This is a genomic window from Arenibacter nanhaiticus (assembly GCF_900141935.1).
Classification (GTDB): domain Bacteria; phylum Bacteroidota; class Bacteroidia; order Flavobacteriales; family Flavobacteriaceae; genus Arenibacter; species Arenibacter nanhaiticus.
Map to the genome: position 1 here is coordinate 1 of NZ_FQYX01000026.1, position 57,671 is coordinate 57,671.

The following is a 57,671-nucleotide window of genomic DNA, read 5'->3' on the forward strand; positions in this document are numbered from 1 at the left end:
TGGACTACCTAATAAATTTGGTACTATTTTTTATGCTACATTATGCATGTTTTTGATTTTTAGTTCGAATTCTTTTTCAGTCGGTGTTTTATAGTCCAAGGCAGAATGTATTCTAACATTATTATACCAATTAATGTAGTTTTCAATAATTTGGTAAGCTTGAAAATAGGTTTTAAAGTTGTGCCTATGGATACATTCATATTTTATGGTCTTAAAGAAACTTTCAGCTACGGCATTATCCCAACAGTTCCCTTTCCGGCTCATACTTTGAGTTGTTTTGCAACTTAAGCTTAACAGGCTTGTTATTTTATTTGAAGCATACTGGCTCCCTCGGTCGGAATGGAAAATATGATTATCCGATATTTCTCTTCTTTTTCTGGCTAAGATCCAAGCCTTGTATACTGTGTTTTCAGTGCTCATATCTTCACTTAAAACCCAAGATAACACCTTCCTATCTGCTAAATCCAAAATTGTTGTTAGGTAATTCCAATGGCTTCCAATTTTGATATAAGTGATATCAGATACCCATTTTTCACCTAGATAATCACTGGTAAAGTCTCTTGCCAATAGATTTGCTGCAACTGGGAACGAATGTTGTGAGTCAGTTGTAGTTCCCCTGAATTTTCTGCTTAAAATACTTTTTAATCCCATTTGTTTCATCAAATAAGCTATATAGGACCTACTATAAAACATTCCTTGTCTTTCCAATACTTTTTGGATTCTTAAACTGCCATATATCTGGTTACTGTCGTGATATATTTCTTGTATGCTTTGTTTTAAAATTTCTAGGCTGGAATTAGTGGTATTGGTGTTCCTCGTTCTTAGCCATGTATAGTAAGCATTTTTACTGACTCGCATGATTTTACACATCTTTTCAACAGGAAATTTGTCCTTATGATCCTTTATGAATCTATATCTCATCTGTCGCTCTTGGAAAAGATGCTCACCGCCTTTTTTAAAATATCACGCTCTAATTTTGTTTCCTTTAACTCTTTTTCTAGAGCCTTGATTCTTAGTGCCTCTTTGGTCTCCTCAATAGCTTGTGGGTTACCATTTGTGATTGCCATCCTTTTCCACCTGTTAATTGAGGCCTGGCTAACTCCATATTCTTCTGACAAGGACTTAACAGGCCGCCCTGCATTTACTAACTCTACAATAGTGGTTTTGAATTCCCGGTCGTAACTTCTTTTATCCATATTACAAATTTAAGTTTATCACATAAATCCGTACCAACTAAATTAGACATTCCAGTTAGGTATTATCAGAGAGTCAAATACGTCAAGAGCAATTGAGTTAAGAGGGTTGTTGCATGAGAGGTATAAGAAAGAATGTACCACAATATTGATTGGCTCTGATGCGGCTTGTGATTTTAGTATAAATGAGGGAATAAAAGAGCTTTCAGATTTAATTCTAAAAAGAGGTCAAAGAGTAGTACTAATAATTGTACAGGCACTAACAGCTGGCAAGGATTTAGGTATTCTTAAAGAAAAGGTGCGTTTCGGTATTGAACCTAGAGATAAACAGTTAGCCAATGGTGCTCAAGGTATTACTGGTCGTTTCTGTGGATATCATAATAACCGGAATTTCAAATTAATGGCAAGCATTGGTCTATTACAGCATTATGCACAATTTGAACAAGATTGGGAGATATTTGCAGATGAAGATTGGCGTAACAACTTGTTTAATCACAATGTGAAAGGATTAAGCACGCATACCAAGTTTGTAAAAACGCAAACAGAGGGATCATTTATACCAGTAAAGCATATAGATACCCTGTCATATGAACAACTGTTAACAGAGGAGGGACGCGATACGTTGTCATTTATAGATAATGATGCGTATCATCGATTGTTGGACTATTTTGAATCACACTTTTATGATGTTTCTACAAAGGGAACACGCTTTAAGCAGAAAGGTGTTACTGTACGTATTGCATCTGCTTATAATGCGACCAGTAATCGAGTGTATCGTAACTGGAATTGTACTTTAGAGAGTGATTTTGGAAACATCTTCTTTAAAAAGAACCCCTATCAGTATGGTATTTTAATAAGCAACTATCCAGTTGGTGATGAGCGTAACACTTTAGGTTTCACGGGAATTAAAATCATCCAGTCCGGTAAGAAGGAATGGCGCAACCAGGAAACCAGTGTGCAGAATAATTCTATGTATTGGAATAATGATGTTGCATAGTGTCCTTTGTCAGCAGGTTGATCTTTACCGAACAGTGGACTAATATCATCCAACTAAATACTAGCCCTATGCTCTCTTATTGGCAAGATAGAATTTTCGTTTAGTTTCTCCTTAGCCGCAAAAACATCCATAAGATTCTGCATGTCCTCCCCAATTTTCTTTTCCAATACCCTTGCGTAAATTTGGGTTGTGGTCAGTTTGGTATGCCCCAATAATTTTGAAACAGTTTCTATTGGCACTCCATTAGAAAGCGTTACGGTAGTGGCAAATGTATGGCGGGCATCATGGAAGGTTATATTCTTATGAATATTACATGCTTTGGTAATAACCTTTAAATAGCTATTCGTTTTTTGGTTACTAAGCACCGGGAGTAATTTACCGCCTGGATGATGCGCCATTTCATCCGAATATTTTTCAATGATAGCCCTCGCTTTGGGTAGTAGTGGAATCTTTACTATTTCGTTGGTCTTTGCCCTTTTAGTGAATAACCAATAATTTTCGTCATTGCCTAAAACCATTTGATTGGTCATTAGTTCTTTGATATCTATATAAGATAGGCCGGTATAACATGAAAATAGAAATATGTTACGCACCTTTTCATATCCTGCGCCTTTGAAGGTTGTATTTTCAATAAGCTCGAGTTCCCTTTCGGCTAGGTTGGCGTTGATATATGCCATCCCCACCTTTTCCTTGCTCCTGTCGGGCAATTACGGGCATCAAATCCTGCAATTCGATGACCAAAGAAAGATTGCTCACATTGAAGGAAGAAAGGCTATTATACAGGATTTAAACGGGGGTTTTGACGAACACCCAAACGTCTAAAAAGGATTTCAGAAATGGTCTAAAAAAGAAAGAAACACAAAGTAAATTGCGCCCTCTCCGATTTTTGTTTTACCCTAATCTGCCTGAACACTACAAAAACAGCACAGGATCCACGCGCAAAGTTCTTGGGTAAGATTTGGGGCTAATTTTTTATCAAAGTCATATTATAAACCATTTTAAAACACGCTTAAATTTATCTCATAATGCACTCCGCGTCCAGCCCCCATTGGGATTAAACATTGTTTTTCAACCAGTTCCTGTAAATCTCGGGTAGCAGTTGCCTTGGAAGTTTTGGCGATGGACATATATTTCTTAGCCGTCATTCCCCCTTTAAATCCTTCGATGCCATTGGCGAGCATTTTCATAATTACCTTTAATTGACGTTCATTTAATTTCAATTTAAATTTATCAAGAAATCTGGCCTTTTCCAGAGTAAACCTTATAAGGGTCTTGGCCTGTTTTTGGGCATTCAAAATAGCTTGAGAAAAATAACAGATCCACTCAGTAATATCCAATGTTCTTTGGGCTTGTTTAAGCGCATCGTAATAGGCCATTTTATCTTTCTCTATTGAGGTGGAGATACTCAAAATCAGCGGTCTCCCTAATGATTCCGAAAGACATTTTTCTGCTATGGCACGACCTATGCGACCATTTCCGTCTTCAAAAGGGTGTATAGATTCAAAGTACAAATGGGCAATAGCTGTTTTGATCAAGCTCTCTTTGATGTTCTTGGAGTCTACACTATATGCGTTGTACCAATTGACAAACTCAGCCATTTCTTTTTTAAGTATATCTGATGGGGGAGCTTCGTAATGAACAACCTCCCTACCAATACTACCCGAAATAATAACCATAGGATCCGTTCCAATTCTATACGTTCCTACTTTTATAGTACGAGCGTTTGAAAATAAAATCTGATGCCAGTTTATAATTAGGCTTTCTGATAACTTCGTTGCATAATTTTCACGAACTTCAACCATCAGTTCAGCAATACCTTTCGCCTTAATATCTCTGACGTTGGATGATATAGCATGAAACCCCAAACGGTTTTGGATGGAGGACATCACATCTTGCCGACTATGATACTCCCCCTCTATCTCCGAAGTTTTTATGGCTTCATTGATCATAAATTGAAGAATGGCTTCTTGTTGTTCTTCTTTGGTTAAACCATCAATCAAACCTTTAACTTCACCAGTTTCCATAGCAAATTCTAAAACGAGTTCATCAATTATTGATGCATCATATGTGAAATTAGGCCAGTTTTTATGTTGCCAATTGTATTGCATGAGCCAATTTAAAGTTGTTATCGGCTCAAATATAGCAAAAATATGAGCCGATTAATGTTATTAATCGGCTCATAAGGTATAATTCCATATTTTATCAGTAAATCTTTTGTTTCCCATTATCCCTTTTAAATGAGACGTATATGGTTTTTAGTTGATATCATTAAAAGTATTTTTGTACCCCATGTGTACCTCAAAGCGTGGGAACCCTAGTAAAATAAGGGCTCGTTACTTTCTGTATCGGCAAATAAAAAAGTTTAGGAATATTGGATTTAGAAGTGATTATTTAGGGATACGTCCCTATTGCTATCGGGGTTTTAGAAATGATTGTTTCTGTTTATCTGACTTTAAAGTTTAGAAAAACTTTAAATTTTATTTTTTCTTTCCTTATATCAGTAACAATTGTTGTAGCAATTTATATTATAATTCAAATATTAATTAAAGAAAAAATCGTTTGCTAATCGAGTGGTTGACAGAGTCCACCCCTCAAATGCCTACACATTCACGAATACCTTATTCTAAGAATAAAAATGCATGGCTACACCGCTGTACCCTTCGCCTTCTCTTAGGGCAGGCCAAGCGGGTCTCGCCCCCCTGAATAGATCGAGGTAAATATACAGCGGTTCAATAATGAAGCTTAACGTTTGTTGTATTCGATTAAACTAACATAACCTTTCCTCTTTAACCGTTTTACGGTGATTGTAGTACGCAGTATTGGGCTACTGCCCATCCCCCATTACTCATTGCTTTATTATTGTTATTCATAGGTATTCGTGAATGCTATGCATTTCTAGCACGACTACAGGCGAAGGCATTGGTCTTTAAATATTGATAAAATATCCTACAATTTGCTACCTTAAAATCCAAACCTCTCCAATACCAAGTCATCAGATTCTAAAGTTACGGCACGAAAAACTTTCCTTAATCAATTTAAACTAAGTTAGAAGTTGTTATTTTTAAGCGAAATGGAGTTGCTGCGCAAACTACCGTTGTATCCAATACCTAAACATAAGATGTAAATAGATGAATAAATTTTATATACAGATTGCTATTTTTACTCTTTTCAATACTGTTCTATTTGGACAAAATAATTTGAATAAAGTGGAAATTGGAAATAGATATCAATTCACATCTGAAATTTTGAGTGAGGAAAGAGAATTTCAAGTTTATTTACCTCCTACATATTACTTTAATGATAAAAATAATTATCCAGTTATTTATTTATTAGATGGGGATTATAATTTCCATTATGTTACAGGTTTGGTTGAACTAATGTCCAGTGTAAGTGGAAAGATTCCTGAATTTATTGTTGTTGGGATTGCTGATAAAGGAGCTTCAAAATACAGAAAGAATTGTACTCCTAATGACATAGAAGGAAGGAATGGAAATGCTGAAAATTATATAAGATTCATTGATAGTGAGTTAAAACCTCTAATAGAGGAGAAATTTAGAACAGCTGATTATAACATACTTATCGGGCAATCTATCGGTGGGTTATTTGTGACAAATTTTCATCTACAAAAGCCCGATTCTTTTAAAGCCTTTATTGCAATAGATCCAGCATTGTGGCTTGGTGAATACGAAATTGTCCATCGTGCAGATTCAATTTACAAGGAAAAAAAATCATTGTCGACGTCCTACTATATTTCCTCTTCCAACGCCCAAGGAATGGGGATAGATAAATATGAGGAAGTTCTGGAAACACATTTCACAGGTAGCAGAAATTGGAAGTATTTTAATCTTGAAGAAGAAAACCACAACTCTGTAGGTTTACCAACTATAAAAAAATCATTTGAGGATCTATTTAAAAATTGGAGTATTTCAGAAAGCCAATTCAAATCATTTAACAGTGCAAATGATGTGATTAACCATTACAAAGAATTGTCTAAAACGTATTCTTCCATCGTTTCAATTCATCCCTATTTTTTAGGTAATATTATCTATTATTATTTCAATCGCAATAAAAAAGAAGATTTACTAATTCTTGAAAATGGTATTAAAGAACATTTCCCAAGTTCACTAGAGGAATATTATCATCAACTTGCGTTTAATTATTTCGAAAATAAAGAGTATCAAAAAGCAATTGAAAATTATAAGAAAAGTATCACCTATAATTCTTCTTCCTTCAATGCATATGATGGTCTCTCTAAAGTTTATTTGGCATTAGGCGATTATGATAATGCACTTTTATCTAGTGAAAAATCCATTGAATTGGCTAAATCTAGTAACGCACGCCAATGGATGCTAAATCAATTAAACGCAAGTTTAGAGAATATACAAAAGGAAGCAAAAATGTAAAGCATTCAACAACGGTTATCGGAAATAGGCGGCACCGTTAGAATGTTAATAATTAACTTGATCAACAATTTAAACCTAAGCACACAAATCCGCGTCCCCTACTCGCCGACTTGCGTTAACCGGGACCGTTATCGGAAATATAAAAGGTAATCCTAGATACACAATAATTCACAAAAAAAAACGATTTACTTACTAGGCCTGAGACTAAATCTATAAAAATCTGGAATATAAAAAATTAAATTTCAGTTTTGTGAAATACCTTTTAACGAATAGTTCCAAAAATTACACTATGGCTTTAAATACAAAATTATTAGGAGTTTTCATTTTGTTGTCCATCTCTACTTTTGCTATATACTTTAGCCCCATGGAAAAATGGAACACTGAAAAACATAAAATTATAACTGAAAAATTAACCGCTTAAATTAATCGACGAAATTTAAAAGAATACTCTTGTTTTATAGGGGTCAAACCAACATTGGTAGATTATGGCAAAAATCTTGAAAATATAAACCGAATAGAAAACATAATAAAAAACATTTCCTAGTAACTAAGATGTGTATAAAATTTGCTTCTTTTAGCCTAATCCAAGTTTGTTGAAATTTTGCCAACTTCTGAAGTTCCATTGAAAATTTTTCCTTGACAAAATCGCAACATTTAATACACAAAAACGTTACGAATTCAAAAACATGACGCCTTGGGGTATACCTATAGAATAATTGTTTTTAATATACCTTAGTGGCTTTAACATTGTAGATATTCAATATAATGATTAACTTTGTAACACATTAATTTTAATGCAAATGGCAGCAGTTTACTTTCAAAATACTAAAAAAAATCCTTTAGGGTTAGCGCTGTCATTATCTTACTTACATGACGATATTTTTTTAAAAAATTCAAAAGAGTTTATTAATTAATCCCTGTTACGACTCAAAACAGGGCTACTCTTTATTATTCTCAAATTTTAATCTTATTTTCTTTTTACCACTGCTATTAGCACTCAAAAACAGGAGCATAATATACCGTGCCCTATTTTGAATGATTGAGTCACAACTACGTGTATTAAGAAGGACATTCAAAAAAAAATATTATGACAAAAAATGTAATTGTAACAACCGGAATATACGATATGATCAAAGAACATGTTCGAAGAAATAAAGTAACCAAACAAGAACAAGAGCTATTACTTTTAGAATTAAAAAACGCCAAACAAGTATTTAGGCGAGACTTACCAGATGATATTGTTACGGTAAACCGACGTGTAAAAATTAAAGATCATACTGAAAACAAAGAAAAAGAATATATGTTTGTGGCATCCACTAAAACAAACAATAAAAAAGGAAAATCATCTATTTTATGCGATGTTGCCGTTGCTACAGTTGGTAGACAGGTAGGCGATATAATAAATTGGCCTTTTAAGGATGGGGAAAGAAAACTAGAGATTTTAATGGTTGAAAATATTTAACCATCAAAAACGAGAAAAAGAGTCTTTGTTTTAATAACGCAAAAGCTCTTTTTTTTAGTTTGGATTGGGTCTGTAAAGAGGGTGTAATCTGAACTCTGTCTAAATGATTGTATATATTAACATTCAAACAGAGTTCAGATTACACCCTTTAGTACTGCAAATTAAACGCTGTCTGTTCTTTCAATTCTTTTAGACTCGGAAAAAATTGGCTTTTATTTTTTTATTTCCACTCAAAATCTCCATTTTCTATCGTCCAATCATTACCAAAAAATCCAGCATGTTTTACAGCATCGGTACCATGGCTTAACAAATCGCTATTAAATAGAACAACATCAGGGAAAGTAGTCCCATTTACTAAATAATGATTAGCATAAGCTGCTTTCATACCTTTATCTCCTGTTGCGGTAACTACACCGATAGTCGCCACATCACTATCCTTTCTAGGTACTGTAAAATACATTCCCCATTGGTTTCCCGATAGTGTTTTATCGCCAATACTCACTTCATTGTTTTTAACCTGAACTGGACTATCCTTCAACAGCATTTTCCAAGCGGAATTATTGTCTTTATTTCCATAAACGATAACATTTCTATCAGCGTATTTTTCCAAGGAAAAGTCTGTGTCTTTAATCATTTCAACATTTCCATTCGCACGATAATAAAATGTCTCAGCATCAAAAAGTGCTTTATGGTAATACCAATCGTTCTCTATAGTAGAACCTTTGGTCGCATAAACAAAAACCACATTGTTTCTAAAGGCATCTTTGAATCCACCATTTCTGTGGGGACCTTTTTCACTTAAGGATGGCATAGAGGTCGATACCCATTTTTCATTCTCCTTTTTAAAGAAATTTGTAAGGTTGGAAGACACTTTCAATGTATCTCCGTCTATAGTAATTTCATTTATGGTTTCGGTTAATTTTGAGAAATCGACTTCTAGTAGTGCAACGTTATTGGTGGTAATATTGAAACCATCTTCTTTAGAGAAATCAAAAGAACTGACCTCAAAAGGCTTTTCTTGTTGATGGATGGTCAAAAAATGAGATTTTGCAGATACACCTGGAGATCCTGTAAAAAATTCTAATTTCTTAACTGCTGAATCTTTTTGAATAGTACGCTGTTTAAAAAAGTCGAAAATTGGTTGCCAATCTACACTGTGGTTCCCATACCAGTGTGTACCATCAGGATACTCATAATAAGTAAAGTCATTATGGAATTTACCCAGACGTTGCCTCATTTCTCTTGCAATGGCAGTAGGAACCACATTATCTTTTTCCCCATGCAAAACATAGACACCACTTTGTAAATAATTACGTTCTAATTTTAAGGTTCTACTAGGTGTACCTGCTCTTTCAATAATATTTTGCAGAGGCGTATTAAGGGGTTCCAACTTCATACGCTCCACACTTTTTGTTGAAATTCCTCTTTCTTCTAATTGTTCCGATGTCATTTTTAATAATCTTCTCGAAAATCCATCTCTATAAGCCAATAAATCTGGGTACCCTGCACAAGGAGCAATTGCGGCAAATTTATCAGGATATGTAGCTCCTAAATACCAAGAACCGTGACCTCCCATAGAGTGCCCAGTCAAATAAATTTTGCTTTCATCGGGCTTGTAAATATTTTTTGCATCAGCCAATACTTCTAAAGCATCTAACCTGCCCCAATCTTCCCAAGCAAATCCGAACGGACGGCGGTTGGTAGGTGCAACCAAAGTACCCCAATCTTTCTGAGCATAAGCATTGGCTTGGTTTACAGCTTCAACTGAAGCGCCATGTACCGATAAAAACAACGCTTGTGACTCTTCTTTAGTTGTTGATGGTGCCACACTATAATATTGCACACTTCCATCTATATCGCTTATAAATGTTTTTTTATGATGTTTGTATTTTGATTTTACCTCTAAGGTTACTGTTTGATTATTAAAAGTGATTCCTTTGCTGTTTTTTAAATTTAACTGTAAATCAATACTCTCTTTTGAAGCATCCACTGAATTCGAAGTAAAAGAAAAAGGAACTTTTTGTACTGATAAAGGTGGAATATTGGCAATAATCGTATTTGTCTTATTGTCTGTTATTTTTGCTTCAATAATTGCTTTTTTTATCCAGTTTTCAGTTGCATTTACCACTCTAACGGCTCCTTTGTATTCTTTGCTTTCTTCTTGTTGAATATTGGGCATGGTCATATCCCTTGTTGTAAATTGGACTCCAGTAGAAGGCGTAATCAATCTTGCTCTGATTCGCGGAAAACGCCCCACCTTTAACACAAAAATGTTCTCTCCTTTTTTCAATTTTATAGGAATAAGGCTGTAGCCAAAGTCGTAGTGATCTCCTTCGTGAGGGAAACCGTTGATCAAAGCAATAGAATGTCCTGACGCTTCAAAAAGCACAACCTGTTCTGAATTGGACTTATAAGATAGATATACATAGGCTGACCTTAAATTACTGCCAGAAAAACTGCTCGTACTATCAATTTTTATGAATTTCCATTGCATAGGATTTCCTAAATAATCAATATCAAAAGTTAATTCTTTGGCTGCTCTATATTGATTATCAGTCAGGAATCGATTAAATACTGGGTCGTTAGGAAAGGAAGAGGATTCAAAGCCAATATTCTGCATTTTTAATGCCAATGCAGTTTTAAAAACGTGCAACACATCACCTTCGCTAACTTCATTAATTTTTTCTTTACCGAAGTATTCAACGATGTTTCCCGTTTTTTGAGCATTCATGGTATTGGTTGAAACACCTAAGAGGAATACAATTACAAAGAATAATTTAAAATTGTTACACATCGTTTATAGAATTTTATAGTAATTTATCTCCAATGATAACCATTACAGTCCTGATTTTATAATATTTTTAGACCAAGGGCAATTCTGCATCGCTAAAGGTAAGGAAGGATGATAAAGACTTATTTGGTTTGATTGTACAAGCATAAAAGAGAAAAAATAAATCAAAAGAAATGCGCCGATTTTAAAAAAAATCCCGGGGTCCGTAAATTAAACGCTGTCCGATCTTTCAATTCTTATGGGCTCGGAAAAATTAGCTTTTTTTCTCTAGGTAGTATTCCATTTGGACAATGACCAAACACTCATAGGAAGGAAGTACTTTATACCAAATTTTAATTCAGCTGTTAAACATATACTTTTTCGGTGTAATACATTATATTATCAGCGATATCTTTGTTGATGGCTTTTAAATCCATTTCTTTATAGTATTTGTCAGAAACATGGATTTTATGCCATAATTCATAAACAGAAGCTACGTCCTCGGAAACCAATAAATGTTCTAATTGGGCCTTTTTGAAATCTTGTAATTGGCGGTAATCAAAAACCCTTTTTTGAATCAATCTCCCTTTAAATATTTCTAGAAATTCAAAAATGGCTTCCTCTGTCTCTATTCCAAAATCTCCCTTAAAATCATCTATCCTAATTAGTCCCGAAAACCAATCCATTTTTTTATTCTTTGGAAAGACATCTTGGAGCACGGACCTCATTTTTAATTCGCCACTAGCCATTACCTTTAGTTTTTTTATTAGGAGCTGATCTTCTATAATTTCGTATTCTGCGAGATATCCTTTCCAAAGAGCAGAACTGATTACTTCAAATTCCGGTATTTTCTCAGGAAACTCTATAAAGTACTTTTCCAACAAATCTTCATTTATGGAATATACTGAACCATTATATTTTAATTTATCTGCAACTTGGTGGGTCATTTTTTATTTTATTTAAAAAAGGGATTGTTAAAACTGGTCGAATTCCCACTATAAATATTTTCGTGTTCACCAATAAGTTTTTTAGAAACGGGCGAAATGACAAATTAAGAACTAATTATTACCCGCTTTTCCCAGCCTTCCTAAACCACCCCTTTGGGGAAATTAAAACATTCTTTTTATTCATATCCCCAATTCTTAGCATCAGTACTTGGCTAGTATCACCATTCAAATGGAAGGTTAAAAATAAATGAGGATTTAAATTTAATTTTGGTTGTTCGCCTGTAAAATCCGATTTAACCATTGTAGGTTTTACACCGCGCCTCCAATTTCCTGATACATTAATATTATTTTGAGAAGAATCAAGTAGTACAATTTCTGCCGTGAAGTTTTCGTTTAATCTTATTTTTTTAATGAGTTCCCGGTTCGGATTTATTACACCTTCTTGATTAGTCGTTTGAATCCATTCTCCAACCAATTCAGAATTATGAAAAGTAAATCGTTCCCCATCATATGTAACAAAATCTTCCGTTTCAAAACAAAATCCAAAGATCCCTAAAATAAACATTGCTACCAATATGACTAAATAGTATGTTTTTTTCATATTTATTTATTTGTAAAAAGGTATGTTTAAATCCTAATAAAGAGGGGTTGCCTTCTCCCGATTTTGTCTCCTTTCCTATTTTTTTGATCCACTAATATCGTAAATTTTATACACCTATGTAAGTTTTTAGCTATAATTATTGAAATAATAACTTTACCATTTACTTACTAAACAGCTGTTTAGTCCCCTTTAATGGAAGAACTTAAGGTTTCAGAGGCTTAGGAGTATAATATTTTACTTACACAACTTTAATGTTTTCCTCCATTGCGGCACTTCCCTACAACTTTGCTAAACTTTATAAGGATTGTAATGAAGAGGTAGGAAAAATAGCTTTGTAACATTAACACAATCGTTCCTAAAGTATACTGTAAAAAACTAGTATTGTAATTTACTTGTCGCCCATTTTCATAGGGACTGATCTCCAATATTCTGACTAACGTCAAATTCACTATAATTTTCCTACACCTTAAATTTAAGTCGTTAGCTCAAGAAATTAACGGGTTTTTCTTGTGAGGGGAATGTTTCCTAACGGCACAAAAGTATTTCATCCCAATTCCGGATATGGGGTTTACTTTGTAAGGACGCTATATTGGCCCCATAATCCATTTATTTGAGAAAAAAGGAAAACTTTCGTATTAACTATTCTCAGTTTTTCCCTGTTAGGACATGATAATACTTGTCAAGAAACATTATCCAAATTCTGAGTGTTCACAACCTGCCATTTTAGTAGAAATAAGCCAAAGATCTAAAAATGAAAGGTCTTCAATAAAACTTGGTATAACAAAAAACTATCAAATCAATCTTACGTTTTTGGTTAATACCCTACTCTTCCTTATGATCAGTTATAAAATCGGAAAACTAGCGTAGAAAAAAACTACTTTTTATGAATCTCAGAGCACAAAAATGAAAGTATTATTTCAGCTATAACTTTTACATTTTCCTTTGTTACAATACCTCCCTATTTTATGGTTATTTCATTCATTATCATAATTTTGGAATTGTTAAAAAAAACAAAATAGCGTCTCCTATTTAGTGCTATTTCTATATAGTAATTTCTAATTAGAAACTTGCTCTAACATACGAGAGCCAACCAACAACCTTTAATAAAAAATACAAATTTTAAATGATCGAAATATTTATAGGATGGATTTTATGCAGCTTTGCCATAGGGTATTTGGGGACTACCAAAAAAATAGGTTTCGTTTTGGCCTTGATTTTATCCTTACTATTAAGTCCGATAGTGGGATTAATAATCGTGCTTTTATCCAAGAAAAAAAGCAGGTATCCATTTGAAAAGAATAGCAGAATTAAATCTTAAAACTGCCCATTATCTTTTTTTAAAGTTAATGGTAATAAGATGAGAAAAGTGTCCGCTTTATTCCGGAACGACTGCCCGGTTTCGATGGAGTATACAAAATATAAATTATCAAGGATGGTTTAATTTTTAGAACCTAATTGAAAGCGAGTTGCAGTTTTAGAAGCATCCCTAAACAGGAATATTAATCCTTCTATTTATTTTAGGTATCCCTTTAAAAATTATGACACTCTAGCAATGGCTATTGAGTTTTTTTGCGTTAGGGATGGCGGCGGCATCCCCGCAGCAAAGCAAGGGATATAGCCAAGAGCCCGACCGACGAAGGAGGGAACGCCCAAATTAAAACCCTGCAAACGATGCTCATCCAGGAAAGTCAACTATAGCTAGTTGCAAATAATCGGCTAGGTTTTTTTAGGCTTATGATTCCTTTTCTCCTCTACATCTGACAATCGCAACCCCTTATCCCTTATAAAAAAAGGGTGTTTTGGACTTCCGATGACCTGAGATGCATACACCCCGGAATGCCCCGAAAACAAATATGCGGCACTACAGGCCAAGGCAATAAAAACTCCGGCTTCGATTCCAAATAATTCAATGCCCATAATGGTACAGGCAATAGGAGTATTGGTGGCCCCGGCAAAAACAGCCACAAAACCCATGCCTGCTAATAGACTCATGGGCAAGGGGATAAACCATATAAGCACGTTTCCTAAGGTTGCCCCGATAAAAAACAATGGGGTAACCTCTCCCCCTTTAAAACCAGCCCCCAAGGTAAAGGAGGTGAAAAGGACCTTTAGCAAAAAATCGTAGGAGTTGAGATTAATAGAAAAGGCATCGACAATGGTAGGAATACCAAGTCCAATATATTTTGTGGTGCCCATAAAATAAATGGCAAATGCCAAGATGCCCCCTCCTATAACAGGGCGTAAAGGGGGGTATTTTATCTGTTTCTGAAAAAGGTTGCTCCAAAAATGGGTCGATTTTGAGAATACCATGGCTACCAGACCAAAAATTATACCTGCTAACAATGCCCAAAGAAGATTCACAGGAGTCATTTGGGCTACCTCGGTAATATAATAATGGGTGTGGGAAACATTCCAGATATGACAGAAATAATCAGCAAAAACGGCGGCTAAAAAACTCGGGAGAATGGCATCTAATCTAATCCGCCCCAAAACCAATACTTCTAAGGCAAAAATACCACCGGCCAAAGGAGTTCCAAACACCGAAGCGAAACCAGCACTGATACCGGCAATTAAAACAATTTTCCGGTCTCTCCTCGATAGCTTAAATATCTTTGTGAATTGATCGGCAATGGCCCCTCCTATCTGTACGGCCGTCCCCTCCCGTCCTGCAGAACCTCCGAACAAATGCGTGGCAATGGTTCCAAATAAAACCAAAGGTGCCATTCTAAAAGGGATGATCTTTTTGGGATGATGAAATTCTTCCAATAATAAATTATTGCCTTTGACGATGCTATTGCCGTATAAATGATACGATAACCCTATTATGAATCCCCCTAGCGGCAACAAGGCTATTACCCATAGATGGGATTCTCGCCAATTGGTTGCCCACTCGAGACTTAAAAGAAAAAATGCAGAAATACTACCGGCACAAAACCCGATAAGACCACAGATTAAGAGCCATTTTAAAAGATATAGAAAAGCTGGAATTTGCTCAACTGACGTAAGAAGGTGTCTATATTTATTAATTTTCATTTTTCCTTATATGAATGAATCTATCATGGCATAGGCCATTAAAAGTAGAAGTCATTAGCTCCATTAGGAACGGTTTAAGGCAGACATCATTGCCAATTGTAGCCCAAATATAAGGAAAAATTAAAATTAGCGCTCTCTTTTGGCAGCGAAGGTTTTATAACATACACTAGAAATAGCGCCAGAATCCTAATTTTTTTTTAAATAATATAGCCTTCCTTGACAAAAACACCAGGAAGGCTATATCTTTTCTATACACCGTTTCTTACCCGGTACTCGCTCGGCCATTAGTCTACTAAAAGGGCTTTCTGTTCCCTAAATTGTTCTATAGGCATATTATAGAGCCAAGAGTATTTATCTTCCTTTCTTTCGACATAATGCACAAATGAAATATCGTTTTCTACAATATGAATATTATCACTTGGGGTCACTACCAACAATTGTAAATGTAATTGTTTGCAAAGATTTATTAAATAGCGTGATTTATCCTCGTCCTGGGCCTTAAAGGCCTCGTCTATAGCGATAAACCTAAATGAATTAGGCTGTAATCCTTCTTTGGTAAGCCCAAACTGGTAGGCAATAGCCGACCCTAATATAGTATAGGTAAGTTGGGCTTTTTCACCACCACTTAGTTGTCCCATACTTTCATAAGTCTTGGCTTTTTCGCCCGTTTCCTTATAAAACTCCTCGGCCTTATAGCTAAACCAGGAACGGACATCGGTTACTTTTTTTCGCCATTCTTCAACGCTTAACTTCTCTATCAGAGGCTCTATATGGTTAAAGAAGTGGTTTTTTCGTCCGTCTACGGAAGCTTCTATCTCACGGGTATTTGGAATAGCAGCATTTAATAATGACCTAAACACCTTAACATCCTCACTGATCTTGTGAGGTACGACCATCTGAATATAGGTAGCAGGATTGCTTTTAAAATTGATTCCCCTTAAGGAATCGTTCAGGTGCTGTATACTGCTCTTTATCTCATCGGACCAGCCTTCAAAAAACATTCGGAAATCGCCAATCTTATTGGTAATGGTCTCTTGGAGATATTGGTCGAACTTGCGCTCGAACTTTGGCAAATTATCATCTACCAATTGTTTTAAATATATCTGATACTCCCTTACAAACTCAAGGTTGCTAGCATCTGGCAATTCACTGACATCGGAACGCCAGTCTTTGAATTTTTCGGTAATTTCCTCCGACGGCCTTTTAAAGGCATTGATTTTTAACCTTAAATTATACTCTTTGCTAGTTTTCTCTTGTTCTAGTTTATTAATGGCTTCGGAAGTGTTCTTTTGAAAACGGACCTCGACCTTTTTAATATCGTCCAAAGTCACTTCACAAAGTTCAGGATATTGATTTTCAAAATCGTGGGTGTTTACCTCCCCAAGGTGATTGATAATCTGAAAACTTCCTTTTCTTTCCTTGTCAATTTCCTCAATTTTCGCCTCTTGCTTAAATCGGGCTCTATTATTGGTTTCTATTTCTGATTCGGAAATCACTTTTAATTTTTGTTGCACCTCATCTAACTGCCTTTGCAGCTCCTTTACCTTATCATTCGCCTTTTCCAAAGCCAATTTCTGATCTTCTTTTTCCTGAATGCTAACAGCCAAGGCTTGCCAATGGATATCCTCATAATCGGTAAATACATCCAAAAGTTTTATATACGAATCCCGACGCTGCTTCAACCCGTTTAATTCCAGAGAAAGCCTTTCAATTTCCTTGTTGATGGTTATTTCCTTTTCTTGTAAGATCTTGATATCGGCCAGCAGGTGTTTTATTTTTTCCTTATTGTCCCAGCCCAACACAAAATTTGCTCTTCTCGAAATATGAATCCTATCGTCCTTTTCGTGTTTTCCCTTGGCAAACTTAATTAGTCCCTCAGGGGTAATAGCCTTTTCTTCAAAGGTTTCAAATACCTCTAAATTTTCTACACAGGCATAATTGTACTGCTTGGAAATAATATCGGCAAGCCATTCCGAATACTGGCTATCGGCTTTAAATTCTAGTTTATGAATAAGTTCATTAGACGCTTCTTTCCCCTGATCCAAAGATGCTAGAGAAGTAAAGCCCCTATAGCGCTGGTAGGTTATTCTTCCTTTTAGATCGGTTTTGTTAACATAGGCATTTACACGGGAATAATATTTTTCGGGTACTATGAGCCGTAGCGCAAAATTGTGCAATAACTTCTCCGTAGCATGTTCCCATATACTTTCTTCTTCCTTTACTTTAATCAGCTCTCCAATAAAGGGAAGTTCATCTTTGGAAGCACCGATATGAGCTAGAATTTCGTCTCTAATTTCTGCTACCCTACCCGATATGTTATTATTGTTTTTCCGAAGTTCCTCAATGGTAGTATTAGCTGCAGTAATTTTTTCTTTTACCAAGTCTACCCCATTCTTGGCCAGTCTTAGTTTTTCACTACTCTCAAGCTCTTCTTTTTCTAAAGTTTCCTTCCCTACATTAGCCTTGTCTCGGTTGTCCTTATAACTTTCCGGTCCTGGGTCTAGGTTGAGCCCTAAAGATGCTACCAATTCGTTATAGAGGGAAAGCTTGCGCTTTTTCTGATCCCTCGTAAAGATTAATTTTTCTATTTCTGTTTTTAGCTGTTCTATTTGATTCCCAACCTGGTCCGACTTTATTTGAACCATTAGATTGGTTTCCCGAATTTTAAGCTCGGCTTCCTGTCTTTTCAACCCCTGTAAAGCCTCTTCAAGCGCCTTTAAATTTTCCTGGCACTTTTCTAGGGCTATTTCGGATAGGTCTACATTTTTTTTCGCAAACCAATACACCCCCACTTCCTTCTCGTGCTGCAATTTCTTTAAGGAAGTTTGGATGCTTTGCAAGTCTGTGGCAAACTGATCTATCGGCTGTAGTTGGGCTATTTGTTCCCTTGCCTTTTCTATATTGACTTTAGCATCCATAAGGGTTAAAAAACTCTCCTTTAGATGCATAAACCGCGATTCGGCATCGAGCTCTTCCAACATATTCGTTCTGATAAATTCATCAAGATCTTCTAGAACTTTCACGCCAACTACCTGGTTAAAAAGACTTAAAGCCTTTACGGAGCGCATCCCAAAAAGATCGGCTATCCTTTGGGCATAAGTAGTAGGACCTTCAAAAAATTCTACTATTTTTCGTGGCTTATTGGTATTATAAATTTTTTCTAATCGTCTTTTCCATGCAAATTTATCATCAAATTCGGCAAAATCTACCGCGATTTCCAAAGGCGCATGCGCCATTCCATAAGCTCTTTTTAAGTTACCGTTAGAAAACCAACGAAGCTGAAATATGGTAATATGTTTGTCCTCTGTATTAGAAAAAGAAGCTAGAATAATAGAATAGGCAGAATTTTTATCCCGTAGCATTTGTAGCGTACTACTTAATTCCCCTTCCTTTTGTATACTCCCGTAATTACCACATACATAGGTTTCTTCGGTACGGTCTCCTTTTTTATCTACCCCAGAAGACTGGTTGTAGAACCTATCTTTCTTGGCAGGTACCATGAGGGTAAGCAAGGCATCTATAAAAGTACTTTTCCCCGAAGCGTTGGCTCCGGTTAAGAGCGAATTGTTTCCTTTAGGGTGAATTCTGAAAATTCTATCGTGAAAAGTTCCCCAGTTTAAAACTTCCATATATTGAAGCCTAAAACCAGCTGTATTGGAATTGGTACTAAACAGACTCAACATAATGCTGTAATTTATTTTTAAATTCTTTTAAAACGTCTAGCGTTACTTTCTCTTTTATGATTCTATGGATCTTATAAATGACTTCGCTATCGGTTTTGCTCACTTCCTTCAAGTATCCCAATTCCACTATTTTATTGATATAGCCATCGAGTTCCTTTTGGAATTTTAATTCGTTATAGCCCGCTTCTAGGAACAATTCCAATTCTTCCTTGATGTTAGACCTGCTTATATACTTTTCGTTTACATCAAATTGTGCTGGGTTGCTATCAAATTCTTCCAGACTTTGCCGCAACACTACCAGTATAATGGTGATTTCATACCCTACTTGGCGCCTAGATATCAATCCAAGGGTATTTCCATCACTATCTTCAAACTGCCTTAAATAAGCAAAACCATCATCTTTTTTCACCATTAATTCCAACCCCATTAGGCTTACATATTCCTGAATTTCCGTTTGGTAATTAATGACCGTTTCCCACAAACTAGCACTACTCTCTATTGGGGCCTTAAGCAATTTTACAATTGCCTTGGAATACGGTTTTATATTTTTTTCTAAACTGCTCATTTAGTGAGTATTATTTCGGGTATTTGTATTGATTTCTCCTCTGCGTTATTAAAATTGATACGTTGCATTTTTTCCGAACTTATGACGTGCTTGTGCTCTTTGGCTATCCCCAAATATCCAAACAGCTCTGGCAGCCCCTTTTCTAATCCGCCATAATCTTCAATGACATCTTTCAGGGTTACTTGCGATTTTTGAGCTAATGCCATAGTAATCCGTTCGCGAAGTAATTTCTTATCTACACTCACTTGGGAAAACAATTTATCGAGGCTATTAGAGTTAAGGAAATGTTCATCGGCCAATTTAGGTGCCGCCTTATAAGTGCCCGCTTCTTCTTTGTCAAAGGTTAGTTTTCTTTCGAAAGGCATGGCTATTTCCATAGCTGTTTCTAATTCAAAAGAAAGGTCGGGTCTTACTCCGGTATTTCTGATCTCGAGCAAAGACTTTTTTATGTCCTGTATAATATGTTTGGTAGAGGCGGTTTTGGAAGATTGGTTTTCCCTGATGATGCGACTCAGTTTTTCGGCCATTTTATCGTTGGCCTCATATACCTTTTGCCCAGATCTGTGTAAATGTTTTTTCATTCCCCTTAGAAAGAAATCGCCAATTGCGATATTCTTCTCTTCTAAACGGGTGTATAATTCATCGATGAGTTCATCCCATTCCAGTTGCAGTTCCGGATGGAGTAGAAAAGACCAAAAGGCATAAAAGCTCTTGCCCTGCGAACTTTCCTTTAGTTCATCCAAAGCTCCAAAGGCGTACTCCAGAATATCGCCTTTTGGGAGATTGTTTTCGGCATGTTTTCGGTAGATGGCTTTTGTTATTTCCTTAAAATTATCTTCTACTTCCTTAAAATCGGAAAGCAATTCCTTGGCCAAATAATTAATATGGTTGAACCGCGGAATAATCTCATACTCTTCATATGTCTTTATATCCTCTCCCGATTTGATGCGTTCTATCTGTTCCTCAATGTCGCGCTTTTTAGCTTCCAATAACCGAATGCGGCTATCGGCATCATCATTGGTAAATTCAACCAACTCCTTGATCTGGTTAAAGATGATTTTGAATTTAGATTCCGTCCCAACATAAGCTTCCTTTTGAAGGGCAGACAACCAATCTATAGTCTTTCTAGAATGCGACGAAAGTTCGTAATATATATCGCCCTTTTCGTTTTGATAGTTGGTTAAAAAACCCCTATTGGTCCATTGTTGAACATATCGTTTAGCCTTATCATCATAGGATTGTACCTCTTCTTGTTCATCTTCTTCATCGCTTTCAATCTGGTGAAATTCCAAATAGTCAGCCAATTTAGAGTGTATGCGGTCGGCCGTAATGGCTTCCGGATGGTCTGTGAACATACTCAACAGAAATACGATGACCACCTCCCTGTTTTTGAGTTTGAGCAACTCGGTACTAGGTGAGTTCTGTAAAATATCAGATATAACGGCACTATCAATCATGCATAGGTGTATTATTCGCGGCAAAAATGCGAGGTTCAAATCACAAATCAAATCATCTGCACCAAAAATTATACCCCTTGTTTTTCCTTAATCTGGGACTTATTCACGGACCACTTGAAATTCAATTCATTACGTCATAAAGCTCTCAGGAAATTGTTTACTCACTTAGTTTCGCTTATTTATCCAATTCTTGAAAGACAACTTTAGCGGCTGCAATCTTTTCATTTTCCTCTTTGGCTTTTTGCAAGGTTTCCTCCGTGACAATGTGCCAATACACCCATTTATCCCCAAATACGGAATAACAGATTTCTGCCCTGATCCATGAAGTTCTGGGTTGGTTTACCAATCGAACACCATTTTCTAAGACCGCCAAGGTTTTAGTAAGGCGTACCACTTCCGAAAAAGAAAATCTTAGAAAATCGGCAAATCCATCTTGCCTAACATTGTAAACCTTGTCTCCAATTTTTAACGCTTCCATTGTAAAAAAGGACTAAAAGTAATGCTAGATGGAGTTTAAATCTTCCATAAAACCTAGAACTTATAAACATTGTTCAGATTCCATTAATACTGAAGAAATTATAAGTATCCGTTTAAAAATTCTAATGCTTACATTTTACTTTCAATATGGCCACCATTCATACAATTCGTGTATTTTTGCCACTTAAAACAGAAATACTATGAGCTTAGAAAGAGAATTAGGAAAACGTAGCAATCATCAATGTGAACTATGTACCAGTTCCGAAAAATTAAGTGTTTTAGAAGTACTCCCTACTAAAACTGGCGGCGTAGATGAAAGCTTGCTAGTTTGTGAAACTTGCAAAGACCAATATGAAAACCCAGAGCATACAGACCCCAATCATTGGCGTTGCTTAAACGATAGTATGTGGAGCGAGCATACTCCCGTGAAGGTCATTGCATGGAGAATGTTGAGCAGACTTAGAAATGAAGGATGGCCTCAAGATTTGTTGGATATGTTTTATTTGGAAGAAGAAGATTTGGAATGGGCTAAAGCCACAGGTGAAGGAGCTCCTGCCGAAGATCAAATAATTCATAGAGATAGTAACGGAGTTGTTCTCGCTGCTGGTGACAACGTCGTTCTGATAAAAGACTTACCAGTGAAAGGATCTAGTATGGTTGCCAAAAGAGGAACTGCCGTTAGAAGAATTTCTTTGGACCATGAAAATGCAGAATATATCGAAGGAAAAGTCGATGGTCAGCAAATCGTGATCATTACTAAATACGTTAAGAAAATATAAATAGGTCGGTTCATCGCCAATTTTATTTCTTACAACCTCAAAGGTCCCATTTTTTTTAAGTTTATGGAATTAAAAGTTAGGCAACGGTTTGCTTTAAGCACCTATTTCTTTTTATCTGGATTTTGTTTTTCTACTTGGGCAGCACGTATCCCAACGATAAAAACTTTTTTTGATTTAAATGAAGCTCAATTGGGCAATATTTTACTGACCCTGCCTATTTGTTCCATGATCGGGCTGCCATTCTCCGGATGGCTGGTAGCCCGATACAACAGTAGGATGCCACTTTTAATTTCATTTTTGCTGTTCGCAATTTCCCTGATTTTTATAGGGTATGCCAAGAGCACGGTTGCCTTAATAGCCGCTATTGGATCTTTTGCCTTCTGTATGCGTATCCTAAACATATCGATGAATACCCAAGCCATTACCCTGCAGAAGCAATATGATAAAAAGATAAATGGGGCCTTTCATGGCATCTGGAGCACCGGTGGGATCGCAGGTGTCAGTTTCTCTACCCTCACCTTAAAAATGGATATTCCCATGGCACAGCATTTATTAATGGTAGCCATAATAACCATCGTGGTTTCCTTGCTGGCCTTTAAATTTCTATTGACCAATGACAAAGCGCCATCCGGAAATAAGCTAATTCTTGGTAAACCAGATCCTTTTGTGTTTTACTTGGGGCTATTGGTCTTCTTTGCTGCCATATGCGAGGGCGGAATGTACGATTGGAGCGGCGTATACTTTAAGGAAATAATCAAGGAAGATGTGTTTACCCTGGGATATCTTATTTTCATGTTCTTTATGGCCTTATCCCGATTTTTATCGGATTATCTTATCGACGCTATCGGTATGGCCAAGACCTATATGGCCAGTGGTATTTTAATTTCAATAGGCATAGCTATCGCCATTGGTTTCCCCTATTTTTGGCCGGCCATGTTTGGCTTTTGTCTCATCGGGTTTGGTGCCGCCTCCGTATTCCCTATGACCTTTACGTTGGCGGGTACCTCAAAAAAATATTCTCCAGGAATGGCTATATCTATTATCGCCACCTACGGAATTCTTGGCATGTTTATCGGTCCCCCCCTAATTGGTTATCTGGCCCATGCCTTTAACCTACAAACTTCCTTTATTATTTTTATATTTTCGGGACTGATGTTAATACCGGTGTCTAAACTCTTTTTTATTCATCAAAAATCCCTCGAAAATTAATTTCCCTGAGTACTATATTTGGAAGTAAATGCGATGTAGCAATTAAATAAAGTGCTTCTATATCCCTATAGGTTTTAGGGCAATGACTTGGGCGTTCCCTCCTTCGTCGGGCGGGCTCTCCGCTATATCCCTTGCCTTGCTGCGGGGATGCCGCTGCGATCCCTAACGCAAAAAAATAGGAGAATAAATAAGGCATAAGTTTAGGGGCGTCGTCTCGTGATATGGATTTTAATATTACTTCGGGTTTAATTAAAAAGCAGCTTGTGTAAAGAAGCCCTTATTGTTTCAGGATTGTTACTTCTTATAGGAATCAATTAAACATCAGGCAAACCATTCTGCAGCTAAGAACCCCAGACCATATGCGCGGGCGGGTCGCCTCGGTAAACACCATGTTCGTTGGCTCCTCCAACGAACTTGGTGCTTTTAAAAGCGGACTAACCGCCAAAATAATAGGTACGGTAACGGCGGTAGTTTTTGGAGGATGTATGACCTTGGCCACCGTCCTATTTACTGGAGCGATCTCTCCTACCTTTAGAAAACTAGACCTTAGGGAAGACCTAGATGCTTTTGAAAATGAATCTAATTAAAGATTAAACACGATTTCAAAAGCATCCAGACCAGCCTACCACTTAGACGATACTAAAGCTTAACCTTTTACAGCATGAGTTTTAGGGGGTATATATAAATAGCCATTCCCTATTTGAAGGATCCTTTGACTGTGAAACAACCTGAAATCCGTTTTTTTCGTAGAATGCTTGCAACCCCTCTTCTTCTATAGTTAGCCAATACGATTGCTTTGGCTGTCTTGCCTTTAAAGCATTTAACCACTGGGTTCCCAAAGCTTGGTTTCGACGGTTGGGATCTACATACAAAAATCCGATATATTGAAAACTAACATCCCTGTATTTCTTACCCTCAGTTAGTTCAAAATCGGTCATATTCGGAGGGTCTTGTTCAAATACAATTCCACCCGCTACTATAGCCCCCTGATCCGTAAGCACATAAATATTGGCATTTGTCTTATAGGTATTCCATACAGGTACAATTATGGCCTGCCAATCTAGCGGCAGCATCTTAAAATACTCCTTGGCGTCACTTTCTAAAGATATGAAATCCATCAATAAAAATATTAAATTACCACTGTTACAACAATCCCCAAGACCATAAACGATCAAAATCTTCTGACCATCTATCTCCTATATCCGTTCTATAGTATACGTTATTGATGATGATATTGCTGATACGGTTATGCATCATACGCTGAGCATCCTTCATGGTAAGCCCCGTGCCGGTAACCAATAGAGCTATCCCTGTATTACCAGTAATTAGCCATTCATCATTAATTTTTTTAAGATGCATGGGATGGACTCCCTCTTTCATATCTTTCTTAAAAACAATAACGGAATCTTTAGAGAATAATTCGAAGGTTTTTTTATCCTCGAAAGGAAATGGAGGTACTACCATATAGGCCCCTACCTGAAAGCCTTTCCTAACATTGATCTTAAATTTCTCACCCGAAGCTAGTTTATAAAACATATTGCCGATTGGTTCTAATATACCTGCACGTTGAATATAAATTTGCGGATATCCAAATCTCGAGGTAAATTCTAATGGGTAGATACCATTTCCGTTCACGATGCAATTGATATCTATTTGCCCTATAAAACCACCTTTTGCCAACGAACTTTCGAACTTTTTTAAAGTAGCATCAAAAATTGGGGAATCGTTGGTCCAGAACATACTAGACCCCATTTCCCCTGTAGATACTCCCAACTCTTTTGGAAATAATTTTTTGTGCTCAAAGGTGATATTAATAGGATTGATAAATTCCTTACCGTTAAAATAAGCCGATGCCGAGACCTCAACACCTTTTACTTTTCGTTGTAATTGAAAATTCCCAAATTGATTCCCCCATGATTTTTCGTAGGCCTTAAGAACTCTTATCACATCCAAGCCTTCATCGTCGCTACCCACAAATAGTAATTGTTTGTATTCCTGAGTTTCTCCTGAAGGTTTTATTACATATGCATTGGGATGATCCTTTACATATTGTATGGCATCCTGAAAATTAAAAAACTCCTTGGACGGTAATATCTTAATCCCGTGTTTCTTCATTTCGGCTTGCCCAAAATTACGGTCAAGCTCCAACAGATCCGAATATTCCGTACCCCCAACGACCAATTTTCCCTGAGCCCTTAATTCAGAACAAATTTTACCATATCCGGTGTAATCAAAAATAAAAATATCGGCCCACTCCATATGAGTTTTCCAATCTTTGGCCTTTTGCACAAATCCATATCCAATCTCCTTGGACGGCTTGTCTTCTATATACATTTTTACTTGATGCCCCTCGCTTAAAATAGCGATGGCCAAATCCAAGGTTTCTCCCCATCGGGAAATTATTAAGAAATTACGTTTAATTTCTATAGTACTATTTATTGCTTTTGTTTTCAATTTGATACCAATCGTTAAGTGCTGCAATTTATTTTATATGTTCTGTTTACGTATTCCTTTTTACAAACATGAAAACACACGGTACTGTCAAAGAGTGTATTCTCAATTTCAAAAGGTGCTGTTCTTAAATTTTTAACTGTAGAATTCGTTGCCCTTTCCTGTAGGCTAGATGGCATATTCACTGGCTGCCCGAATGAAGGTAATGGTTTCAATACATTAAGCTTAAACCCATTAGTGTGTGATTTTGAATCAAAGATATATTAAAAAACAATTCATTATTAAAAAATAACGGAAGTCTTAAACTTAAATTATAATTTAAAAATAAATCCCATAAACTTAGAGGACTATATTTCAAAAAACTTTTTACCCATATATTTTAGAAAGCCTATTTTTGCATTTAAATCAAGTACGAATGTTTCATTTTTTTAGTAAAAAAACTTTTTTAGCAGACTTCCTCGGCGGATTTATAGACATCCATAATCATATTCTCCCAGGTATCGATGATGGTGCCAAAACCGTGGCTGACTCTGTAGCTTTGATTAAGGGATTCTCAGAAATTGGCGTTCAAAAATTTATCGCCACACCACATATCATGGATAATTATTATCCCAATAATAGCGATACCATTACAAATGCGTTAAGTTCCCTTACAAAGGAATTGTCACAACAAGGGATGACTCAGATAACTATTGCTGCTGCTGCAGAGCATATGATAGACGCTAACTTCGAGGTTATATTAGAAAACAATCAGGTGATGCCTATAAAAAACAGGTATATGCTTATTGAAATGTCCTATTTACAACCTTCCATTAATTTCGATCAGGCGGTTCAAAAAATCACTGAGCATCGTTATTTTCCAATCCTAGCCCACCCTGAGCGGTATGCATTCTTTCCCATTAATTCGCCAAAATTAAAATCCTATAAAAATAATGGAATTGCGCTTCAATTAAATCTTTTATCGCTTAGTGAATACTACGGTATAGAGGTACAGAAAAAAGCCCATAAACTCTTGTCAGAGGGATTGCTCGATTTTGCTGGTTCTGATGTTCATAACCAAAAACAGCTTAATTGCCTTAAAGAAATGCGAATCACCAATAAAACAGCAAAATTATTAATGCCTATTATAGAAAAGACAAAGTCACATTTTTAAGGTGCTAAAATTTCCACCATTTTAGATGAGATTTCCCATAGCCGTAGCCATAGGATCCGCCATACCCTAAATTATTTGCCTTAACATTGTTGACAACAAAGGAAAGTCCTTTTAGTTTCCCTTCGCTTTTAAGTTTTAAGGGGAATTCCAATACTTTTTCTTCAGTAACCCCAGCCTTGATAACATATAGAATATGATCGGCATATTCACTAATAAGCAAGGTATCTGTAACCACCATTAAGGGAGCTGTGTCCACAATGACATAATCGTATTGTGTCGCAACTTCCGATAGTAATTCCTTCATCTTATCCTTCATTAAAAGTTCGGCAGGATTGGGAGGTATTTTTCCTGAATATATAACATCTATGGTATTTTTTCTAACTTCCATGGTGGTAATAATATCACTTGCTTTTATCGAGCAATCAAATAAAAACTCTGTCAATCCGGGTTTCTTATCAGCTCCGGATTTGAGCTCATTGGTATTCGGGAAAAAAGAAAATATTTTAGGATTTCTAATATCAGCACCAATTAGAAGAACTTTTTTATGGGTACTGGCAAAAATCATGGCAAGGTTTGAAGATAAAAAGGTCTTACCTTCTCCAGGAACCGACGATGTAATGTAGATGACATTCCCCTTATGTCTTTGGTTAGTAGCTTTTATGTTATAATCTATATTGGTCCTAATAATTCGCAAGGACTCTGCTAATACGGACCTATCTTCCTTGTTTACAAGTTTGTCTTCACGCCTTCCTAAGCTAGGTATTTCTCCCAGCACCGGTACATCCTTTACCAGTTTTTCTAAACCGGTTTTACTATGTATCTTATTATCCAACAAATCTTTCCCATATATTACCGAAAAGGGTACTAGAAGCCCAAAAATAAAAAACGCCAAATACACAATTTTTCTTTTGGGAGTAACTGGTTCTGGACTTACACTATGAGAGTTATCAATAATTTTGGACTTTGGAGAGGCCGATGCAAACGAGATTTGCGATTCTTCCCTTTTCTGTAATAAATAAATATATAGAGACTCTATAGTTTGTTGTTTTCTACCTATATCCCTTAAGGCCCTTTGGTTTCTAGGCGCGGCGTATAATCTCGAATTTACCCTAGAGAGTTGACCACTGAGACTATTAACTTGTAGGACCAAATTATCGGTCATACTTTGCAAACTAGACTGCATACTTTGTTTGAGGGTATTAAGTTGTTCATCTAGGTTGACAATAATAGGATTCTTTTCATTCGAACTTTTTAGCAACCGGTTTCTTTCGGACACTAGCTCATTGTATTTGGCAGTGGTACTCGCTATAGCTGGGTCAGAAAGCCCAATGGAAGGCAAAATATCAAATCCTTTCTGGGTATCTACCAAATCCTTCATAGAAGACGCAATATCTAATTGTAGTGACGCATTTTCTAGCTCTTTTTGACTCGAGGCGCTAACGGTTAAATTCACACTCGCTTGGGAGGCTACATCGGTAATACCTCGGCCCTCCTTATACTCCTCTTCCGTTTGGTCTGCCGAAGACAAATTAGAATAAATCTCAGTGATTCTGTCATTTATAAATTCGGAAGTCCGGTCAGCAATCTCCTTTCTATCACGAATAGCATTACTATTATAGGTGTCTATTAAATTATTAATTATATCATTGGCCTTCTCAGGTATAGGATCATTTAAGGTGATTTCTAAAATATTGGAATACTCCATTACCGGTGAAATAGAAGTCTTTTCCTGATATTTTTGTGCTACTTCACCAACGGGCTTAATACTAATCTTGAACTTTTTATCATTAAAATAGGATAAATCATCTTTATTCGGTGTCAAAACAATATCTCCAATAGCCGTCGATATACTTTTTCCAAATGAGACCAAATTAGCAGGTTCGTCTTCCGATTCCGTATATACGAAAGAAGAACCATTGCCAAGGGTGATATAAAAATCAAAATAGGAGTTCTCCACAATAGAATCTTTCGCTATAAAACTTATCTTAATAGGTGGATTCTTATATACTTCAGAATCTAAAATCTTCCCAAGGGCCGTAATCTTAACATTGAGCCCTAATTTTTTGACCACTTCAATGAAATTAGACCTAGAGTTTATAATTTCTATTTCATCTTCTACTTTATTGGTTCCAGAAGGCAATATCCCTAAGTCTTTAAAGGACCCCAATTCAGAATTAGCATTTTTATCTTCTAAAATTTGAATTTTAGCTTGCGCCGAATATTCGGGAATAGAATACCTAAGTTTCACGAATGCCAAAGAAAGAGCGATGATAACAGACAGCACAAACCATTTCCAATGCCGAGTATACATTCCTAAAATTTCCTTTAAATTTTTATCGGAAGATTTATTTTTAAAATTTAAACCCATGTGTTTTTATTATTAATTATAGCCTAGTAAGAAGTACTATGGTAGATGTAATTAGAATAGAAGCTATGGATATGGCTATAGATGCTCTATTATCCAAACTGTATGATGCCTTTGCCGAATTATTGGGCTCAACATACACTACATCATTTTGAGTTAAATAATAAACTGGTGAATTTAAGGACTCTTTTTTTGTTAAATCGATTCGTTCATAAACCTTGGTGCCATTAAAATCTCTAATCACCATGACGTTTGTTCGCATTCCTTTTATCGTTAAATCACTAGCCAATCCTAAGGCCTCCAAAATAGTAATTTGCTCCCCATTTACGGCATAGGTACCAGGCCTATTAACCTCTCCTAAAATAGTTACTGTGAAATTTTTTAACCGGATATTGATTATAGGATCCTTTAAATAATCTTTTAGTTTAGCAGCCAGCAACATCTTGGCTTCATTAGGAGAAAGTCCCGCTATTTTTACAGCTCCCAAGACAGGAAAATCAATTTCTCCGTTTTTATCGATAATATAATCGAGTTGCTCAGGTCGCATCCCTCCTTCTTCGTATCCTTTAATTAAATTAAAGGGGACACTAGATTGTGGATCAAGGGTAGATACATTTATACTAATAGCATCATCGACTTTAAACCTATTAATACTCGTATTATCACTGACAAGGGTCTCAAAAGACTTGGCATTCTGAAAGTATACCACATCCTTTCTGGAGGCACAAGACGATAGCACACCAATAAGTACAAATACTAAAACAAATTTGAAATTTATTGCGAAGGATTTTTTATACATAATGATTGGTTTCTAAAAGGATTAAAAGAAAAACTAAGATTGGTATATTTTATGCCCTCCTAGAGTCTTGGTTGCATCAGTAAGTTTTTTATCGTGTTTACATAGCTTAGAATTGTTGGAAATATATTCTGGAACAATCTCTTTCATAAGCCTTACTGTATTTTGATCAAAAAACATATTTGAGACACATAATTCGTTGATTTTTGATTTTGTATCTTCATAACAAAGTTCCCTGGATTTACTGATCATTATCTTTTTATGGTAGGTTGGCATCGTATCCTCCCCATTGGCCAATAACTCTTCATATAGCTTTTCTCCAGGTCGCAGCCCTGTAATTACAATATCAATATCTTCAGGGTATCGAAGCCCCGATAATTTGATCATATTCTTTGCCAGATCAAAAATCTTTACGGATTCTCCCATATCGAAAATAAAAATCTCTCCACCTTTCCCCATACCTCCTGCTTCTAAAACTAATTGTGATGCTTCAGAAATGGTCATAAAATAGCGGGTAATATCCATATGAGTTACTGTTAACGGTCCTCCCTTTTCAATTTGTTTTTTAAATAATGGAATCACCGATCCGTTAGATCCCAATACATTTCCAAAACGTGTAGTAATAAATTTAGTTTTATGATTTTGTTGGGCACAACTAATGTACATTTCTGCAATTCTTTTCGTAGCACCCATAACATTGGTAGGATTGACGGCCTTATCTGTCGAAATAAAAGTAAATTTGTCAACATTATTATCCATCGATAGGTCTACAATTACTTTTGTTCCTGCCACATTTATTTTTATAGCTTCATAAGAATTATATTCCATCAAAGGGACATGTTTGTAAGCAGCAGCGTGAAAAACCATATGAGGTTTGTATTCTTGAAAAACCCCGGTCATTCTGTTTTTATCACGAATATCGGCCACAATAGGAATAAAATTATGAAATCCGTTCTGAATCAATTCCTGCTGAAGATCATATAAGGCAGACTCCGCCTGATCGATAATAATTAACGATCGGTATTCATAGTTAGCAATTTGTCTAACCAATTCACTCCCAATAGAACCTGCGCCACCGGTGACAAGTATCACCTTATCTTTCAGTTCCATAGAAATTCTTTCGTTCTTAATATTGATCGGAACCCTATCCAACAAGTCTTCGATCTGAACCTGTTTTATCTGAGATATCTTAAGCTCGCCATTGATCCAATTCTCTATGGGCGGTACAATTTTAACTTGAATCGGAAAATCGACCAAACCACCCACCAATTCTCGCAACCGGTTATGGCTAATATTTTGAATAGAAAATATAACCTCTGTTATATGATTCCTTTTGATAAAATTTTCGGTTAATACATCGGGTCCATATACAGTAACTCCATTGATACTTTTACCTACCTTCTCATTGTCCTTGTCTATGTAGCCAATCACCCTAGAAACACTATTGATCTGACTAGTCAATGCGTTATGGGTAAGTACGCCAGACTCCCCTGCCCCATAGATCAATACATTTTTACTGGTTTTAAATCGCTTTAAAAGATTATAATACAAGGTTTTAAACACATATCTAGATGCCGTCAGCATCAAAAAACTTAATAAACTATGGATTATAATTATAGACAAGGGCACGGTTAGCCCCTCCATAATTTGGGCTTCTCTATTTAGGATTACCATAAAAATGGTAACTATGCTCGATAAACAAATAGCATTGAAAATATTATAAACATCCCTAACCCCAGTATGTCTTATAACCCCTTTATAAGATCCTGTAATTAAAAAGGATACCAACCCAATCAATAAAATAATAGGCAATTGTATCAACAACATATTAACTTCGAAGTCCAAGGTTAAGTTAAACCTAATGACATAGGATAATATAAAAGTGATGGCAATTGATAACAAATCAATGACCAGAACAATCCATTTGGAGGTATTCTTTTTTACCCTATTGACTAAGTAATCTTGCATCATGGGTTAAAGTTTTTTTGGATTATTTCAATGACCCTGTTTAGATCATCCCTATTCAAATTAGATCCGCTTGGCAGACATAAACCTCTATTAAACAAATCTTCCGAAGTTCCGTCTACAAAACTGATACAGTTATCAAAAACAGGCTGTAAATGCATTGGTTTCCATAACGGTCTAGACTCTATTTCATATTCTTGGAGCGCCAACCGAATAAGTTCTCTTATATTCTTGGAGGGGGTTAAAATACAGCTTAACCATCTATTGGAAAAAAAACCTTTAGGTTCCTTGAGAAATTCAATTTCCTTGATTTCGGACAATTGCTGCTTGTAATACTCAAAATGAGCTCTTCTAGCCGCTACCCGTTCCTCTAACACCTCCATTTGTCCTCTTCCGATTCCGGCCAGCACATTGCTCAACCTATAATTATAACCTATTTGGGAATGCTGATAATGCGGGGCGTCGTCGCGGGCCTGGGTCGAAAGAAAAACAGCTTTTTTCTTCAATTCTAAACTATTGGTAACTAAAGCTCCACCTCCAGAAGTGGTGATTATTTTGTTACCATTAAAAGACAATACTCCCATGGTTCCCAGCGTACCACATTTTTCCATCCCTACTGTACTTCCAAGAGCCTCAGCACTATCTTCTAAAACCGGAATTCCATAGTGATCGGATATTTCTCTTAATTCTTTTACTTTATATGGCATTCCATATAAATGAACCGCAATGATGGCCTTAGGCTTTTTCCCTTTCGCAATCCTATCTTCAATAGCCTTTCTTAGTAAAACAGGGGATATGTTCCAAGTATCACTTTCACTATCCACAAAAATGGGGGTTGCCCCCAAATAACAAATAGGATTAGCAGAGGCCGAAAAAGTAAAACTCTGACAAAGTACCTCATCTCCCTTACCTACTCCTAATAATGCTAACCCTAGGTGGATGGCTGCCGTACCAGAACTTAAAGCAGCAACATAAACTCCATTATCTAAATATTTCTGGATCGCAGCTTCAAACCCGTCCACGTTAGGGCCAAGCGGCGCTATCCAATTGGAATCAAAAGCCTGCTGTACATAGGATTGTTCATTGTTTCCTATATGAGGAGAAGAAAGCCATATTTTAGTCAGGGTTATCACAGAAGATTGGGTTTAGGCGTTACTACAATAAAAATAACCATACTGTTTTAACTCCTATAAAAACAAAACCAGTATTCGTTTAAGCAATAAAAATATCGGTCAAAAACCTTTCTATCGAAGTAAATTTTAAGGAACAACAGCAACAATTGCATACAATAACGCTCTATATCAACTTTTTAACAACATCGAGCATAAGATTAGTGCCAGAACTACGTGAAAATAACTTTTGACTTTTTTAAATTATTATTAGCAACCATTTCTTTTTTATCCTGAATATCCTTGAGGAATGAACGATGACTACTTAAAATGGCTGCAGTCTACATTAAACATATAGAAATACCAGTATCTATTATACCTTAGTATACTTATAGCTTATCTGATTATGTAGAAGTTAGTAAAAACAAGACTATAGCATTTTGTTTACCTTCTATACTTTTTAGGCCTTCACTTTTAAAAAATCTTAAAAAAAGATGCATTTCATCGAAAACGAAAATTAAAAAGATCTAAAACCGTAATCTAAACGTTAAACCAACATTGCATTACAACTGTGCAGTTCAACGAACTTAAATTGCATTTCGTCGTTGATTACAATTTTAGATTATTTTTTAAGAACCCAAATTATGTTTAAATTTAAATTAATTTCCTATCTTATGAAGCTTAACCTACCCAAACTCATGAGCATGCTAATTTTTACGGCTGCGGTGTTATTGAATTTTTCCTGTGCGAAAGACTCGGATTTATTAGTAGATTATGTTGTTGACGATAACAACACAGCTATTGAAGAAGACAAAGAAGAAGAGCCTCAAGAAGTCGTCATCGACTTAGAAAATGCGGCTATCACAACCAAAGAAGACAAACCAGTAACTTTCAATATTCTTAACAACACTACTTCTAAAGGAGGTGGAAGAAGAACATACAAGAGTTCTAGAAATCCTAAATATGGGGAATTAACCATTCAAAAAGACAGTATTGCCCTTTATTCTCCATTAAACGATTTTAATGGAACGGACGATCTTGAATTAACGCTAGAGGTCACCAATGAGGACGAAACTACTTCTGAAGTTGTAGTAACAGTAGATATCACTATTGATGCCGTAACCGATGTTATACAAGATACAATCGTTACAACGACAGATGATCCTATCGTTATAGAACCTCTAAAAAATGACACCTTTAATAAAGAGAGCACTGTATCCATTACAGAAATAAGCGAACCAGCTAATGGTACCGCAGTGTTAAACAATAATAACACCATCACCTATACTCCTAAAGCCAATACTTCTGGCGAAGACACCTTTACCTATACGACCTCTATTACCAATGTAGACGAAACTGTAAATACAGAGAAAGGTACTATAATAGTAAGTAAAGAGGCTGTCACCGAAGTACCCCCTGCTTCCGGAGATATGGATTATGGACCATTAAAAGCCTTCCCTACAGCATTCGGTGGAGGCGCCAATGTTACTGGTGGTAGAGGCGGAAGAGTGATACACGTTACCAATCTAAATGCCAGTGGTTCTGGATCTTTAAGAGAAGCCGTAGAAGCAAGTGGAAAAAGAACTATTGTGTTCGATGTTTCCGGAAATATAAATTTAGGAGGCGCAGAACTTCGAGGAAATAGTGATTTGACTATTGCTGGTCAAACAGCTCCTAAAGGAGGAATTACTTTTACCAATGGAACAATTAAATTTAGTGGCAAAAGAAATATTATAATTAGATATATGAGAGGTCGCCCCGCTGAAGCCACTTCTGGAGAGGTAAAACACGGCGATGCATTTATATTTTCTGGTTGTGATGACGTAATATTAGATCACGTTTCCGTATCCTTTGGCGGTGACCAAGCTACTACCTTAGCAGCAGAGAGCTCAACCCATTCAAGTAGAAGACATACTGTACAAAGAAGTATCTTTTCAGACTCATATACTGGTGTTCTATTGGGAGATTCTAATGCTCCTTTTGAATCTACAGACGATGTTTCATTCATTTACAATGTTGTTGTAGATATGCCACATAGAACTCCAAATGTAGGAGGAACTGGAAGCTTTGAAGTCATTAACAATGTGATTTACAACTGGAGGAATAGAGCTACTAATATCAACCAAAGCGCACCTCATCTTAATCATATTGCCAATTATTACAAAAGAGGGAGGTCTACAGAACAAAACAGTGTGGCCGCAAATGCCAATAAAGTTCAAACAAGTGCCAGCGCTTTAATCTACACCAGAAAAAATTACTATTCTGGTAATGTTCTTAAGGGTCTTGAATCTGAAAACAATGAGGTAATTTGGTCTACTTTTAGTGGTAGTAATCCGGTTCCTAGCCGATATTTTGTTGACACACAATTCCCATTAATCGGAGTGCCTGTACCAATTATGAATGCCACAGAAGCATATTCTAATGTATTGGCCGATGTTGGAGCAAACAAGTACATAGACGACAATGGTACAGTTCAGTTATATTTAGATGAATATGACACAATAAAAATTTTCAATATTAAAAATGATATCAGTACGAAGGTATATCGTGATTACTCTAGTTGGAGAATTCCTTCGCTACCAACTAACAAAAGAGCGAATAATTATGATACTGATGGGGATGGGATGGCAGACGCCTGGGAACTTGCCAATGGTTTAGATCCAAACAATCCTGATGATGCCGCAGCTGATAGAAACAATGATGGATATACTAACTTGGAAGATTTCCTTAATCAGGTAGATTTTCTATAATTAGTCCCCTAAAATAGAGTTATCTATTTTCAAATAAAAAAAAAGTTCGTCTACTAATTGGTAGACGGACTTTTTCTATTTATAAGAAATAATGATTATAGCTTCTACCCAAGAGTTATTTAACGCCCTTTGTAATTCTTACATAAAGATATTGCCACAAGGTGGGATGATACCATAGTTTACTTTCCAAATCTCTTTTTACTGGCAAAATATTATCGTTTAGAATATCTTTTAAGGCCAATTTCATACATGTAATACCTTCAGCCAATTGCAAATATGGATAGGTAATGAAATTATCCTGAGGGGTTACCTTAATAATCCCTTGGCGTAAAATACCTCCGGTATCAATACCAGCATCGACCAAATGTACCGTTACACCACAATTATCCTTATCATCACTGGCCAAAGCCCAATACCCTCCATGAACTCCTCTATATTTTGGGGTGATGCCAACATGGGTGTTCACAAAGGTTGCTCTTATCCCGTTGAGTATTTTTTTTGAAATAATTTCTGTTCCATTAACGATGATAATATCTGGATTTAATCGTTTCAACACCTTTAAACATTCATCAGAATTAACAGATGGTACGTCTATTAAAATATTTTTATTAATATCCTCTTCAGACAACTGTAAATTTCTCTTTAATTCTTCTACTCGTGCTTTAGAAAAGACATTTAATAGGCGTACACAACATATCTGAAAAAGGATCTGTCCAATTAATTTAGAGTACCCTAAACGTTTTGCGCGACGTTTTAAAAAATTCACTCGACCTTTTGAGGTATAACCAGCCCTGAGGACATTCATGATTTCAAATTCATCCTTTAATCCATTATACATGAATTTTGCCGATTGTCCATGCCCTACCAACATTACGATCTTTTTATTCATGGTTTATTTGTATTTTTTCAGCAAAGCCACCCATGGTTATACTTTCAAAACCATATTGTTCGTTCAGTTTTTTATAATGAACTAAAATGTCTTCTAAAAAATTAAAATTCTCATCTTGTTTACTCCCAAAATTATGAGGGTGCCACCAAAGGTGGTATAAAAGATTGTTTTTTGCAGCGAAGGTCATGCTATCCAGAATTCGTTTTTTCCTAAAGCTTTCTAGAGCCCTTAAGCCTGGAGCGTAAGGCCTTAAAAACCTACTAGAAGGAATATTATAGGGCTTACTTTTAGTGATATCCTCTAGGGAGTAGCAGTGGTGTCCTGTTAGATTTATATAAGAATCTAATAAGCGAAAAGCTTGTTTGCTCTTATATTTTAATTTAGAAACCCCCTTTTCCGCTCTATAACACCAAGCGATTTCATTTCCCCTATAAGCCAAGATCCTGTGTTCTTCACAAACTTTCAAATACTCCTCATTAAACATATTTCTAGGAAAAATCAAGCTTTTATAACATATACCAACATGGTTTCCTATACTAATTGCTGATTTTATATCGCTTCTAAAATCTTCAATAGTTTGCCCCTCAGCGTTGCAGTAGTAATGAGAAAAAGTATGGGTTGCGATCTCATGGTTTGGATATTTTCTAATCAGATTAATCAAATCGGATGCATAATGATATTTATCCTCGGCCTCAGAGTCCTTAACTAGATGAAAATGCCCATTATAAGGAGATAAGTTTGGGTTTTTATATTGTGGTTTTCTTTTTGGAAAGAATTTCATTAAGCCTTCCTTATCAGAAGCCAATAAGAATCCTACAGTTGCAAAAGTTGCAGAGACTTCATACTTTTCAAAAAGATCTAACATCCTTGGAATAACCTTCCATACACCCAAAATATTTTCGCCATACTCAGCTATCGTTTTTTCATCCCTCATTCCCCATAATAGCTCAAAATCTAATGAAATAACAAACTTTCCTGTATTGTTCATGGTATAATTTTCTTTTATTCCCAGCTACATATTAACAATTTGAATTTCGCGATACCAAATGATTTTAAAGGTTAAAACCTTAACAATCAAACATTACAATTGAAGCAATTTTTTTAATCACATATCTAGTAGAACGTTGAAAGAAAAGTTTCACTTTAAAAAAGTTTTAGCTTCCATATCCATAAATCGTTATTGTATACAGATAAATGTAAATGAATAATTTCATTTCGGAGATAAATTCGGCTAAAGCAACCCTTTTCTAGATTTAATACCAATAGCGTCCTAAACGTTTAAAAAAGGAAGGGAGTTTTGTAACTCAAAGTTATCTTTGAGGTGCGAAACAAAAATCAACCCTTCCCATGACAAATATAACCCTGTTTTCACAGATAATTAAAAAACTTGAGCGTTCTTCTTTCAATAAAATGGTCAGGGAAAAGCAAACGGACAAGCATTCCAAAGGATTTAATAGCTGGACCCATTTGGTCTCGATGCTTTTCTGCCAGTTTGCCAAGAGCCAATCCGTCCGTGATATCAGCAACGGGCTCCGCTCGGCCACCGGTAACTTGAACCATTTGGGAATAGAGAGGGCTCCGTCCAAATCCACGGTCAGCTATCAAAACCAGAGACGGGACTGGGAACTTTTCAGGGATTATTACTATAAACTGCTCCAAACATTAGGACAGCATGCCTATCGCAAGCGTGTAAAATTCAGGATCAAATCAAAGATATTCCTGCTGGACTCCACTACCATAAGCCTTTGCCTAAGCCTTTTTGATTGGGCGAAATACAAGACGGCAAAAGGTGCCATAAAGATGCATACACTTCTGGATTATGATGGGCATCTGCCGGCCTATGTGAACATTACAGATGGAAAGACGGCGGATAACAAGGGTGCTTATGACATACCGCTGTTAAAACAGAGCGTCATTGTTGCCGACCGGTTCTACAATGATTTTTCCCTGCTCAAGGTCTGGGACAGCAACCAAGTGTTTTTCGTTATTAGGCATAAAGAAAACATCCAGTTTAAAAGCATTAAGGAGAACGAACTCCCCGACGATAGGCACGGGCATATTCTAAAGGATGAGATCATTGAACTCACGGGGTACCGATCGTCCCAGAAATACTCCAAGCGGCTTAGAAGGGTCGCTATATGGGACGATGAGAACCAGCAGGAAATAGAACTCATCACCAACCAAAAGACTTGGACAGCAAACACGATAGGTGAACTTTACAAGGCGCGTTGGCAGATAGAAATATTTTTCAGGGAAATAAAACAGTTGCTACACATTAAGTCTTTCGTGGGCACATCGGAAAATGCGGTAATGATCCAAATATGGACAGCCTTGATTACAATCCTCGTCCTAAAGGCATTGAAGGCGATAGGGAAATACCCCTGGCACTTATCGAATCTGGTTTCTTTTATAAGATTGAACCTTTTTGTCAAGATAGACCTTCAAAAATGGCTCGACGAGCCTTTTGTCGAGCCAAAACCGCCGCCCGGAAATCTACGACAGGGGGTCTTATTTTGAAAAAGGAAAGAAATAATCTGAAAAGAACAGTAAAAATGGTAGTTTTAGAACTGCCTGAAATCGTTTAGGACAGTATTGATTTAATACCCAAAAATTCTAACCCTAAGGAAATAAGACCAAATAATTAAACATTAGAGATTTGTATATTTACAAGTACTTAATGCAATTCGATCATTTTAATCCTTAACCAAAGTCATTAATCATACCTTTCGTTAACTTTTAAAAAATTCAATTAATTAAACCCATCCAATAAACGTTAGAAAATTTTGACCAAACCTATGTAAGGATCATATATCTCAACGAGAAATTGTTTAAAATAAAATAAATCATGACCTTTAATTTTTTTGTTCAACATAGACTTCTTTCTTAAACATTTATAGGAACTTCCACAGTATGCAAAACAGAATAGAATCATGGACAAAGAAATTATTTATTGAAAGACTTTTTGATAATATTTTAAAAGAAGATTTCTTTGTAATAGTTAGGTTTATAGATCTAAAATAAAATAAATGAAAATACTAGTAACTGGTGCAGCAGGTTTTATAGGATTCCATGTTTCCCTATCTCTTATATATAAAGGCCATAAAGTAGTAGGGCTAGATAATATAAATGACTACTATGATGTTAACCTTAAATATGCCCGTTTAAAAGAGTTGGGAATTTCCAGAGAAAATGCGGAAAAATTCGGCGAAATCAATGTCAGTGAAACACATCCCAATTCTTTTTCCTTTATACGTCTTAACCTAGAGGATCGCGAGGCGCTACCCCAACTATTCCAAACTGAAAATTTTGACGTGGTAAGCAACCTTGGGGCACAAGCTGGGGTTCGTTACAGTCTAGAAAATCCGGAAACTTACATAGACAGTAATATTGTTGGATTTCTAAATATTTTAGAATGTTGTAGGCACCATAAAATTAAACATTTGGTATATGCTAGTAGTTCTAGCGTTTATGGTTTAAATAAAAAAATTCCCTTCGAAACTTCAGATAATGTAGACCACCCCATAAGCCTTTATGCCGCTACTAAAAAAAGTAATGAACTTATGGCCCACACCTATAGTCATCTATATGATTTCACGACTACAGGTCTTCGTTTTTTTACCGTTTATGGTCCATGGGGAAGACCAGATATGGCCATGTTTTTATTCACAGATGCTATGGTGAAAGGAAAACCAATTAAAGTATTTAATGAGGGAAAAATGGAGCGGGATTTTACTTATATTGATGATATTACAGAGGGAGTAGTCCGAATTTTAGAAAAAGATACCGTCGATAGGATTGAAAAAGGTGAAAATTATAAAATCTATAATATAGGTAATAACAACTGTGTCAAGCTATTGGATTTTATTGAATGTATCGAACAAAATTTAGGTATAACAGCGAACCGAAATTTACTTCCTATGCAACCTGGTGATGTTGAAAAAACCTGGGCCAATGTTGATGATTTAATAAAAGATTACGACTACCGACCCAACACCTCTATAAATAAAGGGGTAGCAGCCTTTATAAATTGGTATAAAAAATATTACCAACTTGCCCCAAATTGTTAGTACCTGAAACTACAAAGGGATAATTAACTTTGTTAAACCGGATTTAAGAGGATTGAATTCAAGTCAAGAATCCAATTCATCGGAGTTTATGAGTACTTGAAACAAAAAAAAGGAGTTTATTATAAGTAATCTCCATATTTGTTTAATAATAAAGGAATAAAAAATATGAATCTAAATTCTGATTACCATATTCTTGTTACTGGAGGAGCAGGCTTTATTGGCTCTAACTTATGTGAAGCCCTCTTGAAAAATGGGAATACGGTTAGCTGTTTGGATAATTTTTCGACAGGAAAGCGGGAAAACCTGACGCATTTGCTTTCCAATCCTAAATTTTCGCTTTTCGAAGGAGATATTCGAATTTTAGAAGATTGTCACAAAGCTTGTAAAGGTGTTGATTATATTTTACATCAGGCCGCTTTGGGATCTGTCCCTAGGTCTATCGATGATCCTATAACCAGTAATGATGTCAATGTATCAGGGTTCCTAAATATGCTAGTGGCCGCTAGAGATGCAAAGGTAAAACGGTTTGTTTTTGCAGCAAGTTCCTCAACCTATGGGGATTCTAAAAGTTTACCCAAAACTGAAGATCACATTGGAAAACCATTATCTCCCTATGCCATTACCAAATATGTGAATGAATTATATGCCGATATCTTTAGTAAAACATATGGACTAGAAACTGTTGGTTTGCGCTATTTTAACGTATTCGGTCGAAAACAGGACCCTAAAGGTGCTTATGCTGCCGTGATTCCTAAATTTGTGATGCAATTAATGAATTATGAATCTCCGGTAATTTATGGCGATGGTTCTTTTTCCCGAGATTTTACTTATATAGATAATGTAATCCAAATGAATATTCGGGCTATCAGCAGTAATAATAAAGAAGCCGTTAACACCGTGTATAATGTTGCCTATGGGGAGCGAACGGATCTTAATGAATTAGTAGGACTATTAAAAGAATATTTAAGCGAATACGATTCTAAAATCGCTGAAGTACAAATCAAATATGGCCCTACAAGACAGGGCGATGTCCCCCACTCTTTGGCGTCTATTGATAAGGCTAAAACCCTATTGGGCTACGATCCCAAATACGATATAAAAAAAGGATTAAAAGAGTCCGTACATTGGTACTGGGCCAATTTAAAATAAACTAAATGAATTTAACTGTTGTTGGAACTGGCTATGTTGGCCTTGTAAGTGGTACTTGTTTTGCCGAAATGGGAAACACGGTGACCTGTATTGATATCGATTCTAAAAAAATCAATAATTTAAAGAAAGGAATCATCCCCATTTATGAACCGGGCCTAGAGGCCATGGTGATGCGGAACGTTCAAAACAAAACATTACAATTTAGCACTGATTTAAGCGTGCATTTAGACAAAATCGATGTCGTTTTTATTGCCGTTGGCACCCCTATGGGTGATGATGGTTCTGCAGATTTGCAATATGTGTTACAAGTAGCCAAGGAAATCGGCCGGCATATGACGCATCCTATGATCATAGTAGACAAATCTACCGTTCCTGTTGGCACTGCCGATAAAGTAAAAAGAACTATTCAGGAAGAACTTAATATAAGAAAGCTATCCATAGACTTTGATGTGGTGTCTAATCCCGAATTTTTAAAAGAAGGAGATGCAATAAACGATTTTATGAAACCAGACCGGGTGGTCATAGGAGCGGACAATGAAGAAGCTGCAAAAAAAATGAGGACACTTTATAGTCCTTTTTTTAGAAGCAGTGCAGACAGATTAATTCTTATGGATGTCCGTTCGGCTGAAATGACTAAATATGTAGCTAACGCCATGTTGGCCACTAAGATTTCCTTTATGAACGAAATTGCTAATATATGTGAGCTAGTAGGCGCTGATGTGAATAAGGTTCGTATCGGGATAGGGTCGGATAGCAGAATAGGATATAGTTTTATTTATCCGGGTAGCGGTTATGGGGGTTCTTGCTTTCCGAAAGATGTAAAAGCACTAAAAAGAACCGCGGAAGAACACGGATATACAGCTAATTTGATTAGTTCTGTTGAAACAGTTAACGATAAACAAAAATTAATCATAGCCCAAAAGGTAGTTAAGAGATTTGGAGAGGATTTAAAAGGAAAGACCTTTGCCATATGGGGCTTGGCATTTAAACCCGAGACAGATGATATGCGTGAAGCTCCAGCCATCTATACTATAAGAGAATTAACCAATCGAGGGGCAAAAATACAGGCATATGATCCCAAGGCTATGGATGAAGCTAAGGATTTTTATTTAAAAGACATTAAAAGCATTTCCTATCACAGCTCTAAATACGAAACACTTCAAAATGCAGATGCCATGATTCTGTTAACCGAATGGAAAGAATTCAGGTCTCCAGATTTTGAAGAGATAAAAGTGCAGTTAAAGCAGCCTATTATTTTTGATGGAAGAAACCAATACAACGATACCCAAATGGATGAACTAGGGATCGAATATTTTCAAATAGGAAAACAAACCTATTCTAAATCAAATTCTAGTTCCCCTAAATTACATGATAACAATTTAGAAGCCGTAGCCCTTAAAAAGTCTTAGGTCTTTAGCTTTTAATATTATGGATGTTGGCAATAGTCCGCTTCACCAAAAACTGATTTTTAAATAACTTAGATACCAACCACTTTAAATTATATCAAACTATGAATACGACCAAAATTGCAATTCTAGGACTAGGTTATGTAGGTTTACCTTTGGCACGATTATTCGCTACAAAATTCCCAGTTGTTGGGTTTGATATTAACGAAAAAAGAATTGATGAATTACGTTCGGGAATAGATAAAACCCTAGAGGTAGAAGATGAGCTTTTACAAGAAGTCCTTTGTGCGTCTACAGATATGACCAAGGGGCTATATTGTACCAATCACTTAGAAGACATTGCAGATTGTAACTATTACATCATTACTGTTCCCACCCCGGTAGACAGTACTAACCGACCTATTTTAACCCCATTATACAAGGCCAGTGAAACCGTAGGAAAGGTTCTTAAAAAAGGTGATGTTGTAATTTATGAATCTACCGTATACCCTGGGGTTACGGAGGAAGAGTGTGTTCCGGTTTTGGAAAATATAAGTGGACTTAAATTCAATATCGATTTTTTCGCCGGCTATTCCCCAGAACGTATCAATCCTGGAGACAAGGAACATACGGTCGAAAAAATAATGAAGGTAACCTCAGGATCTACTCCCGTAATAGGCAAAAAGGTAGATGACTTATACGCTTCGGTTATTACCGCAGGCACACACTTGGCACCTACTATCCGGGTAGCAGAAGCCGCCAAGGTCATAGAAAATTCTCAACGAGATATCAATATTGCCTTTGTAAATGAACTAGCAAAAATTTTTAATTTAATGGGGATAGACACCCATGATGTATTGGAGGCTGCTAGTACCAAATGGAACTTTTTACCTTTTAAACCTGGCTTGGTTGGCGGACACTGTATAGGTGTAGATCCTTATTATTTAGCACAAAAAGCTCAGGAATATGGCTATCATCCGGAAATTATTCTTGCTGGTCGAAGAATGAACGATGGGATGGGGAAATATGTAGCATCGGAAGTGGTTAAATTAATGGTACAAAATGATATTAAGGTCAAAGGATCGAATATTTTAGTGCTTGGTATAACCTTTAAGGAAAATTGCCCTGATGTGCGAAATACTAAGGCCGTCGATGTCATTAATAACCTAAAAAGTTACGGCGCACTAATTACAACCTATGATCCATGGGCATCTCCCGAGGAAGTAGCACATGAGTACAATTTAAAAACAACACAACAATTACCAAATGAAAAATTCAATGCCATTGTTTTAGCGGTTGGACATAATTCATTTCTAAACATTGACCTATCGGCTATGCTTATAAAAAACGGGGTATTGTATGATGTAAAAAGCGTTTTAAATGGAAGAGTAAGTGCTAGGTTATAATATAAAAGCAAATTAAAATCCATTTTGTTCAATCTGCCAAAAAACTAATTTATAGATGAATACTAGATGATTCCGCTGTTTCTCAAAACAATTAATAACAAACTTATTGGTCTGGGTAAAAATCCCATTATCAGGAATATGTTATTAGTGGGATCTATCTCATTTCTCATTAAAATAGTTTCATTTTATAAAGAAACAATTGTTGCTTCATTATTTGGTCTATCAGAATTATTAGACACTTACTATATTGCCATATTAATCCCTTCCTTTATTCAAAATGTATTTATTGGATCTTTAAAAAATTTATTTATTCCCAATTATATTAATGAAATAAATACAACAAATGATAAAGGAAGTTTTCAAACTTTCACTTTTTATTCCATTACTGTACTAATTGTTATTTTAACAATTGTAGCGCTTGTCTTATCAGAATTTTTTCTTGAATATGTTTTCCCTGGTCATAACGAGAGTTACTATAATTTAATACGTACGCAACTCTATTATGTACTACCTTGTTTATTCTTATGGGGTTATACCGGTTTTTTAAACGGATTACAAGAAATAAATAACAATTTCTTTGCTTCAACAATAGCTCAAATATTTTTACCCGTTGTCACCATTGTATGTTTGATCTTCTCTAAAGATCATTTTGGAGAGATGGTTTTGGTTATAGGCTTACTACTGGGTAGTATAACAAGTTTTTTATACACCTTAACAACTAGTTTACTGAATAAGATAATCATTTTAGGAGCTTTGAGAACCAATGACAACATTATTGCCATGTTCAAGCAGTACCCTTCCAAGACTACTTCTGGACTACTTACGGGTATAAACCCGTTTGTAGATCAATTCTTCGCAGCTCAGTTAGTAACGGGATCGATAGCGGCTATGAATTACGGAATAAAGATTCCTGCTTTCACAGTTGGAATTCTTATGATATCAATAGGAAATGTTATATTACCACACTTTTCTAGGCTTATCAACATTGACCTACAGAAAGCCTATTTTCAGCTTTATAAAATATTGAAAATCATATTTTTAAGCAGTTTATTAGTTACCATAGTAACCATTATTTTTTCCGAAAACATCATTCAAATTTTATTTGAACGAAACGAATTTACTTCGGAAGACACCTACATTGTTTCCAATATTCAAAAACTCGCCTTGATTTACGTACCTTTTTACCTGTGTACATTGGTTTGTGTTAAATTCTTGACCTCCATAAATGAAAATAAATTTATGGCATGGATTTCCTTTTGGAACTTACTATTAAACCTAATAATGAATTATGTTTTAGTGCAATATTATGGAGTTTACGGACTTGTTTTAAGCACCACCATAGTTTACATTATTTGTAGCATCATATACGTTTACTACACGTACACTTTATTCAAAAAAAATAGTATTAGTAATTAAATACTAAGGATATGAAAATCGATTTTATAGTAAGTTCTTTGATTGGGGGAGGCGCTGAACGTGTACTAGTTCTTCTCGCAGCCCATCTTCTACAAAAAGGACATAGTGTATCCATAATTACATTTAATAAAGGAGAAGACTTTGAAATCGACCCTGGCATCCATAGAATTCGTCTTCACGATGGAGGAATAAAAAATCACACACTTCGAAGCCTCAATAATTTATATAAATACTATAAAGTAAAAATTAACCGTCCCGAAATCGCAATATCCTTTATTACGGCCACCAATCTTATTGCCATCATAGTTGCAAAATACTTCAAAATACCCATAATATGTTCAGAGCATATCAACCACTTGCAAAAAGGGAATTATATAACCAAGTTCACCCGTTCTATTGCCTATAGATTTGCGGATAGAGTCACTGTATTAACTACCTTTGATAAACCTTATTATGAAAAAAAAGGGATAAAGGTAACCGTTATGCCAAACCCATGTACTTTTTCACCCATAAAAACTTACAACCCAAAAAGAGATAAAATTCTTTTAGCCATCGGTAATTTAGACCGATATTATCATAAAGGCTTTGATAATTTAATTCAACTGATACATCCTGTTTTAAAAAGTAATAAGGATTGGAAATTAAAAATTATCGGAGGTGGTGATGACGGTATGCAGTTTTTAAAAAAAAAGGTCGAGCAATTGCTAATGACCGATCAGATAATCTTTACTGGTTTCCAATCTGATATAAATTCAATCTTAACAAAATCCCAAATATTCATTCTCTCCTCTCGTTTTGAAGGTTTGCCCATGGTGCTTTTAGAAGCCATGTCGCAAGGAGTCACTTGTATCGCCTTTGATTGTGTTTCAGGGCCATCCGATATAATTCGACAGGGAGAAAACGGTCTTTTAATTGAAAACCAGAACCAAAATGCCATGGCCGATGGTATTGGTTCCTTAATTAATAATAAAGAATTAAGAACAACATTGGCCCAAAACGCCATTACCAGTATAGATCAATACCACATCGACAGAATCATTACAAAATGGGAAGAATTGTTTAATGTTTTAAAAATCTAAATGAAAAAGCTAGGCATCATTTTTTTTCTCTATGGTTTTATTGTTAGTATCCTGAATATTCAACAATTTTTAACCCATTATATATCAACAGGTGTAGGACAAAACTTTGCATATCTAAATTTAGTTTTGCTCGTTTTAGGGTCGTTAATCTTTTTAAAAGAAGATGGGGTGTACTCAACTACAGCTAAAACCTGGATATTTTTTTATATCACGTATTATGCTTTTGGCTTAGTGGCAAGCATTACTTTTGACAGGCTCGATTATATTCCTCAGACCATTGTTCCGGTAGTTTATTTTTTTGGTTTCTTCATTTTTTTTAAAACAAAAAAAAACCAAAAGATATTTTTTAACACCTTATTAGTAACCTTATTCATTTCTTCAGTTTTTTTGGTTGTATTTTATCATATAGGGTATGATGTTGGATCTTTTGGACCTAAAAAATATGGTATTGACAGAGCCGAAGGGCTTTTTGGAGATGCCAATAACAGTGCGCTTATTGCCATTATAACCTATATTCTATTTCATAAATTTTACAATCCTAAGCTATACCTTATAAAATTTATGGTATTAGTTTTTATAGCGTATTCGATATTTTTAACATTCTCTACTACTGGTTTGTTCATTTTCGTTTTAGTAAATCTCTTAATAAACTATAAGTTTTTTACTAAGGAAAGAATATTTATCGCCCTTTTCCTTCTCCCTATTTTATATTTTGGAATTATTAACTTAACTCAGATTGCAAGTAGTTTTAATTTGAGGGAAGCTCAATATTTAAAAGTTAAGAATTTAGAGAATCTACTCACCTTTAACTTAGAAGAAGTAGACAGCTCAGGAAGGACCGGTCTATTAAATACCCTATTGAATTTTGTGTATGAGAATCCTTTTATCGGAAATGGAATTGGATTTGGAAATACCATGCGAGGCCATAATACTATTGTGGGCATTTGGGCCGATGCGGGAATCGTCCCCCTTATAGCCTTCTTTATTTTATTAGGAGTCTATTTCAACAAAATAATAAGGTCTTCTGCCGAAAAAAGATATTATATTCTCGCTGTTTTCCTTACATTTCTAATATTTATGACCAGTTTACAAACGGTTATCAACCAACCTTATATCGTTTGTATATTTATTTATTTAGGCTATGTTTTAGATGAAGAATAACAGTTAAAAACTTGGTAATAAAAATCCTTTTATTTTAATAGCCTTATTATCAATCAAAAAACCAACGTTATGAAAAAGATCATTAAACATATTTATAATGAATCCAATATTGGATATTACCTAATTGAGCCTTTTTTAAAAACATATTACTTCCTTAAATACAGAACTAGCTCGGACAAGGCTTTTTTAAAAAAACAATTTAAAAACAATTTTGGATACCCAATCAACTTAGATCATCCGAAAACTTTAAATGAAAAAATTCTGTGGTTAAAATTAAATGACAGAACCCGTTTACATACCATATCTGCTGACAAGTTCGCTGTACGGGATTATATTAAAGAAAAAATTGGAAATGAATATCTTATTCCTATTTCCTTTATGACTAAAAATGTGAATGATATCACTCCAATGAATTTACCTGATTATCCTTGTATCATCAAAACCAATCATGATAGCGGAGGTGGGATTTTTGTTAGGGACAAAAAAAAACTCAACTACACAGAAACTAAAAAGTTGCTCAAAAGGCGTTTATCTAGGAACTATTATTACGCCAAAAAGGAGTGGCAATACAAAGACATTGAACCCTGTATCATAGTAGAAAAATTGCTTACCACTCCTGATGGCTGCATTCCTGCTGACTACAAATTCCATTGTTTTAATGGTAAGCTTGCATACATTCAAGTCGATTTGGATAGAGCTACCGACCATAAAAGAAACCACTATGATCCGGATTGGAATTTCTTAGATTTTAAGTGGATTTATGAAAATGGAAATCAGGTTGAAAGACCGGAAAGTTTAGAAAAAATGAAAGCTCTATCTGAAAAAATCGCTGAAGATTTTATTTATGTAAGAGTCGATTTGTACACCATAGATTCTAAAATATATTTTGGGGAATTAACTTTTCATTCAGAATCTGGATTAGGCAAATTTACGCCTGAAGTTTGGGACAAGAAATTAGGTGAAAAATTAGCCTTACCCCTATAATAACAAACCGCTATAACCAAGAACGAATTTATCAGCAACCATATTTTTATATGATCAAACGTAAATTAAAAATAGTTTTTATTATTCCTTCTCTAAAAGCTGGAGGTGCGGAACGGGTAATGTCATATGTAGCACAACATATAGATAGAACTATCTTTAATGTTACCCTTTTGGTTATTGGTTACAAAAAAGATTGCCAATATCAAGTCGACAATATTAAAGTTGTTTTTTTGAATAAACCCAGAGTCCTAAAATCTATTCCAAATCTCTTTGTCTTTTTATTTAAAAATCCCCCTGATATTGCCATAAGTGCGATAGGACATTTAAATACGGTAATGGGCTTATTATCTATATTTTTCCCTACATCTAAATTTGTTGCACGGGAAGTTAATGTCAATAGTGTTTTAAAAGAGTACTCCGAAAATAAACCTATAAAATGCTTTAGTCTTCTATCCCTAATCAGTAAAAAACTAATAGATAAAATAGTTTGCCAGTCTAATGATATGGCCAAGGACATGGTTCTTAACTTTAAGGTTAATCCAGATAAAATTATAGTTATTAATAACCCAATTACGGATAATTTTAAGGTAAAAAAAGAGGATCATTCACTTCCAAAAGTTTTTTTTAAATTTATTACCATTGGAAGATTAGCAAAACAAAAGGGACATCTTAGAATATTAGAAGTATTAAAAGAATTAGATTTTCCCTTTCACTATACCATTATTGGTGATGGTCCTGAAAAGGAAAATATTTTTGACACAGCAAAAAAATATGGGCTATCGAATTATATTACCCATATTCCATACACCAAAAATGTTGAAGAATACTTAGTACAAAGCGATGTATTTTTACAAGGCTCTTATGTTGAAGGGTTTCCTAATGCTCTTTTAGAGAGCTGTGCGGTAGGCACTCCGGTTATCGCTTTCCAAGCACCCGGAGGAATAGATGAAATTATAACAGATGGCCTAAATGGATTTATCGCCGACTCTACAGTTGATTACGTTAATAAAATTAAATTATTAACCCAAAATTACCAAAACTGGAAGCCAAGTGTTGTGCGCAATTCTATATATAATAAATATAATTCAAATAAGATTCTAAAGGAATATGAAAATCTATTTGTCGAAATTTTAAATTAAATGTATCCAAAAAGAATTTTACATGTATTAACTTCTATGACCCGGGGAGGCGCCGAAAATATGGTTATGAATTATTACCGTGCCATAGATAGAACTAGGGTACAATTTGATTTTCTTTTACACAGAGATGAAAAGTCGGCTTTTGAAGACGAGATAATATCCTTAGGTGGGAAAATATATAAAATCCCTCCTATAACTCCAAAAAATTACTTTTTGCACCAAAAAGTATTAAACACCTTTTTTAAAAATCACCCTGAGTATCAAATTGTTCATTCACATCTAAACGCTTTGAGCTATTTTATTCTAAAAGCCTCAAAAAAAAGAGCAATCCCAATAAGAATAGCACATTCCCACACATCAATTGAACCATTTTATAAAAAAATATTTATTAAAAATACTGATTTAAAGACCACTGTTAAGGATACCATTCAATCAATTATAAGATATAAGGTACCCAAATATGCCACTCATTACTATTCTTGTGGTATCAAGGCTGGCAAATGGTTGTTTGGCTCGAAAAACAAAGAGGTAACCGTTATAAATAATGCTATTGATGCCTCGTTATTTACCTATGATCCTATAAAATCGTTAAAGGCAAAAAAAACTTTTAATATCAATGGAAAAATAGCAATCGGTCATGTCGGCAATTTTGTAGAAGCAAAAAATCATAGTTTTATAATTAAAATATTTCATGAATTACTTTTAATAAAAAATAATTTCGTCCTAGTATTAGTAGGTTACGGATATTATGGATCTAAAATAGAAAAGGAAGTTATAGCCTTAAAACTTGAACAGAATATATGTTATTTAGGCGTACGCGAAGATATTCCTAATATTTTACAGGCCTTCGATTTATTTTTATTTCCTTCATTATACGAAGGTTTACCTGTTACCTTAATTGAGGCTCAGGCATCCGGATTAAAAATAATAGCCTCCGACACTATTACTAAAGAGGTAGCTATCACTGAGCTCATTACTTTTTGTAGCCTACGAAAATCTGAAAAAGAATGGGCTGAACTAATTATAAAGAATTTAGAATACACACGTAGAAATACTTTCCAAGAAATTGTCGATGGCAACTATGACATATTTCAAAATTCGGAAAAATTACAGGAATTTTATTTAAACCAACCAACATGTGCGGAATCAATGGATTTATAATTAAAACCAACCAAGCAAACCAACATTTAGCCCAAGATGTGAATGACATGAATAACCTCATTACACATCGTGGCCCAGATGATGACGGTGTCTTTACCTATCACAATGATGGTTTCAGCATCGGTATGGGCATGAGACGGCTATCTATTATAGATTTAAGCTTAGGAAAACAACCAATATTTTCTGAAGACAAACAACTAGTTATCCTCTTTAACGGTGAAATATACAACTATTTAGATCTAAAAAATAAATTACAACAAAACGGAGTTCAATTCCTAACCAATAGTGATACCGAAGTAATTCTAAAATTATATGAACATGAAGGGGAATCATCGTTCAAAAAGTTAGACGGCATGTTCGCTTTTAGTATTTATGATAAAAAAAGAAACAAGCTTTTTATTGCCAGAGATTTTTTTGGTGAAAAACCTTTGTACTACACCTCTCATAATGATCAATTCGTTTGGGGGTCGGAACTAAAATCGGTGATAAATAAGCTTAAGCTGAAACCCAAAATTGATAAAAAAGGATTAAACCTTTTTTTTAGGCTTACTTACATTCCTGCTCCATTTACAATTTATAATGGTGTTTATAAACTAGAGGCCAATCATTATTTATCATACGACCTACTTACTCATGAATTCGTAATCATCCCGATTGAAAAACCTTCCAAAATCGTTCAAAATAAGAACTACTCTCTAAAAACTGCAAAAAAAGAAGTTAAAGAATTAGTATACGAAACGGTTTCAAGTAGATCTATTTCAGATGTGCCTTTAGGGACATTCTTATCTGGTGGTGTAGACTCGTCCATTGTTTCTTTATGTTTGGCACAAGAGAAATCGTCTCCTATAGATACCTTTTCAATTGGCTTCGAAAAAAAGGCCTACGATGAGACCGATAAGTCTAGAGTTGTTGCAAAACTTATCGGGAGCAACCATCATGAATTCATAATTGGAGAAAAAGATATTCAAAAAAATATTGAAGAAATCCTTTTAAACTTTGACGAACCCTTTGCCGACTCCTCGAGTTTGCCGACCTATCTTGTTTCCAACAGAACAAGTGATTATGTAAAAGTTGCATTGACCGGTGATGGAGGCGATGAAGTCTTTGGTGGTTACAACAAATATTATATGGGAAAAATGAATAACTATTATTCAAAATTTATTCCAGAGCCGTTTCATAATTTTATATCCGCTATCAGTTCCCCAATTTTAAAAACAAAAAGCGATAAAAGAAAACATTTGTTCAAGTTAGAACGATTATTAAACTCTATTAATTACAACGGGCAGTATTATTGGGATATTATTTCCCTTGGATATACCAAAAATAGCCTTCACCAATTCCTATTACCTGCTATTTTGGAAGATAATATCTTTGAATGGTATAAAAACAAAACCGGAATAGCGAATCCTACAAGTTTATCAGATTTTAGAACAATTGATAAGCATATAAGTCTAGAGGGTGATATGCTTGTAAAAGTTGATAGAACTAGCATGCTTAATTCCTTGGAATGTAGGGCACCATTTTTAAATAAAACACTATGGAATTATACCAATTCTCTTCCTGAAAGTTTATTGCTCAAGGGTTGGAATAAAAAATATATTTTAAAAGAAGCATTTAAGGACCAGTTTGACGACGGCTTTTTAGATAAAAGCAAAAGTGGATTTGGAGCACCTGTCGGAGATTGGTTAAGATCCTCATTAAAATCTGAATTAGAAAGCTATATAGATACCAATAAACTAGAGAATCAAGGTGTTTTTAATATTGATCCCACAAGAGAATTAATATTTAATCACTTGAATGCTAAAGCAGATAATACATTTAAGGTATGGACATTTTATTGTTTCCAAAAGTGGTACTATAATACTTACCAAAATCTTTAAAATGAAAAAAAAACTCATCAGAATCACAACCGTCCCCGCCTCCCTTGGAGGACTTCTCACTGGTCAGCTAAAATACGTGTCCGGAAACTATGAGGTGGTCGGTATTGCTTCCTATGAGAATGGATTATTGGACAAAATGGGGAAACAAGAAGGAATTCGGGTGATCCCCGTTGAAATGACACGTACCATATCTCCCCTAAAAGATTTAAAAGCAACTTGGCAGATCTATAAAATCTTAAAAAAAGAGAAACCCTTTATGGTCCATACCCATACTCCCAAAGCAGGTACCCTAGGAATGTTTGCTGCGTTTTTGGCCAGAGTACCTCATCGCATGCATACAATAGCCGGAATGCCTCTATTAGAAGCTAGAGGCAGTAAAAGATTATTGTTGGACTACGTTGAAAAAATCACCTATTCCTGTGCTACCATGATTTACCCCAATTCTTTTGGTTTAAAGGAAATCATAATACAAAATAAATATACCACCCCAAACAAAATAAAGGTTATTGGTAATGGTAGTTCTAATGGGATTGACACCAGTCAATTTGATCCTAAAACTGTTAATGAATCCGAAAAAGAAAAACTCCGTAAAAAATTGGGCATTGGTTTAAACGATATTGTCTATGTGTTCGTTGGTCGAATGGTTACCGATAAAGGTGTCAATGAATTAGTCTACGCCTTTTCTAAACTGAATACTTCTTATCAAAACACCAAATTAATACTGGTAGGCCCCTATGAAAAAGAACTTGATCCCCTATGGAAAGATACAGAGCAAATGATTTCATCCAATCCCAATATAATAGGAGTGGGTTACCAAACAGACGTACGTCCGTTTTTTGCTATTTCTGATGCCTTAACCTTCCCTAGTTACAGAGAGGGGTTTCCCAATGTGGTCATGCAAGCCGGAGCAATGGGCATCCCGTCTATAGTTTCGGATATTAATGGATGCAATGAAATCATAAAGGAAGGATTAAATGGTTTTATTGTTCCCGCTAAAAATATCGAGAAATTAGCCGACGCCATGGAACTTCTGTATAATAGAAAAAAAGAAAATATTTTATTTGATGAAAAGCAAATTCGTGAAATGATCGCCAAAAAATATGATAGACAAACGATTTGGGAAGAAGTCTTAAAGGAGTACAACTCCCTAAGGTAATTGTAGAGGTCTTTAATTGTTATTCAATAGAAACTTACGCTTAACTCTTGTCTTGTTTATAAAAAATATAACTTTTTCAAATTATGGCATTTAAATTAAAGCACACAAGTTTTCATGAAGAATTCTAAAATCGACACTAGTATCAACTGGGCCATCCTCTGTACTGGATGGGGCAGAAATGCTACGGATTTAATTGAAGCTTATACGAATGGAGCCTTAAAGGCCTCCAAAATAAAGGTTGTTATCTATGAAAGTGAACCCTGCGGCGCTGCTGAAATTGCTAAAATATATCGAATACCAACATTTCAAATTCAGCGTAAAGATTTTTCTTCCTCCTCTGAATATCAACAAAACATAATCCATGTTCTACAGAATCATAAAATTGATTTTTTATTCTTATTAAATTACAAGTACCTCATTCAAAAAGAGATGCTCTTAGCATTTCCTAAAAGGATTTTAAACATCCATCCTTCTTTATTTCCCAGTTTTTTAGGAACTAAAACTGCCATACAAGACGCTATTTCCTATGGCGTTAAAATAACAGGAATCACCACCCACATCATTGACCATGAATATGATAAGGGAATTATTATTTGTCAACATCCCATAAAAGTAAAATCTAATGATACTTTTGATTCCCTTTATCCAAAGTTTGTAAAAAACGGAATTAAAATAATATTAAAAACCATTCGGAAAATCGAAAAGAACATTTAAATCCCATATAGTTGTTTAAATAAAATGCTCCCTCCCTACTTCTAATTATTCGGATTGCAGTCCGAAGACACCACTTATCAAGAACAATCTATAATTCATCGGAATTAATCTACCGTAACGATAATTTCCTTTAAATTACCTTATAGTTCGTTCTGTTGAAAGGTACAAACACCCACATTCAAACCACTTATGTATAAGCGATTCTTTAAAAGAACTTTAGATCTTTTTCTGTCAACAATTGGATTCATAGTCCTTTTGCCGCTTTCATTTGTAATTTTTTTAGTACTGTATATTTCTAACGAAGGAAAACCAATTTTTCTTCAGCCCAGACCTGGTAAAAACGAAAAAATATTTTACATTTTTAAGTTTAAAACTATGAACGATAAAAAGGATTTACAAGGAAAACTACTTCCGGATGAGAAAAGAATCACCAAATTTGGTGCCTTTTTACGAAAAACATCTTTAGATGAAATTCCACAATTATTAAATATCATAAAAGGCGAAATGAGCCTTATAGGCCCACGCCCATTGCGAGTACGTTACCTTCCCTATTATACAAAGGAAGAACAACTTAGACATAGCATAAGACCTGGTATAACAGGTTTGGCTCAAATTTCTGGCAGAAATTTGTTGAATTGGGACGATCGTTTACAAAAGGATGTAGAATATGTTAAAAACATCTCCTTTGCTCTTGATTTTAAAATATTGGTACAAACATTTTTAAAAGTAATTGCCGCCAAAGATATTGCCTTGGATTCCGATTCAGGCATGATAGATTTTGATGTTCTACGTAAAGCGTCCATTCAAAACAAAGACAACTAAAGCAACTAGTTATTTCTTGTTTTAAGTGTAAAAGTGTTTTTAGAATAAGTTCACCTTAACTCAAAACATATATGAAAAACAATCCGTTTACTTCTCCAACATTTGTGACCACTTGGTTAAAACATTTTACGAGTTTTAAGGAACAATATTCGTTTAGTTTTATTGATGATTTATCCTTTATTAAAAATAAAAAACTCCCCGTATTCATCAATATTGGTAAAAATTGGACCAAGGCAATGTCTTATTCCATAAGTCCAGATCCTGAAAGTGTTCCTAAAAATAAGGTTCTTTTAATTTACGATATCCCAAACTATGTCATCCCAAATAAATTGACCGCCGGTGGCCCTATAAAGACTCATAAGGTAAGGCAATACGAAGGTTTTTTAGCAAACCTATCTGGTTTTAAAACCTTGGACGAATATATGCAAGATCGGTTCGATTCAAAAAGCAGGTATAATTTTAGAAAAAACAAGAAAAAGCTCACTCAATGCTTCCATATTAATGAATCCATATATTTTGGTTCTATAACCAAAGATGAATATGATGCTGTATTCAAAAGCTTTCATAGCCTGTTAAAAAAAACCTTTTTAGAGAAACAAGTCAGCACTAATATTTTGGAAAAATGGGATTATTACTACGAATTGGTATACCCCATGATCCTTGAAAAAAAAGCCTCCCTATATGTTTTGCGAAATGAAGATGAACCAATATGCATTGCTTTAAACTTCCATTCTGAAGACATTTCCTTCTTGTTTTTCTCTGTTTATGACAGTGATTATTCCAAATTTGGAATTGGTTATATGTCCGTTATGAAATGCATAGAATGGTGTATAGAAAACAATTTCAAAGGTTATGATTTTTCTAAGGGCTATTTTCATTATAAAAAAAGGTGGTCTAATGTAATTTACAATTTCGATTATCACATTTTATACGATTCAAAAAGCATAACCGCTAGCTTCCTGGCTTTTTTCATGTCCAATTATTTTAGATGGAAACAAATACTAAGGGAGAAAAATTTGAACAAAGCCTTCAATAAAGTACTATTTCATCTTAAAAACAAAGAAAAAATTGATGATAAATATCCAGGTTTTCAATTTG

General features: G+C 35.3%; 42 protein-coding genes, 1 pseudogene and 1 riboswitch (1 of these 44 running past the window's edge). Of the genes and pseudogenes, 24 read left to right on the plus strand and 19 right to left on the minus strand.

Annotation, left to right across the window (positions count from 1 at the left end; genetic code table 11):
- Positions 1–30: 30 nt before the first annotated feature.
- Positions 31–1,196, minus strand: a protein-coding gene (locus BUA16_RS13980) for an IS3 family transposase (protein WP_143150514.1) whose coding sequence is annotated in 2 segments (ribosomal slippage) — positions 31–959 and positions 959–1,196 — 1,167 coding nt in all. Because the reading frame shifts where the segments join, the coding sequence is not laid out codon by codon here.
- Between the two features lie 145 nt (positions 1,197–1,341).
- Here BUA16_RS13980 and BUA16_RS13990 point away from each other — a divergent pair.
- Positions 1,342–2,190: a hypothetical protein gene (locus tag BUA16_RS13990; protein ID WP_143150515.1), complete on the plus strand. Its 849-nt coding sequence runs from the start codon at positions 1,342–1,344 to the stop codon at positions 2,188–2,190.
- Positions 2,191–2,243: 53 nt separating this feature from the next.
- Here the strand turns inward: BUA16_RS13990 and BUA16_RS13995 are convergent, their stop codons facing one another.
- Together BUA16_RS13995 and BUA16_RS14000 are read right to left on the minus strand one after the other, a co-directional pair.
- The gene (locus BUA16_RS13995) at positions 2,244–2,867 is read right to left on the minus strand and encodes a site-specific integrase (protein ID WP_072765383.1); all 624 of its coding nucleotides are present in this window, start codon (positions 2,865–2,867) and stop codon (positions 2,244–2,246) included.
- A 321-nt stretch (positions 2,868–3,188) separates the two neighbouring features.
- Entirely contained in the window at positions 3,189–4,298 is a 1,110-nt protein-coding gene (locus BUA16_RS14000; RefSeq protein WP_072765384.1) for a Fic family protein, read from the minus strand.
- 1,020 nt (positions 4,299–5,318) lie between these two features.
- On the opposite strand from BUA16_RS14000, the gene BUA16_RS14005 reads away from it, so the two are divergent.
- Together BUA16_RS14005 and BUA16_RS14010 are read left to right on the plus strand one after the other, a co-directional pair.
- Positions 5,319–6,593: an alpha/beta hydrolase-fold protein gene (locus tag BUA16_RS14005; RefSeq protein WP_072765385.1), complete on the plus strand. Its 1,275-nt coding sequence runs from the start codon at positions 5,319–5,321 to the stop codon at positions 6,591–6,593.
- A gap of 1,087 nt (positions 6,594–7,680) precedes the next feature.
- Positions 7,681–8,055: a GreA/GreB family elongation factor gene (locus BUA16_RS14010; RefSeq protein WP_072765386.1), complete on the plus strand. Its 375-nt coding sequence runs from the start codon at positions 7,681–7,683 to the stop codon at positions 8,053–8,055.
- 220 nt (positions 8,056–8,275) lie between these two features.
- Here BUA16_RS14010 and BUA16_RS14015 read toward each other — a convergent pair whose 3' ends face one another.
- The 8 genes from BUA16_RS14015 to BUA16_RS14050 form a co-directional block, all read right to left on the minus strand.
- Entirely contained in the window at positions 8,276–10,849 is a 2,574-nt protein-coding gene (locus tag BUA16_RS14015; RefSeq protein WP_072765387.1) for a carboxylesterase family protein, read from the minus strand.
- Between the two features lie 341 nt (positions 10,850–11,190).
- Positions 11,191–11,772 carry a hypothetical protein gene (locus BUA16_RS14020; RefSeq protein ID WP_072765388.1) on the minus strand — a complete coding sequence of 194 codons (582 nt, stop codon included), beginning with the start codon at positions 11,770–11,772 and terminating at the stop codon, positions 11,191–11,193.
- 118 nt (positions 11,773–11,890) lie between these two features.
- Positions 11,891–12,373, minus strand: a complete 483-nt coding sequence (locus BUA16_RS14025; RefSeq protein WP_072765389.1) for a hypothetical protein — start codon at positions 12,371–12,373, stop codon at positions 11,891–11,893.
- Positions 12,374–14,089: 1,716 nt separating this feature from the next.
- Positions 14,090–15,406 carry a voltage-gated chloride channel family protein gene (locus BUA16_RS14030; RefSeq protein ID WP_072765390.1) on the minus strand — a complete coding sequence of 439 codons (1,317 nt, stop codon included), beginning with the start codon at positions 15,404–15,406 and terminating at the stop codon, positions 14,090–14,092.
- Positions 15,407–15,444: 38 nt separating this feature from the next.
- A riboswitch (Fluoride riboswitch) is annotated at positions 15,445–15,509 on the minus strand.
- 181 nt (positions 15,510–15,690) lie between these two features.
- Positions 15,691–19,089, minus strand: a complete 3,399-nt coding sequence (locus tag BUA16_RS14035; protein ID WP_072765391.1) for an ATP-binding protein — start codon at positions 19,087–19,089, stop codon at positions 15,691–15,693.
- On the minus strand, positions 19,073–19,654 hold the full coding sequence (locus BUA16_RS14040) for a DUF4194 domain-containing protein (RefSeq protein WP_072765392.1): 582 nt from the start codon (positions 19,652–19,654) through the stop codon (positions 19,073–19,075). Before BUA16_RS14040 ends, BUA16_RS14035 begins: the two co-directional genes overlap by 17 nt.
- Positions 19,651–21,111: a DUF3375 domain-containing protein gene (locus BUA16_RS14045; protein WP_143150518.1), complete on the minus strand. Its 1,461-nt coding sequence runs from the start codon at positions 21,109–21,111 to the stop codon at positions 19,651–19,653. Before BUA16_RS14045 ends, BUA16_RS14040 begins: the two co-directional genes overlap by 4 nt.
- Before the next feature lie 175 nt (positions 21,112–21,286).
- Positions 21,287–21,589 carry a hypothetical protein gene (locus BUA16_RS14050; protein WP_072765393.1) on the minus strand — a complete coding sequence of 101 codons (303 nt, stop codon included), beginning with the start codon at positions 21,587–21,589 and terminating at the stop codon, positions 21,287–21,289.
- 199 nt (positions 21,590–21,788) lie between these two features.
- On the opposite strand from BUA16_RS14050, the gene BUA16_RS14055 reads away from it, so the two are divergent.
- From BUA16_RS14055 to BUA16_RS14065, 3 genes and pseudogenes are all read left to right on the plus strand, one after another.
- Positions 21,789–22,367, plus strand: coding sequence for a PhnA domain-containing protein (locus tag BUA16_RS14055; RefSeq protein ID WP_072765394.1), 579 nt, complete (start codon positions 21,789–21,791; stop codon positions 22,365–22,367).
- 63 nt (positions 22,368–22,430) lie between these two features.
- Positions 22,431–23,576: an MFS transporter gene (locus BUA16_RS14060; protein WP_072765395.1), complete on the plus strand. Its 1,146-nt coding sequence runs from the start codon at positions 22,431–22,433 to the stop codon at positions 23,574–23,576.
- A 320-nt stretch (positions 23,577–23,896) separates the two neighbouring features.
- Positions 23,897–24,163, plus strand: a pseudogene (locus BUA16_RS14065) (MFS transporter); the annotation flags it as partial.
- An 81-nt stretch (positions 24,164–24,244) separates the two neighbouring features.
- Here the strand turns inward: BUA16_RS14065 and BUA16_RS14070 are convergent.
- Both BUA16_RS14070 and BUA16_RS14075 read right to left on the minus strand, forming a co-directional pair.
- Positions 24,245–24,694 carry a GNAT family N-acetyltransferase gene (locus BUA16_RS14070; RefSeq protein WP_072765396.1) on the minus strand — a complete coding sequence of 150 codons (450 nt, stop codon included), beginning with the start codon at positions 24,692–24,694 and terminating at the stop codon, positions 24,245–24,247.
- Positions 24,695–24,719: 25 nt separating this feature from the next.
- The gene (locus tag BUA16_RS14075; RefSeq protein ID WP_245795571.1) at positions 24,720–26,030 is read right to left on the minus strand and encodes a phosphoribosylamine--glycine ligase; all 1,311 of its coding nucleotides are present in this window, start codon (positions 26,028–26,030) and stop codon (positions 24,720–24,722) included.
- A 412-nt stretch (positions 26,031–26,442) separates the two neighbouring features.
- Between BUA16_RS14075 and BUA16_RS14080 the strand changes: the two genes are divergently transcribed.
- On the plus strand, positions 26,443–27,180 hold the full coding sequence (locus tag BUA16_RS14080) for a tyrosine-protein phosphatase (protein WP_072765397.1): 738 nt from the start codon (positions 26,443–26,445) through the stop codon (positions 27,178–27,180).
- Between the two features lie 4 nt (positions 27,181–27,184).
- Here the strand turns inward: BUA16_RS14080 and BUA16_RS14085 are convergent, their stop codons facing one another.
- The 4 genes from BUA16_RS14085 to BUA16_RS14100 are packed head-to-tail and all read right to left on the minus strand — an operon-like array spanning position 27,185 to position 33,439.
- Positions 27,185–29,548: a GumC family protein gene (locus BUA16_RS14085; RefSeq protein WP_072765398.1), complete on the minus strand. Its 2,364-nt coding sequence runs from the start codon at positions 29,546–29,548 to the stop codon at positions 27,185–27,187.
- A 16-nt stretch (positions 29,549–29,564) separates the two neighbouring features.
- The gene (locus BUA16_RS14090) at positions 29,565–30,344 is read right to left on the minus strand and encodes a polysaccharide biosynthesis/export family protein (protein WP_072765399.1); all 780 of its coding nucleotides are present in this window, start codon (positions 30,342–30,344) and stop codon (positions 29,565–29,567) included.
- A 33-nt stretch (positions 30,345–30,377) separates the two neighbouring features.
- A complete protein-coding gene (locus tag BUA16_RS14095; protein ID WP_072765400.1) occupies positions 30,378–32,312 on the minus strand; it encodes a polysaccharide biosynthesis protein in 1,935 nt (644 codons plus the stop codon).
- Entirely contained in the window at positions 32,309–33,439 is a 1,131-nt protein-coding gene (locus tag BUA16_RS14100; protein WP_317045398.1) for a DegT/DnrJ/EryC1/StrS family aminotransferase, read from the minus strand. The genes BUA16_RS14095 and BUA16_RS14100 overlap by 4 nt, the downstream gene beginning before the upstream one ends.
- A 650-nt stretch (positions 33,440–34,089) precedes the next feature.
- Here BUA16_RS14100 and BUA16_RS14105 point away from each other — a divergent pair.
- Positions 34,090–36,165, plus strand: coding sequence for an Ig-like domain-containing protein (locus BUA16_RS14105; protein WP_143150519.1), 2,076 nt, complete (start codon positions 34,090–34,092; stop codon positions 36,163–36,165).
- Positions 36,166–36,280: 115 nt separating this feature from the next.
- Here the strand turns inward: BUA16_RS14105 and BUA16_RS14110 are convergent, their stop codons facing one another.
- Positions 36,281–37,054 (minus strand): formyl transferase, encoded by a 774-nt coding sequence (locus BUA16_RS14110; protein ID WP_072765402.1) that lies wholly within the window; start codon positions 37,052–37,054, stop codon positions 36,281–36,283.
- Positions 37,047–38,042: a polysaccharide deacetylase family protein gene (locus BUA16_RS14115; RefSeq protein ID WP_072765403.1), complete on the minus strand. Its 996-nt coding sequence runs from the start codon at positions 38,040–38,042 to the stop codon at positions 37,047–37,049. Before BUA16_RS14115 ends, BUA16_RS14110 begins: the two co-directional genes overlap by 8 nt.
- Before the next feature lie 359 nt (positions 38,043–38,401).
- Here BUA16_RS14115 and BUA16_RS14120 point away from each other — a divergent pair, with 359 nt between their 5' ends.
- The 16 genes from BUA16_RS14120 to BUA16_RS14195 all read left to right on the plus strand — a co-directional run.
- Positions 38,402–39,571: an IS4 family transposase gene (locus BUA16_RS14120; protein WP_072765404.1), complete on the plus strand. Its 1,170-nt coding sequence runs from the start codon at positions 38,402–38,404 to the stop codon at positions 39,569–39,571.
- 509 nt (positions 39,572–40,080) lie between these two features.
- Positions 40,081–41,121 carry an NAD-dependent epimerase gene (locus BUA16_RS14125; protein ID WP_072765405.1) on the plus strand — a complete coding sequence of 347 codons (1,041 nt, stop codon included), beginning with the start codon at positions 40,081–40,083 and terminating at the stop codon, positions 41,119–41,121.
- A 165-nt stretch (positions 41,122–41,286) separates the two neighbouring features.
- A complete protein-coding gene (locus BUA16_RS14130) occupies positions 41,287–42,270 on the plus strand; it encodes an SDR family oxidoreductase (RefSeq protein ID WP_072765406.1) in 984 nt (327 codons plus the stop codon).
- 5 nt (positions 42,271–42,275) lie between these two features.
- Positions 42,276–43,679, plus strand: a complete 1,404-nt coding sequence (locus BUA16_RS14135) for a UDP-glucose dehydrogenase family protein (RefSeq protein WP_084668510.1) — start codon at positions 42,276–42,278, stop codon at positions 43,677–43,679.
- A gap of 101 nt (positions 43,680–43,780) precedes the next feature.
- The gene (locus tag BUA16_RS14140) at positions 43,781–45,061 is read left to right on the plus strand and encodes a nucleotide sugar dehydrogenase (protein WP_072765407.1); all 1,281 of its coding nucleotides are present in this window, start codon (positions 43,781–43,783) and stop codon (positions 45,059–45,061) included.
- A 66-nt stretch (positions 45,062–45,127) separates the two neighbouring features.
- Positions 45,128–46,477 (plus strand): murein biosynthesis integral membrane protein MurJ, encoded by a 1,350-nt coding sequence (gene murJ, locus BUA16_RS14145; RefSeq protein WP_072765408.1) that lies wholly within the window; start codon positions 45,128–45,130, stop codon positions 46,475–46,477.
- 11 nt (positions 46,478–46,488) lie between these two features.
- The gene (locus BUA16_RS14150) at positions 46,489–47,556 is read left to right on the plus strand and encodes a glycosyltransferase family 4 protein (RefSeq protein WP_072765409.1); all 1,068 of its coding nucleotides are present in this window, start codon (positions 46,489–46,491) and stop codon (positions 47,554–47,556) included.
- A complete protein-coding gene (locus BUA16_RS14155; protein WP_072765410.1) occupies positions 47,557–48,717 on the plus strand; it encodes an O-antigen ligase family protein in 1,161 nt (386 codons plus the stop codon).
- A gap of 69 nt (positions 48,718–48,786) precedes the next feature.
- Positions 48,787–49,701 (plus strand): ATP-grasp fold amidoligase family protein, encoded by a 915-nt coding sequence (locus BUA16_RS14160; RefSeq protein WP_072765411.1) that lies wholly within the window; start codon positions 48,787–48,789, stop codon positions 49,699–49,701.
- A gap of 50 nt (positions 49,702–49,751) precedes the next feature.
- The gene (locus tag BUA16_RS14165; protein WP_072765412.1) at positions 49,752–50,840 is read left to right on the plus strand and encodes a glycosyltransferase; all 1,089 of its coding nucleotides are present in this window, start codon (positions 49,752–49,754) and stop codon (positions 50,838–50,840) included.
- A 36-nt stretch (positions 50,841–50,876) separates the two neighbouring features.
- A complete protein-coding gene (locus BUA16_RS14170; protein WP_262482963.1) occupies positions 50,877–52,001 on the plus strand; it encodes a glycosyltransferase family 1 protein in 1,125 nt (374 codons plus the stop codon).
- Positions 51,977–53,881, plus strand: coding sequence for an asparagine synthase (glutamine-hydrolyzing) (asnB, locus tag BUA16_RS14175; protein ID WP_072765414.1), 1,905 nt, complete (start codon positions 51,977–51,979; stop codon positions 53,879–53,881). Before BUA16_RS14170 ends, asnB begins: the two co-directional genes overlap by 25 nt.
- 1 nt (position 53,882) lies before the next feature.
- The gene (locus BUA16_RS14180; protein ID WP_072765422.1) at positions 53,883–55,037 is read left to right on the plus strand and encodes a glycosyltransferase family 4 protein; all 1,155 of its coding nucleotides are present in this window, start codon (positions 53,883–53,885) and stop codon (positions 55,035–55,037) included.
- A 114-nt stretch (positions 55,038–55,151) separates the two neighbouring features.
- Positions 55,152–55,751 carry a formyltransferase family protein gene (locus BUA16_RS14185; protein WP_072765415.1) on the plus strand — a complete coding sequence of 200 codons (600 nt, stop codon included), beginning with the start codon at positions 55,152–55,154 and terminating at the stop codon, positions 55,749–55,751.
- A 189-nt stretch (positions 55,752–55,940) separates the two neighbouring features.
- Positions 55,941–56,573 carry a sugar transferase gene (locus tag BUA16_RS14190; protein WP_072765416.1) on the plus strand — a complete coding sequence of 211 codons (633 nt, stop codon included), beginning with the start codon at positions 55,941–55,943 and terminating at the stop codon, positions 56,571–56,573.
- A 71-nt stretch (positions 56,574–56,644) separates the two neighbouring features.
- Positions 56,645–57,671, plus strand: the 5' portion of a protein-coding gene (locus BUA16_RS14195; protein WP_072765417.1) for a GNAT family N-acetyltransferase. It continues 203 nt past the right edge of the window; 1,027 of the gene's 1,230 nt are visible here — the first part of the coding sequence; the start codon lies at positions 56,645–56,647; its stop codon lies off the right edge, out of view.

Bases quoted from the DNA above. Each gene is read 5' to 3' on its own strand.
- BUA16_RS13995 (WP_072765383.1), bottom strand. From the start codon at position 2,867: ATGGCATATATCAACGCCAACCTAGCCGAAAGGGAACTCGAGCTTATT.
- BUA16_RS14000 (WP_072765384.1), bottom strand. From the start codon at position 4,298: ATGCAATACAATTGGCAACATAAAAACTGGCCTAATTTCACATATGAT.
- BUA16_RS14005 (WP_072765385.1), top strand. From the start codon at position 5,319: ATGAATAAATTTTATATACAGATTGCTATTTTTACTCTTTTCAATACT.
- BUA16_RS14010 (WP_072765386.1), top strand. From the start codon at position 7,681: ATGACAAAAAATGTAATTGTAACAACCGGAATATACGATATGATCAAA.
- BUA16_RS14015 (WP_072765387.1), bottom strand. From the start codon at position 10,849: ATGTGTAACAATTTTAAATTATTCTTTGTAATTGTATTCCTCTTAGGT.
- BUA16_RS14020 (WP_072765388.1), bottom strand. From the start codon at position 11,772: ATGACCCACCAAGTTGCAGATAAATTAAAATATAATGGTTCAGTATAT.
- BUA16_RS14025 (WP_072765389.1), bottom strand. From the start codon at position 12,373: ATGAAAAAAACATACTATTTAGTCATATTGGTAGCAATGTTTATTTTA.
- BUA16_RS14030 (WP_072765390.1), bottom strand. From the start codon at position 15,406: ATGAAAATTAATAAATATAGACACCTTCTTACGTCAGTTGAGCAAATT.
- BUA16_RS14035 (WP_072765391.1), bottom strand. From the start codon at position 19,089: ATGTTGAGTCTGTTTAGTACCAATTCCAATACAGCTGGTTTTAGGCTT.
- BUA16_RS14040 (WP_072765392.1), bottom strand. From the start codon at position 19,654: ATGAGCAGTTTAGAAAAAAATATAAAACCGTATTCCAAGGCAATTGTA.
- BUA16_RS14045 (WP_143150518.1), bottom strand. From the start codon at position 21,111: ATGATTGATAGTGCCGTTATATCTGATATTTTACAGAACTCACCTAGT.
- BUA16_RS14050 (WP_072765393.1), bottom strand. From the start codon at position 21,589: ATGGAAGCGTTAAAAATTGGAGACAAGGTTTACAATGTTAGGCAAGAT.
- BUA16_RS14055 (WP_072765394.1), top strand. From the start codon at position 21,789: ATGAGCTTAGAAAGAGAATTAGGAAAACGTAGCAATCATCAATGTGAA.
- BUA16_RS14060 (WP_072765395.1), top strand. From the start codon at position 22,431: ATGGAATTAAAAGTTAGGCAACGGTTTGCTTTAAGCACCTATTTCTTT.
- BUA16_RS14070 (WP_072765396.1), bottom strand. From the start codon at position 24,694: ATGGATTTCATATCTTTAGAAAGTGACGCCAAGGAGTATTTTAAGATG.
- BUA16_RS14080 (WP_072765397.1), top strand. From the start codon at position 26,443: ATGTTTCATTTTTTTAGTAAAAAAACTTTTTTAGCAGACTTCCTCGGC.
- BUA16_RS14085 (WP_072765398.1), bottom strand. From the start codon at position 29,548: ATGGGTTTAAATTTTAAAAATAAATCTTCCGATAAAAATTTAAAGGAA.
- BUA16_RS14090 (WP_072765399.1), bottom strand. From the start codon at position 30,344: ATGTATAAAAAATCCTTCGCAATAAATTTCAAATTTGTTTTAGTATTT.
- BUA16_RS14095 (WP_072765400.1), bottom strand. From the start codon at position 32,312: ATGATGCAAGATTACTTAGTCAATAGGGTAAAAAAGAATACCTCCAAA.
- BUA16_RS14105 (WP_143150519.1), top strand. From the start codon at position 34,090: ATGAAGCTTAACCTACCCAAACTCATGAGCATGCTAATTTTTACGGCT.
- BUA16_RS14110 (WP_072765402.1), bottom strand. From the start codon at position 37,054: ATGAATAAAAAGATCGTAATGTTGGTAGGGCATGGACAATCGGCAAAA.
- BUA16_RS14115 (WP_072765403.1), bottom strand. From the start codon at position 38,042: ATGAACAATACAGGAAAGTTTGTTATTTCATTAGATTTTGAGCTATTA.
- BUA16_RS14120 (WP_072765404.1), top strand. From the start codon at position 38,402: ATGACAAATATAACCCTGTTTTCACAGATAATTAAAAAACTTGAGCGT.
- BUA16_RS14125 (WP_072765405.1), top strand. From the start codon at position 40,081: ATGAAAATACTAGTAACTGGTGCAGCAGGTTTTATAGGATTCCATGTT.
- BUA16_RS14130 (WP_072765406.1), top strand. From the start codon at position 41,287: ATGAATCTAAATTCTGATTACCATATTCTTGTTACTGGAGGAGCAGGC.
- BUA16_RS14135 (WP_084668510.1), top strand. From the start codon at position 42,276: ATGAATTTAACTGTTGTTGGAACTGGCTATGTTGGCCTTGTAAGTGGT.
- BUA16_RS14140 (WP_072765407.1), top strand. From the start codon at position 43,781: ATGAATACGACCAAAATTGCAATTCTAGGACTAGGTTATGTAGGTTTA.
- murJ (WP_072765408.1), top strand. From the start codon at position 45,128: ATGATTCCGCTGTTTCTCAAAACAATTAATAACAAACTTATTGGTCTG.
- BUA16_RS14150 (WP_072765409.1), top strand. From the start codon at position 46,489: ATGAAAATCGATTTTATAGTAAGTTCTTTGATTGGGGGAGGCGCTGAA.
- BUA16_RS14155 (WP_072765410.1), top strand. From the start codon at position 47,557: ATGAAAAAGCTAGGCATCATTTTTTTTCTCTATGGTTTTATTGTTAGT.
- BUA16_RS14160 (WP_072765411.1), top strand. From the start codon at position 48,787: ATGAAAAAGATCATTAAACATATTTATAATGAATCCAATATTGGATAT.
- BUA16_RS14165 (WP_072765412.1), top strand. From the start codon at position 49,752: ATGATCAAACGTAAATTAAAAATAGTTTTTATTATTCCTTCTCTAAAA.
- BUA16_RS14170 (WP_262482963.1), top strand. From the start codon at position 50,877: ATGACCCGGGGAGGCGCCGAAAATATGGTTATGAATTATTACCGTGCC.
- asnB (WP_072765414.1), top strand. From the start codon at position 51,977: ATGTGCGGAATCAATGGATTTATAATTAAAACCAACCAAGCAAACCAA.
- BUA16_RS14180 (WP_072765422.1), top strand. From the start codon at position 53,883: ATGAAAAAAAAACTCATCAGAATCACAACCGTCCCCGCCTCCCTTGGA.
- BUA16_RS14185 (WP_072765415.1), top strand. From the start codon at position 55,152: ATGAAGAATTCTAAAATCGACACTAGTATCAACTGGGCCATCCTCTGT.
- BUA16_RS14190 (WP_072765416.1), top strand. From the start codon at position 55,941: ATGTATAAGCGATTCTTTAAAAGAACTTTAGATCTTTTTCTGTCAACA.